Origin of the sequence: Paraglaciecola sp. (genome assembly GCF_030730205.1) — a bacterium.
GTDB lineage: Bacteria > Pseudomonadota > Gammaproteobacteria > Enterobacterales > Alteromonadaceae > Paraglaciecola.
In genome coordinates, this window is the sequence record NZ_JANQVQ010000202.1 from 1 (window position 1) to 41,398 (window position 41,398).

Below are 41,398 nucleotides of genomic sequence, written 5' to 3' on the forward strand. Positions count from 1 at the left end.
CAAGGGGTTGGAAAGTTTGGTGATTCCTTTAAAAACGCTCAGGCCTTTGTGATCAAACGCTTTGACCGTGTTGATGGTCAAGCTATACACATTGAGGACTTTGCGCAAGTGTTTGGTGTCTATCCTCAAGATAAATACAAAAAAGCCAGTATGCGTAATATTGCCCAGGTTATCGGTATCGAAGGTCAAGGCGAAGACATTGCCGAATTTACTCGCAGATTAGTGTTTAATACCGGTTTTCGCTTCGTCCCTGGTTAAATACATCCTCTTTATGATCACCTGCTTTTTGATCGCAACAAAAAAGCTCTCGGCAAGCGCGTTATCAAGGCAGTTACCTATGCAACTCATCGAAGGAATAATATTTTTCTCTTGCATAAACGCCAAAGAATCAGCGCTGCTGTTTTGGCCGACTCTGATATACGGCCATTAATACAGCTCGGATAACCAGATGCTTGTCCATGTTTTCATCCATTGACCAACCCACAACTCGCCGAGAGAACAAGTCTATCACTGTCGCTAAATACAGAAACCTCTCATAAGTTCGCACAGACGTGATGTCACTCACCCACGCGGTATTAGGTGCCTCAGGAGCGAAATCACGCTCTAATACATTATTTACAATCCGTTAATGTTTGCTGCCTTTGCAACGGATCAACTCAGACGGATATTAGAGCAACAACATTCTTTTAATATCACTCGGCTTTGAGTATTTATTGCCACCTCTATTTGCTCCGGTAATCCACCAGAAAACCATACCCGCATCTGAGCAATCAAACTTGTTAGTTTGAAATTTGACTACACCGTCTTTTTCCGCATAGGCGAGCATGTCCCAAATATATGCAATGCCGGCATGACTATGGTTTCTAGCCCAATCCCAAGTCTGAGTTGGGGTTTGCAATCCAACGTTTTGATCACCAATTTGATGTTCGCTTACACCAAAGTCTAAAATCTGTTGCCAAGTAAAATAGTCGCCACTATTGTCATTGGCAGGGTGATGAGAGACTACATGGACGTGTTGACGAGAGCTAGGTCTCGATGCTTCCAAAGCATATCCGATAACATCAGGCTCCCCTGCTTCAATAATCCAAAGTGGATCTTCTGCAGTAGACGCATTAATTGCATCACGTAAATCATTAACCGCACCTTGTTGATCTGTTCGACAATTATAATATGTCGTCAAATTATTAAAGGGGCCAAACAGCTCAATACTTTTACCACTGAGTTCATGCAAAATTTTCTGCCTTCTTAACTCGTTCGGAACATCTATCCGTTGTTTTCCTTTATTTTTGAAAGGATCTAAATCACATGAATGTGAAAGATGAACTAAGCGATCGTTAAGGCCAGCTTTGCTCAAAAGACCTAACATTGTTGGCGTTGCACCGATGTCGTCAGGGTCAGGTGAATTGCCATCGATAACAAGCGCTAATCGGCCTATTGGAGGACTAATATCCGCAGCAGATTTTTCGGCACAGCTTGAAAAAGCGATAGCAAGTAATAGCGGTAGTACATTTCTTATCATGATCTTTTACCTTAGTGAATCCTCTAATTAAGTTTGTGTTCTAAGCAAGCTATTTCAGCTACGAATTTGCCTAAAAAACCGTTAGCCCTGCATCTCTTCTAGCTCTCTGCCTTTGGTCTCGAGCACTAATTTGAATACGAATATAATGGAAAGCAAAGCACCAAGTGTGTAAATACTGTACGCACCAGCTAAGCCTATTGAGGCTAAGAAAACCGGAAAAGTAAAAGTGACAATAAAATTCGCAATCCACTGAGCAAAACCGGCAACGGCCAAACCAGAACCACGAATTTGATTTGGGAACATTTCTCCTAGCATGACCCACATTACAGGACCCCAAGACAAATTGAAGAAAAAGACATAGGCATTTGCTGCAACTAGGGCAACCATTCCTTTATCGCCCAAACTTAGGCTACCGCTGGCATCTAAGTCTGCATTAGCAAACACATAAACCATGGTTGCAAGAGTTATAGTCATACCAATTGAGCCAATCAACAAGAAAGGCTTACGTCCAACTTTATCGATGAAATACATCGTAATAAAAACAGCTCCAATGCTCACCGCGCCGCTAATCACGTTAATCATTAAGGCATCCGACTCAGAAAAACCAGCTGCTTGCCATAATACGGCACCGTAATAAAACACCACATTAATGCCTACTAATTGTTGAAAGATTGCCAGACCAATACCGACCCACATAATAGGGCGCATTTTGCCGCTAATCTTATCAATGAGATCTGATAGTTTTGGTTTTGTTTGTTGATTTTCTAAAGAGGCACTAATTTCCAGTAACTTGGCTTTTCCCTGTGCATCACCATATAAAGTACCTAATACATTTGTCGCTTTTTCACTATCTTTACTCATAACTAAATAACGTGGACTTTCTGGAATAAACATTAACGCGACTAAAAACAAGACTGCCGGGATGAGCTCAATCCAAAACATCCAGCGCCATGCTTGAAAACCCAACCAAAACTCAGCAGTGGAAGCACCAGCCAAATTGGCTAAAAAATAGTTACTCACAAAAGCAGAAAATAAACCGAAAATAATGGCTACCTGCTGCATGGAAGATAGAGTGCCTCGAAAACGAGCTGGTGCTATTTCGCTGATGTAAGCGGGAGCCATAACTGAAGCGGCACCAACCGCTAAGCCACCTAAAATTCGATATACCACGAACTCTAAAGATGAGGCCGCAATCCCCGACCCCCAAGCACTTATAATGAAAAATACCGCTGCAGTAATAAGGAGAGGTCTTCGACCAAATCTGTCAGCTAAACGACCTGCACTGAAAGCGCCTATCGCACAACCGATTAACATACTTGAGACATTAAAACCTGTGCCCGCACTATCGGACGCAAATGCACTTTGAAGTCCGTCTACAGTTCCGTTAATGACTCCGCTATCAAAGCCGAACAGGAAGCCTCCAATTGTTGCAACAAAACTGACGAGTACGATCATTAAGGTATTTTCTTTAGTTTGTATCAAAACTCTTTCCTTATTAAATTTGACGCTGAACAACTTGTTGAAAACAATTTTAGTAGTGAGTGAACATTACAAATATACCGGCAAGACATTTAGGTTATTAACTTACAAACGGCTTTCAGTAAAAGGTTTCGTAACCCATTATTTAAGTGTGTCTCTGGTATTAACAAAACTAGGACGGGCTTTTACCTCTTCCGTTCTTTGATCTTCATAACGCTCGATATATTCACCAGTACGCCGCTCAAACTCTTGTAAAATTGATTGATATTTAGCTGATTCAGCTAAGTTTGTCTGTTCTGCAGGATCTGCCTTTAGATCATACAACTGTTTAAAATCGTTTTTGTAAAACTCAACATACTTCCATTCAGTCGTTCTTATCCCTACCATTGGCGGAATAGACACACGTTTAGGCTGATACATATGTTCAAAGAAGAACTCCTTGCGCCACTCCAATGGATCCTGAACCGTCATTAAGGGATTCAAACTTAAACCTTGATAACTAGCTGGTATATTAACGTTCGCCAAATTCAAAATGGTGGGAGCAATGTCTATATTGAGCGCCATTTGCTGTTTAACTTTACCTTGAGATGATTTATTGCGTGGGTCATAAATAATCAGAGGAACACGTAAGTCTTCTTCCCAGCCAAACCATTTTCCTGCTAACTGACGTTCATTAATGTTGTAGCCGTTATCACCTGTGTATATGACTATGGTGTTATCTGCTTGCCCCGTTTCTTCAAGCATCTTGAGTATCATGCCCACCCCTTTGTCTACTGCACTAATAGCCCTGTAATGACGCTTAACCATTTTTTGATACATGGCCTCATCAGCGTAGCGATATTGCCAACGGACCCGACCAATGGAATTGCGTAAAAATTCAGGCAAATTGTCAAAATTAGCATCGTCGGAAAATTTTGCCGCGGGGATTTCTACATCCGCATACCAAGACTCAAACTCTTCAGGATAGTGATACTGATCTTGTTCGTCAGTATCATGAGCGTGAGGATTCCAATAATTAACGGATATGGCCCAAGGTTGCTGAGTGTTGTTAGATTGAGTAATAAATTCTTTTGCTAATTCAGTTATGTAGTACGTTTGCGGGATTGTTTTACCTTTGAACTCATTGGTTTTGGATTGCAAAAGTGGTTTAAAATAATCAAAATTTTGATGATCTTGATTCGAAAATTTAATTTCGTATTTGCCCACAAAACCAGAACGGTACCCACTCTCTTTAAGTAGCTTGGGATACATATTATTTGACTCAACCAAACCTGTTGCGGGGCGACCAAAAGTAAAGTCATGGGTGCGCTCAGTTAATCCGGTTAAAATACTCACTCGACTTGAGGCACAAATAGGCGTGGTAACAAAGGCGTTTTTAAACATTGTACCTTTGCCAGCTAATTCATCTAAATTCGGTGTTTTAATAATTGGATGTATTTTACCCAGCAAATCCGCTCGATGGTCATCCGCTAAAATAAACAAAATATTAGGGCGTTTTTTTGCTACTTCAGATGACGCTGCCAGAGCACTCATATTGAAATGCATGAAAGCAAGCAAAAGTAAAACAAACGCGCTAGCTGGATTAAGAATTTTAAAACGACTGTCAAGTTGAAACATTACGAAACACCTACCTCATTTAAGCGTAAACTAGGTTGACTCATTCAACCTGTGTATAAAATATCTTGTACTTTGTTAAGCGTCTGGCCCAAAGCGAACTTCTACTTTTTGAACTGCAAAGGACGGTATATCGGTAGTTATTTCAATTAGCGATGAAGCCGAATTGCCTTCGCTGGTCTCCCCAATCACCCAGTCTCCCCAAATTATGCTATTTGACTCGTTATATTTACGTTTATTGGCTAAATAGACCTTCTGACCTTCCGCGTTAAGTGCCTTAGCATTTGAAGCCGTTGTATTTACTTTACTATTCCACCAGCCTCCCTTTTCAATTGGTATTCGAGCCTTTGGGAAACTTGAAATAAAAAGTTGCTCGCTGTTGTTGTTGTTGTCAATGCTGCCAATACGATAACGAAATGCAGTCCCGCGGGCCTCAGCAACCTGCATTGATAACAAGGTTTTTTCAGGATTTTGGTTGGTTAAATCACGATTGTTAAAATTAAACAGCAAAATATCGTAATCAGACTTTGTGACATTTTGGGTAAAAATACCGTCAACACGATTGCCCGCTGTCTGCGAAGTGCCAACGACAGTATTAGTAAAAAGTGCATTACCAATCATAGTTAGCAAGGCTCGCTGAGTCAGTGCTTCAGGGACATAGTCTCCGTTATGACCGGTGCCCCACTGAAAAACTTCTTTAATATTGTTTTCGAGCATTAGCTTAGACAGCATCGCAAAAAATGCGGAGCCATGAGAGGTATTTACACTGATAAAACCAGCACGTTCCATTTTAGATATAAGTTTAAATTCATGTATTTCAAAACTCGCCTTAGGATCCCAATCTGGATGTTGCTGTATTGGCGCTATGTCATGCTGGTAAACCAATTGCATATCTAGTTCGTTGGGATTAGTAATGTGCGGATAGTATGAAATTGCGACAAAGTCATAATGAACCTTATGCGCTTTTGCCCAGGCGATAAAATGAGGGGCATAGGCGTCTTCTGTATTACCAGAATAGTCAATATACCGTCCTTTAAATGACGCTTCGCGAAAGTGTGCGCCGATTTGTGCTTGTGGTAGGACACTATGTACAGCCTCAACTGTATTTTTATAATGTTCAAAAAATTCTTGGCGCGTACCAGCCCAATGCTGTGGTCGAGTATCTATTTCTGAACCGACTCGAAAACGCCATTTAACTACCTTATCTTTGCCATAGGTTTTGATGAGATGTGTTGTTAAAGATTGGATGAATTGATGCCATGCAATAGGGTCATCAGGTGGAAGTCCATTACCGTATACTCCGTTGGCGTCTTTTTTTAAATAGTGTTTTCCGTCAGGTTCATCGACAAATTCAAATCCTCGTTGAAAAGCCCACGGCGGATTATCTAAGACGATTTGAAAAATCTCCCAACCCGCATCAAGCCAACCATCAATTCTGTTAGTAACAACCGCAAAATCGTAAACATATTGGCTACCGTTCCATTTGTAAGCATCTGCGGCGATATCTTTAGATGCCCATCCTCCCAACATTCTTACTGCATTTAACTGGGGAGTTTGTCCAAAGTCAGCAGGAAATGAATTTACTGAGGCGTTTTGTGTTCTAACAGCCACATCAAAAAAGTCATACACTGCGCCTACTTTATTGTTTGCATCACTAAAATCAGTACTGAGTTTGATGGTATTTTCAGTCAGAGCACTCCTTGCCTCATCATTTGATGATGAGCTTGATGCGTAACAAGCACTGCAGAGTAACAGGGATAAAGCTAACAAAGATGCCGTAGATATCAATTTTGTACTCATATGCTCTGTTTACCTATGCTTTGTTTACCGGATAAAAGAATATTAATCACTTTAAAACAATGCCTCGCCAACGTCCTCTGGCATAGGCAGTGCCGCCATTTTCAGGAATTTTGCCATTGGTAACAGCCATTATTTCTACGCTTAAAACATCCCCAGATCGTAGACGAAAGTCATCTAATGGAAAGTACACTTCCTGATAATCCCTTGCTGTAGCAGGATTTTGAAATTCACCTAGCAATCGATCATTTAACAAGACTCGATAACGCGACTCACCATCGATTTCAGCTAAAGTCACTAGTGTGGCATTGTTATAATGGCGCTTATCAATCCCTTTCATTATCTTGGTATCAACCACATAGCTGGCACGAAAAAAGTTATCTCGTACTTCCGTTTTTCCCGCATTGATCGCCAATACATCACGAGCTTTATCGTGGTAGATAGCATGTTGAGATGCGTTATTTGCCACAAATAAATCGGCTGAACTCAGTATAAAATCGTATTCATAAATGTCTGTGTAGCGAGCTTTGAGAGGCATAGGCTCTGCGTTATATACCGTTTCACTAGGACCTATTCCTAATGGTGTGAAATCAGGGTTGTTAGTTAAAATTATCTTATCTAATTCAAAGCCATCTTCTCGCATAGATACAGACAACAGATGTTGGCCGGGTTGAGCAATATCTATCCATAAACTCAAGGGGGAGCCACAATGATTAGCAGGCGAGCGCTGAGCTGAAGACCAGGTCCACTGATTTTTTCCCGTGCATAGCTGTAAACGTTGAGCGCTTGCTGGCCAGAGTCCATTGATACCAATATGCAGACCATTGTCTTCGCTACCGGTGCTATAAGCCCGAGCCCAAATGTAATAACGCCCTGATTGGTTGATATACACCGGGTAACTTAATATTCCGAGCATGCCTGGGCTAGCAGAAAAATTAACACCATGCTGTAGTTCCTCACTATGGTTGGTACGAGTATCAGGCAAAACTTCAATGTAGGCTGCGCCACTCGCTCCCTCTGGATGGGGTAAATCTGTATCTTGTAAGCCATGTTTTACTGCCGAACTTTTGTCAAAACGATACCAACGCCGAATATCGGCTTTTACCTGAGCAGCAAAGTGCTCTGCTTCGATTACGACCATGCCATTTTTTTCTTCAAAGCTAGGAATCGAATTTGGCTGAGCGTTTAATAGTTGCAAGGATGCTTGAGGTTTTGTTTCCAACTTGGAGCGTGCACCATCAGGATGAACACAGCTTAATAGTAGTAAACTACTAACTATTAAAAAGGGGGTTTTATTCATTCCATACTTCCTTAATTTCATTCACAGAGACTCCGCTAAAGCGAACCGCAATAAAGCTTTTTTAGGGCTATTCGCTGCGGTTTTAGAGTGAACTCAATTCACCTTGGATCTGATAAATCCCAGGTTCAAGGTTAGATAATGAATGACTGATTTGTGATTTTTCATTCAACAATAATGACCCCTCCTTTAAACTGGGAAGTACCACATCAGCTTGAGTATTTTTGGGGATGTTCACCACCATATTTAGTTGATTAGACTTAATGCTCCAATCAACACTTACATCGCCTTGTGGCGTGGTATAGCTGCCTTTTGCGCTGGTTAAGTGAGTGCTAAATTGAGGTTCGATTCGAATACGTTTAAATCCTGCTTCAGCGGGGGTAATGCCCAAAATACCTTCGTAAAACCATCTTGAGATGGTGCCATAAGCATAGTGATTTAATGAGTTCATACCTTGTGGGTTGAATCCCTCCTCTAAGGAGTAAGAATTCCAGCGTTCCCACGTCGTGGTTGCACCGTTATTAATCGAATGAAACCATGAGGGGTACGTCTCTTTAAACAGCAATTCGTAAATTAGATCGCTACGCCCCGCATCTTGCAATACTGATGTTAGCAATGGGGTGCCTAAAAATCCGGTACGTAGGTGATTATCCGCTTGTTCGAGCAGCTCAAATAATTTTTGCAGTGCCAAGGCTTCTTCTTCCGTTTTGAACAAGCCAAATTCTAAACCTAATAAATAACTCGTTTGTGTCGCTAATCCTTTTTTAGGTTGTAATTCTTCGTCAAAAAAATGCTGCCTAAAGGCACTCACTATTTCTGAATGCAGCGTCCCTAAAACTTTTACATCATCTGTCTTACCCAAGACTTGAGCAGACTTCATGGTGAGCTGCACTGAACGGGCATAAAAGGCCGTGGAAATTAGACTATAGTCAGTATCTCCTCGGTTCCCTCCCTCTCCGTCTTCCATGCGTCCTTCGTCAGGATAGGGTTGCAACCAATCACCAAAGGTTTTCATACTGGAGATATGATCTTTACTTTGGCTAGCATGGTAACTTAGCCAGCCTTTCATCATCTCATAGTTATCGGCCAGTATGCTTTCATCCCCTGTGACTAAATATAACTCCCAAGGAATAATTGTCGCTGCATCACCCCAACCAGAAGAAGCCCAATTGATCCATTTAACAAAGGGAATATATAAGGGGATCATCCCGTCTGCGGTTTGATCTTCACGCATACTTTCTAGCCATGCCGCCCAAAAGCCGTAAACATCGGCCATATACATTGAAGGGGTCACAAAAACATTAGCATCACCAGTCCAGCCTAAACGCTCATCCCGCTGAGGACAATCAAGCGGTATGTCGTAAAAATTACTGCGAAGACCCCATACGATATTTTCCGACAACTTGTTTAGTTTTGAGTGTGAACTGACAAAATTATCATACAGCTTAATATCTGAATGCTGAACCAAAGCCACCAGCCAATCTTTCGACGCAGTTTGACTGGCATCAAAACCACTAATTTCGACATAACGATAACCATGGAAGGTAAAAGTAGGCTGATAGTTGATAATGCCAGTGGTTGCAGGTAGGTAATAATCCGTTGACTCAGCACTACGATAATTATCGGTATAAAACTGGCCTTTGTGCAGGGCTTCTGCAAACCTAATCTTCACTTCCTGCCCGGCGATAACAGGGATAGTTACACGCGGCACCCCAACCATATTTTGGCCAAAATCAAAAATAGCTACATCGTCTTTTTGACTCAACACCTCCACAACAGGTAAGGTTTGAGTTATGCGAATAGGCTCATGGCGTTTAGGAGCCAATTTGACTTGTTGGTCGAGCGCTTCGCTGTGTGCAGATTGCCAGTCGCTGTAGTCAAAACCAATATCGTTCCAACCTGACATCTCGTAAGCCTGCTCATAACGCTCTCCGTCATAATTACTAGCAAAACGAATAGGTCCTTGTTGACTTGCCATCCAGGAACTATCAGTGTTGATAAGCTGTTTTTCACCATTTTGATAAATGATTTCGAGTTGGGCTAAAAATCGCGGAGCTAATAAGTGATCTTGCGCTTTTAAGTCAGCAACACGGCCTGAATACCAGCCACCCGCGAGGCTGGCAGCAAGCGTATTTTCACCTTGTTGCAATTGCGCACTTAGATCATAGGTTAAGGTTTCAATACGCTTTTTGTAGGGTGTCCAACCTGGTGTCATTACATCTTTATCTGAGACCGGCGAACCGTTTATAAAAGGCTTAAAAAGGCCTTTAGCGCTAACATATAAACGCGCCTGTTTAATTGGCGCAGATATTTGAAATGATTTTCGTAAATATTGTGGTGTGGCTAAGGTTTGCTTGCTGGCTTGTTTATCTTGCGCCGTGTCAGGGTGCCCTATCCACTCAGCCTCCCAATCAGCATTGCTCAGTAAACCAATTTCTACACTTTGTACATCACTCCAGTTTGATATTCGCTGATTTTCATCCCATAGGCGCACTCGCCAAAAGATTTTTTGTCGTGACGCCAAGGGTGTCCCTTGATAACTGATCCAAGACGTTTGGTCAGATAGTACCTTTTGACTGTCCCATAAATCTGCTTTAGCAGTAAACAAACTGGGATCACTAACGACTTGTAACTGATAAGCCGTTTGTGAATTGGCGCTGCTGTTTGCGGGTATGATCCAGGAAAAACGGGGGACTGATTCGTAATAGCCCAGTGGATTAGTAAACCCTTCCCCAACCGTTAACTTTGCAGGACCTTGAGGCAAAGACAAGAGATCTTTATTTCCCTGTTGAATATCACATGAGCTTAAGCAAAGTATTAGACCGACAAGAAATAAGCTACCAATCCGACTAAGACAATAGGGGCTTTTAGAAACACGCTTAGAAAATAACATAGAATCTCCATTGGATAATTAGTTGCTTAAAACAAAGCTACTAACGTCGCTTTCTTGAAAACCAATACGATGAGCAATGGCTTTAATTTCTGTGTTTGGCGCTAAGGTAATTGGAGCTTGATACAAGTCCCAATCAACAGGTTCAATACCTTTTTCAATAACTTTGTATACGATAGTGGCACCTTGGGTTGAACTACCTATAGTTAAGACACCTTGTTGAAAATCAAAACCAGGGGCGATGGTTTGAGGCTGACTATTACGTCCTTGCCACAGATTGCGAATAAGCTGTCTCTCTGGAACATTAGGGGTATCGCCAATACGAGTTAACCAGTGATCCAGTTCTACACTTAACTCATGTAGTTTGTTTTGATATTGCGGCTCCGACGCCAAATTGATGAGTTCATGGGGATCATTTTGCGTATCAAATAATTCCTCTTCGGGTTTACTCTCTCTAAACCACTGAGCTTGATATTGATTTAATTTACCCTCGCCCTTTAACCTCAACAACTCTTGCATTGTTGGAATTTTTTCACGGTACTCGACAGGTAAATAATAGCCTTGCTCAGGACGATAATTCCTAATGTATTTAAATCGTTGGTCTTTCACTGCACGAATGGTGTCGGTGTAAGCGTCAAAGCGATCTGCCGCGGCATGAATATATTTGCGTGGTTTATCCGTGTTATGAATAAAATCGCGCCCATGCATATAATCAGGTATTGGGACACCGGCAAGCGCCATAGTAGTGGGTGCAAAATCCACAAAACTAATCAATTGATCATCAGATGTAGACGCATTTTGAGCATGTGGATAGCGAATTATCAGCGGAACTTTTAAGCCACTATCATAAATTAAGCGTTTTTGTCGAGGCAAAGGCCCGCCATGATCAGAATATAAAACAATAATAGTATTGTCGTATAAACCGTCATCTTTTAACTGCTGAATGATGGCTCCTATCTGCTGGTCGGTTTCTGCTAGATTGTTATACATTTTCCACATATCCCTGCGTACCAAAGGGGTGTCGGGAAGATAAGGCGGAATATTAAACTCGGTGTCTTTTGCGACATGTACAGGAGTCTCGCTTTCACTAGTTTTACTGTTTGGACTTGGTGGTAGTTTTGCGATCCTTTGCGCGTCATCAGAAAAATAATAACGTGATTCTATATGCCGAAAGCCATAAGGTTCGAACAAGCCAGACTCGTGTGTTGTGGTAAAATTAAACACGGCATAAAAAGGTTTATCTTTAGGTCGATTGCGCCAGTGAGCATAAGGGCTACTGTCATCCCAGGCCCCTTTAGGCGCACTAAATTGATAATCGGTTTTCAGATTATTACTGGTGTAGTAGCCATGTTCGCGCAGATGTTGGCTGAGCATTTTAGCTTCAGGCGGTGGCACCGCCTCATACTTAGGAAGACCAGTCTCTTTTGTATTTGACGTTGTGCGCATGTTATTTGCTCCAACCGCAGTTGGATACATCCCCAGCGCTAGGGCCGCACGACTAGGTGAACAAACCCCAGAAGTAGAATAAACATTAGTATATGTCACACCTTGTGCAGCCAAACTACTAATGGTCTGTGTTTCTATTGTATCGTCACCATAAGCGGGAATGATTGGACTCATATCCTCAATCACCAACCACAATATATTCGGTTGTTGCTGAACGGCATCAGTATTTTGGGCAAAAGCTACTGGGCTCAATAACAAGCCAATGCAATAAAAAAACTGCCATATTTTTTTACTATTTATGTCTGACATTTTACCTTCAATTAAAGTAACAATTAACAATTAACAATCAAAAAAAAGCACAAATATCTTTAAACAACTCTTAAAAAATCTAAAAAAAATTGTGTTTTAATATAAAAACACTAAATAAATCAGTAAATGCATGCCCGCAAAAGATATGTCATTTACAATCAATTCACGTCAGTATCACTTAAAAAAAACAAAATTTCTATTAATTTTTTTCATCTTTAGGATGTGAATATCGTTTTTATATCTTGAGACGACGCAAAGAAAAACGGATTCCAAGAAAGATACTAGTAGGGGAAAATCAACTAAATATTTTTTATTTATATCGACGACCCACTATAGTTGCGTTTCAGGGCGCTTAGGCGTTATTGGGAAGTAGTATTCAGGTAAAAAAATAAGCTTCACTCTATTCAAGGTATCAACCATTAATTTTCAGGTTTGAATTAGATGGGGAAGCAGAGATGATTCCCAAGTTGATATCAGTTGGTATATAGCGCAAGTTGATGGCCATAGTATGTGCATAAAGGTAATAAGCCTGCGGGCGCTTGGATGATAGTCGGCATGATGCTTATCAATAATTTACTTATGGTGGATTTATCTTACTGATGTTGAACCTTTTATCGGTAGAAAGTAATGAGAATGGGCTAGATACTTATCTTTAATGTGCTCGATTAACAATTTAATTTTATTAGGCAGCTGTTTGGTAAAGGGATAAACGGCATACACCCCAATCCTCTTGCCAACTGAATCAGGAAACAATTCAACAAGTTTTCCTCCTTTCAAATCTTCGTACACCAAGCATCTAGGTAGATAGGCAATGCCATAATCTCCCATCGCCGCCTTACGTAACGCCGCTGCATTATTACTAGAAAATGTGCCTGAAACTTTTACTATGTAGTTATCCATATCTGACTTAAATTCCCAATCACCCGCTCCCGAAGTTTGATAAGCGTATCGTAGGCAATTGTGGCTAGCCAACTCAATTGGTTGTTTGGGTTGACCGTGTTGCGCTATATAAGCCGGCGAAGCACAAACAACCCACTGGGAGTCTATAATATGCCGAGCGATTAAACTCGAGTCATCCAAATAACCCGTTCTGATCACAATGTCATAACCTTCTGCAATTAAATCAACCATGCGATTATCAAGCGACATATCAACGGTTATACCTTGATGGAAATGACAAAATTCTGTAACAGCATCAGCTAACAATAAATCGCCAGATATCGTCGGCACCGACATTTTAATATGGCCGCTTAAGTTTTCGCCAAACCCGGACACTGAATCAATTGCATCAGCTGTTGCTTGGCTGATCAACTTAGCTCTTTGCACTAAAATGCGACCGGCTTCGGTTAAGGTGAGTTTGCGCGTGGTTCTATACAATAATTGCACTGCTAGCTCTTTCTCAAGTCGTGCAATTCGTTTACTGACTACAGAATTAGTTAAGTTATTTATTTCCGCGGCCTTAGTAAAACTACCCAGCTCAATAACTTGTGAAAAAAGGATTAGATCATTAGCTTGCATAATTAGTTAACTTTAGGAAAAAATGTATTTCATTATTTCTATTTATCAGCAAAAAATAAAGATGTAGTTTAAGGAAACACAACAAAACATACCTTTTCTGTGTGTGCACCTTAAAATTGAGAATTAAAAAATGATTATCTCTGCATCAACCGATTACCGCAAAGCAGCTCAAGCCAAACTTCCTCCATTCTTGTTTCATTATATTGATGGTGGCTCTTATGGCGAACATACACTTAAACGAAATACCCAGGATTTAGCCGAAGTCGCATTAAGACAAAGGGTATTAAACAACATGTCTGATCTTAATTTAGAAACCGAAATCTTCGGTGAAAAACTAGCTATGCCAATTGCACTTGCCCCTGTTGGGCTAACAGGAATGTACGCAAGAAGAGGTGAAGTACAAGCTGCCAAAGCTGCTGATAATAAAGGGCTGCCATTCATTATGTCTACGGTTTCTGTTTGCCCTATCGAAGAAGTGGCTCCCGCAATTAAACGCCCAATGTGGTTTCAGTTATATGTCCTTAAAGACCGTGGTTTTATGAAAAACGTCTTAGAGCGTGCTAAAGCAGCTGGAGTCACTACCTTAGTATTTACCGTAGACATGCCTGTGCCCGGTGCTCGTTATCGTGATATGCACTCTGGCATGAGCGGCCCCAATGCAGCTTTTCGACGAATAGTACAATCTGTGTTTCATCCTCAATGGGCATTTGATGTTGGACTTTTTGGCAAACCTCATGACTTAGGCAATATTTCTACCTACCGCGGTGAGCCGACAAAACTTGAAGATTACATTGGTTGGCTAGGAGATAATTTCGATCCATCCATTAGCTGGAAAGACTTAGAATGGATTAGAGACATCTGGGATGGCCCTATGGTGATTAAAGGTATTCTAGACGTACAAGATGCTAAAGATGCGGTTAGTTTTGGGGCGGATGGTATTGTGGTTTCTAATCATGGTGGTCGGCAACTTGACGGCGTCTTGTCATCAACCAAAGCATTACCTGCGATAGCAGATGAAGTTAAAGGTAGTTTAAAAATATTTGCCGACTCAGGTATCAGAACGGGCTTAGACGTGGTTCGAATGTTAGCCCTAGGCGCAGACTGCACTTTACTTGGCCGTTCATTTATTTATGCATTAGCCGCACAAGGCCAATCAGGTGTTGAGAACATACTTGATTTGTATGAAAAAGAAATGCGTGTGGCTATGACATTGACCGGAGCAAAAACTATTAATGATTTAAACCGAGATTCTTTAGTACATTTTTAGCCGCGAAATTGTCGTTTATTACCCTGTTCATTTAAAAAGGTATCATGAAAAAACAGGGTGATTTTTAAAGCAGAGCATCAACGTTAAGAGCTTATCTTTGATCAGTTTCACTGCCAATTCAAAAAACTATTTTGACCAATATACAAATGTCTTTAAGCGTAATTCAACTACTAACTCAAATTAGATGACAGTGTTGCCATTGTAATGGTGTTTTGAAATTTTATACATTAAAGAAATCATTGCGGAGTCAGTATCCATCAAAATTGATGATGAATACTGACTAGTGCCAAAAATTCCAATTGGTGTTTAGATTGCCACGCCCCTTAGACCTCTAACTTTATAATCTCATTCAGTGTCCTGTGCTAAATAGGCATACGTCGCAGTAATAAAATAAAATAATGTGGGCACAATTAACCATGTAGTGATAGTGTCAATATCATTATTCATATAAGACATGACACCCATATACAAACAAGACAATAACGCTCCCCAAGAGAAGTATTTCGCTACTTTAGCTGGTAATGGAACACTTCTTTTTGAAATATGGGCGGCTACTGCATTCGAAGACAAATAGTCACGCTCTTTGGCTTGTCTATCTGACTCAGCTTTTTCAGCGATAGCAGCTTCGGGATAATTATCATTGGCCCCCATTACTGAAGCAAGACCGATATAAAGCAACGTTGCGAAAGTCCACAGAGGGACCAAGATAAAAAATAAATGAAGGATACCTAAAGTTTCAACAGCAATGCCTCCAATCATGGACACTACCCAAGTAATAAAAGCAGCTTTATTTGTTTTATTGCCTTTATACAATGACCAATATCGCGTAAAGCCGATCTTAGGGAATATCCAATGTTCAGTGACAATTATCGCTCCAACTGGGGCGAGTAAAAGTCCCATGTAACCAACGAAACCTAATAATCCTGAGAAAACGAATGGCGAGCAGGCAATGATAGTAGTAACAATACCGACTATAATCGTTACTTTACTACGACCCCATTGATGATTTAAGGAGCTAAATGCTAAACCAGCTCGGTAAATAGTTGGATTAGATGTAGTCCAACCCGCAATAATAACCGCTAAAATACCAGAGGCGCCTAAAGCTTGGTAAGCAACAGATCCAGGATCAATCGCAGTAATACTTGTTTTTAGTAAGATAGCGGCACCCGCCCCCATAATACCTGCACAAATCCAAGCTAAATAATGCCCAATAAACATACCAAGAGCAGAAAAATATCCGTATTTCGGGCTCTTAGCAAAACGTAACAAAGTCATGTCACCTAAACTTCCATGCATTGCCAAGTTGGCTACCCAAGCAAAAGCAGCAACGTGCAAAATACCAATGTCACTCTGCGTTTTAATCCAGATAGATTCATTTGCAACGCGCATAAAATCACCGAAACTATTGATGCTATCTATTCCGCCAGTTGTAGACACAGACGTTGGCAGCATGACAAGAGCGCCAACTAAAAACATTAATATCATCCAAGGTGCACACACCTCTGCAAAAGCCGCAAGTTTCTTGAAGCCCTTGACTGCCATGTAAACAACAACTGCACCTACCCCAAGTACAACCAATACAAAGCGGAAATCTGTCGGAAAATAACCTACTTGATCTTCAATACCGAAAAGTATTCTTACCGCAGATGCAGAGACAGTGATCATCGCCCCTGCTAAAACACAAAACAAAACACCGTTAACAACACTGTATAATTTTATGGTTCCCGGACCAGCAATCTTTTCTAAGTATGCATACAATGTTAACCGAGTATCTGTAGCAATGGGGGCCGTTACCAAACCCCAAGTTAGCACCGCAAGTAAATTACCGAAGAGTAAACCTATAATTACATCGGTTGCACCTACACCCCATGATACAAATAGTGCACCAATTACAAATTCTGTACCCGCAACATGTTCTCCCGCATAACTCGCGGCGAATGATTTTGCGGATTGCAATTTTTCAGGGCTTACAGGTCTAGTCTCAAATTCTTCTGCTGTCGACATTTTGCCTCCACATGCCGGTTTCTGCTTTCCCATCAAAGCAACCGACACTTATTATTGTTTTAGTTTAAAAAAAACAGCAAAGAAACACTCCGTCTCTTTGCTGCCTGCACTGTATGTAGGGTACAGCGTCTATTAAACGATACCTGAGCCACTCACGCCGCTTGATGGACGCTTGGCTGCGATGTTTGTACGATAATCTGCTTTTCTATATGTAGCTATCGGGTCGATCGCCCCGCCTTTTTGCAAGCGTGCCATCGCTAAAATCGGTGTAACATCAATATTAAAAGCATTTTTTAACGTATTACTTGCCATAAGTGCATCGTTATTCGTTTGATATTCTGTTAATTTTGAACGATCAACTAATAGCGCAGACACGTAAGAACGTTGAACGCTAGCTGCCGAATTCATCAAACTTTCAATTGGGTCAGTCACATTATGTGATTGGTCAAGCATGTAGTTTGGTTTGAAACCTTCTTGATTACGATATTCTGCATCAACTAACTCATTAAAAATGAGAAACTGTTGGTAAGGGTGCAAACTACCGCTATCTAAGTCATCATCACCGTACTTGCTATCATTGAAGTGGAAGCCGCCTAATTTTTTGAATTGAATGAGGCGAGACACAATCATTTCAATATTTACATTCGGGGCGTGGTGTCCGAGATCAACTAATGACTTAGCTTGGTCGCCTAGCTCCATTGCAGCAAGGATATTACTACCCCAATCTTGGATAACAGTTGAATAAAATGCGGGCTCAAACATTTTATGTTCAATATGCATTTCCCAATCATTTGGTAATCCTGCATAAATTTTCTTCATACTATTCAGATAGCGTTCGAACGCACTCTGAAAATGTTGTTGGCCAGGATGATTCGAGCCATCACCAACCCACACAGTTAAGGTTTTCGAACCTAAAATTTTGCCCCACTCAATGCAATCTAAATTGTGTTGAATCGCTAATTCACGAGAAGCTTCACTAGTATTACTTAAACTGCCGTATTTAAAGCTATGTTCTTGATTCGGTTGATCTTGGAAAGTGTTCGAATTGATTGAATCCCATTTCAACCCTAGGGCATCTGAAGTCTGTTTTAACTCAGTAAAATCATCTACTTTATCCCAAGGAAAATGCGGAGAAACTCGTTCAGTACATTGGGATAAATCATTAATAACAGCGCAATCTTCTAATTTTTCGAAGATATTACGTGGCTCGCTCTTGCCAGGAAAACGGGCAAAACGTGTGCCGCCTGTGCCAGTACCCCAAGAAGGTACAGCAATCTGAAATGCTGCGGCCTTAGCAGTAATCTCTTCAATATTGATATTATCACGGGCTAGCTTGTTACCAAGAGCAGCGTAATCTTCTTGTAAAAATCCTTCAAGTTTTGCATTTTGCTCTGCAATTAAGCTTTTATCGATACGTTGTGTCATTATTATCTACCTAATTAATCTTTGATTAGCGTAAAAACGCTTCATGTAAACCACCGTCTACGCTAATAATTTGACCTGTTGTTTTACTCAATTGACCTGAAATCATTAAATATGCAGCTTCTGCTTGGTCAGCTGGCGTTATAGGTTGCTTAGTCAGTGTGCGCTGAGCATAAAACATAGCCAATTTATCGCGTAACTCATCATCTGAATCAGAAGAACCAAATTCAACATTATACTTAGTCAAAGAAGCAATAACTCGGTCACGAGGAAACATAGTGCTTCCTTTGACGACAGTTGCAGGCGCTAGACCATTCACGTTGACTAAGGGAGATAATTCTACTGCTAATTCTCGCACCAAATGGTTAGCTGCCGCTTTACTAGTGTCATAAGCTAACGAGCCTTTTTTAGCCACCGCCGCATTAACACTGGTTGTTAAAACCAAAGAACCTTGAAGACCTTGAGCTTGCCAGATTTCATTCGCTTCGGTGCCAACGATGTAGCCACCTTTTACGTTTACCGCAAAACTCATATCAAACATTTGATCGTTATTCATACCCGCCTGGCCGGGTGCTAAAAATACCCCAGCGGTAACAATGACATTATCAATTCCGCCGTAGGCTAATATAACTTGCTCAAACATTTCTTTTACGCTGCAGCGATCAGTAATGTTAACCGCTACGGCAATAGCTGGACCGCAAGAAGAAATACCACTGCCTGCTACACCTATTCCTTGACCATAAATAGCCGTCAATTCATCAGCGGTGGCTTGAGCAGCTTCAAAGCGAAGATCAGCACACACAACGTGAGCACCCTCTTTTGCGACTCTGAAAGCTGTTTCTTTACCGATCCCATCACCTGCACCTATAACCACTACCACATTACGGGCTAACGGAGCCTCTTTAGGCATGCGCTGCAACTTGGCTTCTTCCAGTGCCCAGTATTCAATATCAAAAGCTTCCTGCTGAGGTAAAGCGGTGTATTCGCTAATTGCCTCAGCGCCGCGCATTACTTCAATCGCACAATTATAAAATTCAGTGGTAACTCTAGACTCGCTCTTATTTTTACCCCAACCGATAATGCCTACACCTGGAATTAAAATAACGGTAGGGCTGGGATCTCGCATGGCAGGCGAGTCAGCACGTTTGCAATTATCGTAATACGCTTTGTATTCAACTCGGTACTTTTCAATGCCAGCATTCAGTTTTTTCACTAGCGTATCGAAGTCATCTTCGTTTGGATGAAAGTCAACATAGAGTGGCTGAATTTTAGTACGTAAAAAGTGATCCGGACATGACGTACCGAGTTTAGCTAAACGTTGAGCATCGACACTATTGACAAAGCGAAGTGCATTTTCGTCGGCTTGAACAGTTGCAATAAATTTAACTTTATTGGACAAAATACCACGGGCAACTGGAAGGAATTTAGTCAGCAATGCAGTCCTGTCACTCTCAGACAAACTCTCATACTTTGATCCACCAAATGTAAGTTCACCTTTGTCGTGATCCTCAATATAGCGTGCGGCGGTTTCAATAACCCACAGTGAAGTCTCGTAACAACTTTTACTTTCGCTTTCCCAATTCGTGTGACCATGTTGACCTAACAAAATACCAATGCTATCTGGTTTCGCCGCATAAGCATCTTCACATACCTTGGCAGCCTCCCAGCCCGGGCGCATCCAAGGAACATAAGCCATTTTGCCACCCCAGATCTTGTCTGTAAGGGCTTCTTGATCTTTGCATGATGCTACGGCTATAACGGCATTAGGATGAAGGTGATCAACATGTTTTTGTGCAATCATTGAGTGCAAAGGAGTATCAATAGATGACGCGCGGGGATTGAGACAAAAGTTACAATGTTTATACATACCAATCATGGCATCTTCGCCCGGAGACTTGTACCCCGTGACTGGAAATGCATGATAAGTGGCGTCTAAAGCTTGCAGTTTACCTTGGTATAATGATGAAAAATTTTCTATTCTCGCTGTTCGTAAATCACCGCCAGAACCTTTAACCCACAATACTTCGACACTCTCACCGGTTAAAGGATCACGTTCAATTAGCTTAGCAGAAGTGTTGCCCCCCCCCGTATTAGTGATACGTTGGTCAGCACCTAAAATATTGGATCGATAAACTAAACTTTCCAAAGGTGATAAATTACTTGCAACTGCATCATCCCAATTATAATTGACATGTTTAAAGTCTTGCTTTTTGTCCGTCATTTTCCGTTTAACTCCAACGCTAAGTAGTCTATGAATAACTAACCCGAATTTATAACATAAATATTACATCCATCACAAACATAGTCAAGCATTTTTAGTCACATTCAGTCAGCAACATCCATGTTCAGCAATTAATTGTAATACTCTATTTACATTATCTTTCATTGTGATTATTGCTAAAGGTCAATCACGATAGTCGCCTAGCTATTTTCTGACCAACCAGCAAAATTTCAGAGAGGGAAAATGTTCACATTAGGTTATTTATGACTATATTTGATAAGCAATGTTTATTTATTGTTAATTACATGCTTCAATTGTGAACTCGTCTGACGAAGACACTGACATTTAGGAGCATCATGATGAAAAAAATTTTAAATAGAAAATTAAGTATCGCTGTGGCTGTTGCGGCCGCTTTAAATGGGACAATTAGTTCAGCTCTAGCTCAATCAGTTACTAGTTCTGCAGAACAAAATGAAGCTGAGACTTATGAAGTGATTGAAGTCTCAGGAATTCGGAACGCACTTGCAAGTGCATTGGCTGAAAAACGTGCATCAGCAAATATTAAAGAAGTAATTGAAGCTGAAGATATTGGTAAATTACCAGACAACAACTTGGCCGAAGTGCTAGAAAATATAACAGGTGTCCAAATAACCAGAAGCTCTGGAGTTGGTACTGGCGTCCAAATTCGCGGAACATCCGATAACAGGGTGGAAATAAACGGTGTTTCCTCAGTTAGTTCAGGAGCAGGTCGCACAGGAATAAGTTTTGATGACTTACCCGCAGCGTTAATTGCGTCGCTGGAGGTGACCAAAGTACCTGAAGCTAGGACCGTTGAAGGATCTGTAGGCGGTACCGTCAATTTGAGAACATTACGTGGACTAAGTTTAAAGGAACAATTAATCCAATTTCGTGTTCAAGGAGAAAATAGTGATGTTGCTGATAGCACAGTTCCAAAAGTTTCAGGTACTTTTGGAGATAAATGGGAAACTGATTTCGGTAAGGTTGGTATTGTATTAACGGGGAGTTATGCTGAACAAGACGTTTCGTCTATCAATCCTCGTTTTGACAGGGATAGAGTCGTAATGCCAAATTCAGGTTTGGTGAGCGCTGAGAGTTTTCCGTTTTTAAGAACACAGTTCTTGGACCAACCCTTCCGTACTTTTAATTATGAAACAAAAAACTTTACAGGCTCTATAGAATTTCAACCCACAGATGATTTGAAGTTTTACTTTGATGCAACTATAAATGATCAAGAGAGAGCACAAAAAAGCGCTCGAGCATTCTTTTCTGGCACTGGGGCTAATACTGTAATTAACAATACAACCAATACCGGATTTGAAACTGTTAATTTGGGTAGCGTCGATGGACAATATGGTACTTTAAATTTAGGTGAAGTTCAGGTTGTCACAAGCGGTATATTAGGAGTGGGTGGAACAGATCCTAATTTACGAGTGGGGACTAATACATCTTCTCGATTAACGTTGAGCCGTGTATTTGCATTGGGCAGCGAATGGAATACCGACAAATTTAAGCTGACTGGCGAGCTTTCATATTCAGACTCAGAAACCGATTTACCCTCCCTTAATTCTGAATTGGATTTTATTAATCCAAACTCACCTCAGCCAGGACCTACCGGACCAAATGACAACGGTACTCCCGCTATTTTTAATCTGTCAGGTAACACCTTTGAGTTTGGTATTGCACAAGGTTTAGCGGAAACGCCGACTACCGCTCAATTGCTTGACCCCAATAATTATGGGCTCAGATCGATAGGAAACAATCTTAATACTCGAGAAGGGAGCGAGGCTGCTGCTAGAGTAGATATAAGTTATGATATTTCGGGAACTAATCCTCTTTTCACTGATATCAAAGCGGGGGTTCGTTGGAATAAGACTACATCCACGACCAATAACAATCTCTCGAATAATTCCTTTGGCAACATCGACCGTCCAAGGGCAAGTTTATTTGAGAGTATTATTGCTCCGGGAGCTAACAACTTTGATGCTGCAGATAACAGAACGCTATTTATTCCTGATTATTTAGTGATTGATAGCGATATTGCTTTTAACAATCCACAATTAGTTATTGATACAGTTAACGACGCAATAATACAAAATAATGCGAATGTTGGCGCTAATAACAACTTATTGGCCACACCAACTGTTCAAGTATCCTCTTTCTTTGACATTGATGAGGAAACAACAGCTATATATTTACAGGGTGACTATGAATTAGAAATCAAGGATATTTTGTTCAACGGTAACGTGGGTGTACGTTATGTGAATACAGACCTTACCTCTTTTGGTACAAGCCTAGGTGAAGCAGATGCAACCACTGGTGAAGCTAACATCATTCCAAGCACTGTAAATACAAGTTACGACTTTATTTTGCCCAGATTCAATTTAGTCGCCGAGCTCTCCGAAGATTTTTATGTGAGAGCGGGTATTGCACAGGATATTAGAAGACCCAATTTTGATTCCTTGTCTACTTCTACTTCCTTTTCTCCAAGCCCTTCTTCTGTGGTTAGAGTAGGTAATCCAGAATTAGTTCCAGAAAAAATTTGGTCGTATGACTTATCATTCGAGTATTACTTTACCCCCTCAAGTTTAATCTCACTCGGATTCTTTCATAAAGATAGAAAAGACTTAATTACGAGGATCCAAGACGAACCAGATGAACCTATTGGGCCTACCGGACAAATTGAGCGTGATGTCACAGCACCTTGTGAAGGAGGGGGTATCTTTAACCCAACCGTGCCACCAGAAAACTTCAATGTTTTCTCAAGTCGTACAGACGTAACTGGTATCTGTGTCGCAAGGCAAACGCAAATCAATGCCAATGGTTCCGAGACTCAAAGCGGGATAGAATTAACTGCCCAGTATGATTTAGCAGAATTTGAAGATAGCTTAGGGTGGGCTTCAGGTTTTGGTATTATTGCTAATTATACCTATCAAAAATCAGGGGCAAGTTTAAAATCTTTCCATAATGGTTCAGCCGCAATTAATCAGATATTAGGTCGTACCGATGTTGATAATAGTACAGCAACTTTAGACGATGATGTCGTAACACAGCGCATAGTATTAGATGACTTATCAGAAAATGCTTACAACATTACACTTTTCTATGACAAGTATGACCTAAATGTTCGTATGCGTTACACATGGCGTGACGCATATACACAAACTGAAAACGTGATGCGATTTGATATCCCGCCGGTTATAGGTTCCAGAGGACAATTAAACGCTAGTGTTGGATACGACATCAACGACAAGGTTTCAGTTGGTCTAGAGGGAGTGAACTTAACTCGAGAAGACAGTACTAAGTGGTGTTTCAACGAAGGTACTCTTTTATGTGAACAAGACATTACCGATCGAAGAGTAACTTTGGGTGTAACCGTTAAACTATAGAATAAAGCCGATTTATTAAGATCTCCAGTCACTGAGCTGGAGATCTTTTATTAGGCGAATTAATTGTACTTCTCACTCTATTTGTAAAAGAGAATAGAAATGAAAAATCTCACAGTCGCTATGTTGTTACTTGGTATCGTTGGTTGTGCCAATAATGAAAACTTCCAAACTAACAAGTATCAGCTCAAACATGAATCCAAGCTATATACTGACGGATATTTTAGCTCAATTGATGCTAAAAAAAATCTAACTTTTGCAAAAGAACAATACTTAAAAATGCTGTCCAACCTCAATACCCCTAAGCTGTTGGACTCTGCTCTGTTATGTCAGCAAGCTAATAATATTTGTTTTCCCCGAGCTGAAGTGGATGAGAAGATTCACATGGAGCAGCCCGAAAAATGGACAAATGGATTTTTCCAAGGAGTTTTATGGCAAATCCTCGCCAATAAACAATACATTTCTGATTTCTCAGTAGAACAAGAAAATGAAATGTATGAAAATGCTAGCTATTTCCAGGATGCAATAATCGGTGAGTCATTAAGAACCAATACACACGATCTGGGATTTTTGCTTTATGATTCTTTTGGAGAGGCACTCCGCTACGATGGATTAAAGCTAGAACAACAAAAACGTTATAAACAAGCTTTGTTGGACGGCCGAAACAGTTTAGCGACCCGTTATTCACAAAAGAATGAAGTCTTTAAATCTTGGGATTGGAAGCCAAAATTTACCACCCAATTTATAGCAGATGGAACTTTACTGAAAGATACCTTCGAATTACGTCAACCTTGGGCGTTTCCTGTAATAGTCGACAATATGATGAATTTGGAGTTTATGCTTTCCAGTGACCAACAATATCATCATGAGTTAGCTTACAAACACGCCTTCAGCACTAAAAATAATCATTACTTTTATGCCGATTCTGATGAGGATAAGCGTTTTCCAATCGCTTACCATGTTTTCGATTATGGCGAACATAAACCTGGTAATTGGCAAGGATTAGGCAATGTTTCTGCATGGGCTCGAGGACAAGCTTGGTCTTTATATGGTTTTGCAACCGTAGCGGAAGCCGCTAAAAACGAGAACAGTAAACAATCTGTCTATACAGAATTTCAAGCATTTACAGACCGTCTATTCGATTCTGTCGTTCACTTAACATTAGATGACCCAATACCTATTTGGGACTTTTTTGCCAATCGAGATGATGCTTATCATATTGCAGAAAACGTATCAAATAACACAGCGGTCTATTCTAATATTTTAAATCTATGCGACGAATACATTCCGTCAACTATTCTACCTTACAAAGGTTGGAGACCAATTCAATATCAAGCCTCAGTGTTGGCTAAAGAGTCATATTTGTTTTTGAAAACAGTAAATTCGATTAAAGATGAACCCATGATACAAGGTGATATGTTGACACCTTGTGGAACAAAAGCTTATGTACTAAAAGACCGCGTGATACCTAAAGATACATCAGCCGCGGCACTTTATGCAGCAGCTGCTTATCGACTTGCGCAATTTAGTGATAATAAAATGAGAAAAGAAGAATACATAGAATTTGGCGATAAAATCATGCACGTGCTAACAAAACACTATTTAACGAGTAAAACAAAAGATACGAGTTTTAAATTGGGCTTTGTGCTTGAAGAGGCTACCGGTAATTTGCCAAACAAAAGTGAAATTAATACTCCTATCGTGTATGCCGACTTTTATTTTATAGAAGCAAATATCCGTAAAATTGAATTAGAAATGTAACGATTAAAACCATTCCGATCGCTCTTAACCCTTTTATCACAATGTCACGGATATAAAACTGCTGAAAGTGTGCCGGAAGTAAGCATTATTTAAAACAAAGCTTACTTCTCACCCCGCCTAAAATTAACCTAGTTCAACAGGAAATTTAGCTTAAGGTATATACACAACTGAAAGGATTGAGCATTGCTTATATCAAACTAACTAAGCCGAAGTATTTACCAAATTGATGTATACCAAGTATCAATTTTCAATTCAAATGACATATTCAAATTAGCAAATGCGCTAGGCTGTTCACCATGACTGGCTAGGCACCGATAATAGCGAGCAAAAGCGAGCACTTTATACTGATTAATTTGCTTCACGTAAAACAGTGATTATGCATTTCTTACATTAACTAAATAGCGACCAATTACTTGGCCTTTCAAAAATTTATCTAGATACTCAGGGGTCTCTTGCAAAGATATTTCGTGATGGTATTTTTCCAAGTCTGCCAATTTCATATCAGTAGCGACACGCTGCCAAATATCCTGTTTATCTTTTAGAGGTATATAAACCGAATCAACACCCAACAATGATATACCACGGGTAATAAAAGGAATTACACTCATAGCGATTTCAGGTGAAGCAGCTAAACCAACTGATGCGACTCCACCGCCAGGTTTAAGTTGTTTAAGTAAACCTGTTAGGAAGTCACCACCAAGAGTATCAATTGCGTGCGCCCATCTTGGTTTTCCAGCCAATGCATCTTTCACATCCAAAATGGAGTCTCTGTGTAATACTTCTGTCGCACCTAGCGCCTTGAGTTTTTCTGATTGTTCTGGCTTACCTGAAAAGGCCACCACTTCGTAGCCCAACTGACTAAGCAAAGCGATGCTAATACTACCTACTCCACCCGTAGCTCCTGTGACAGCTACACGTCCGTCACTGGGTGACGCGCCCATTTTTTCTAACTTTTGAATACATAGTGCCGCCGTCAAACCTCCCGTGCCATAAATCATCGCTTCTTTTAATGTAAGAGTATCCGGACGAAGAACAGCCCAGTTTGCAGGAATCGATATTTTCTGGCCAAGGCCTCCAGGGGTGTTCATACCTAAATCATAACCAAATACAAGAACTTCGTCTCCTTGGTTGAATATTCCTGATTTGTCATTTACAACCACCCCCGCAGCATCAATGCCTGGAGTATGAGGAAAGTGCTGACTAATACGTTTATTACCACTTGCTGACATAGCATCTTTAAAATTGAGTGATGAATAATGCACATCTATAAGTAGATCATTTTCCGGCAATTCAGAAATGCTGCGTTTTATCACGCTTTTAGTAAAGCGATGATCACTTTGTTCTTCAACAACTAACGCTTTAAAAGTATCACTTGTGCTCATAAAAAATCCTTATATTACCTTAGGGATTGTAAGACGACAATTTGGCTTGGGCCAAATCAAAACGGTTGCCGCTTCTATTAATACTAGTAAGTGAACGACTCGATAGTGTCATCATTGCACTACCTCAACTACAATACAATCTGTAGTACGCTGATACCGTGCTCGGTCTTCTTCTTTCATCAAGTTCAGTGACATCCAAGAAACGGAACAGAAAATAAAACGAAGATATGGATGTCTTGGCTAACGTTTAGTCTTTAATTTCAGGCTAAATAACAATACTGACCGAATTTTTACTGTAAGTTAGCACAACTGCTCAAAATACAGTTCTCCAGTAAGCGGAAAGGTTTGAGGCTTAAATACAGCTCAGCTCCTATATAGAACTCTCAAAGAAGCACACATCCCATCAATAATTTCGATCAATTATGACTATTTATGCGCGTTCAGTTATCAATATAAGTCACAATGTGTCAAAATGTTAATCTCATTGGATCTCATAATTAACATTTATTCTGGTATCAAAATCATCATGATAAAAATAAAACGTATGAACTATAAGTCAACTGGCTATACCTTGCTTTTGCTTTCAATCTTGGCAGGTTGTCAAACTGAAACTAGCAAGATCAAAACCATTGAAGTGGCTGACCAAACGCAATCTATTACAGGAAGCTTTGGTGACCAGGGAGACGGAACCTATATAAATCCTATTTTGAATGCAGACTATCCAGATTCAGACATCGAGCAGGTGGGAGACACCTATTATATGATCACATCTAAACAACACATGTCACCTGGAATGCCAATTTTAAAATCGAAGGACATGGTTAACTGGGAAAATGTAGGCCATGCCTTTCCAAATCTGTCATGGGCCCCAGAGTATAATTGGGACAGAATGAATGGATATTCATTTGGAGTATGGGCTGGAGATCTTGCCTATCATGAAGGTAAATGGTTTGTATATCAAATCGATTATCAGCATGGATTAATGGTAACAACAGCAGATAATATTGAAGGCCCTTGGAGCAAACCTATTATGATGCTCCCGAAAGCCGACGTACTTGACGATCCTGCTGTATATTGGGACAAAGAAACTAAAGAAGCCTACATGATTGTTAACTCTGGTACTAAACAAAAAAGTGCGAGTAACAAAATTGAAGGAAATGAAAATCGTATTTACAGAATGAGTTGGGACGGAACTAAGATACTCGATGAAGGTAAGTTAGCTTATACAGGTATGGGGGCTGAAGCGGCCAAAATTTATAAAAAAGATGGCTTTTGGTACATATTTCTGGCCCAGTGGACGATGGGGGATACATCTACAAAGCCAGGAGTCAAAAATCCTAAAAACGATAGAAAGCAGATTGTTCTTAGATCTAAAGAGAGTATTTACGGTCCATACGAAGTTCGAACAGTGTTGGAAAAAGGTTCAGCATTTGGAAACCGCAGCGCAAGTCAAGGCGCTTTGATGCAAGCACCTGATAAAAGTTGGTGGTATATGCATCAGCTAATTCAAAATGACGACATCCCATTTCAAGGTCGTCCACAATGCTTAGAACCGGTGACGTGGATCAATAACTGGCCAATAATTGGAGTAGACGAAGACAACGATGGAATAGGCGAACCGGTAAAACGTTTTGAAAAACCTATCAAAGGCTACCCTATTAACGCACCGAAATCAGATGATTCATTCGCAAATTCTATTTTAGGCCCCCAGTGGGAATGGAACCATAATCCAAGAGATACACACTGGTCATTGACCGAACGACCTGGTTGGTTGCGTTTAAAAGCAAGTAAAGTTCTACCAAAAGGACCGGAATATGGCCCTAAGATTAACGAGTGGACTAACAATGATGGCTCAGATGGTGATTTTTGGAGAGCCAGTAATACAGTCAGCCAACGTATAATGGGTATCACTACAGGTACCGCAACCGCAAAATTTGACATCTCGGGGCTTGCTTATGGACAACTTGCTGGTTTCGTTCGTTATGGTGGTACGTTTCATTTATTAGGTGTTGAACGTTTACATAGTGGCGAAAAGCGCTTGTTTTATATGGATGGCATGAGCAACAAAATTGAAGGTCCAGTAATTGAAGGGGACATCTTATTTGTACGTACTTCAAATGCTAGAAACCAAGCTACTTACGAATACAGCACTGATGGTAAGAGTTTTCAAGCTTTTGGACCTACATTTACGATAAGTTTTGGCAAGTGGACCGGAGATAGACTGGGTTTCTTTTCATGGAATGAAAGGGAAGATGCTGGTTTTATTGACGTAGATTGGTTTTCATACGATTACGATGGACCTAAAGGGAAAGAACAAATAGTATTTTAGATTTTTGGCAACCCAAGCAGCGAAACTTTATTCACTGCTTGATTAACGTAGTTGAGTAAGTCCGGACTCAACCTTATACGTTTCGGATACGGGGCTTGAATAACCACAGACGACTAATTTGGTCGCTTGGTGGCAGGCGGAGGCGTGAACCTGTCTCAATTGGAGATGAATCGCCGCTTTGAAGGTCAAATCGGCGACACGGATTCAGAAATTAATTTGGTTGCTGTTTTCCATGACAGCGAATACGCCAATAAAGGTTTTGGCATAAACGACTCGTGAGCTGCGGCATCTAGGCTGAATGCTACTGCTGTTAGTGGTGGCTTGGGACCCAATGATATGGATAATAATTACCGACATAACATCAATTAAAAATTGGCAAATTTATGGTAAAGCGCTGTTTGAATAGTTCAGTTGGGACGTTCAAGAAAGTTTGAGCTATTAAAATTTAATACAATTTAGTTATGTTAACTACTGCAGTTTACCTCCGCACTTTATTTTTATTCTCATAGCTCGCCAATAATTGACTTAACTCTTTATTGGCAGGCCAACGACTTAATGAGGTTTTTAAAACGTTTATTGCGGTATTTGTGTGCATCTGATTATCCAAAGCAATGGCATACACATAAGCGTGGATGAATTGAGATTCTGGGCTTTCGTAAGCATTTCTTAGATATACTAAGGCCTTCTGATAATCTTTTTGCCTTATGTAAAAAAGCCCGAGAGAATGATTAACATCAGGGTTATTAGCGTCAATTGTCAATGCTTCCTGCAAATATTGCCTCCCTTCCTCATCGCGCTTTACTTGACGATAAAAGTCGGCTATCTGTAAAAAAGACGGTATATAGCTTCGCTCGATTTCAATGGCATTCAAGTAGCCTTGTTCAGCTGATTTAAGATTTCCAAGATTGAATTCTAGACTCGCCAAGTTCATTTGCGTTATCGGCGAGTCAGCATTTAAACCCAACATATAGCGATATTCAACCAGCAGATCTTTGAGTATAAGTCGTTCTTGTTGAGTCATAATTGGCAGAGCATCAACTAACACCCGAGCAATTGAAAATCGTACGATGGGATTACTTTCTCCCAAGCTATTTTTTAATACTTGCCAGCGGTCTGCCGGATGCAGAACTTCTAAAGCTTCAACCGCCCCCCGTCTTATTAGGGAGTCAGAATTAGATAATTGTTTAATGGTTAATTCAACACTAGCCTGGCTAGGTTGCTTGCTGCTTTCAAGTAACATTGATGCTTTGCGGATCGCACTATCACCACCTTGAGTATAACCCTTTTCAAGATACGTTTTTATCGCCTGATCCACTTTTGCATCGCCGGATACAATTAACTTATGAACCCTATCCCAGTCTTTAACCTTAGCTTTTTGCCATTTATTTTTAGCTTCAGCTACCCAGAAAGCATCCTCTTTCTCATGACAAGCTAAGCAAGCATTTGGCTCTTCGGGATCAGAAGAAAACTGGAAAGTTGGAATAGAGAAACTATGGTCCCGTCTTCCATCTACGCCCATGTAAACTTTATCGGGCATATGGCAATTAATGCACATTGAGCCTTCACTGCCTTGCTCATGCCTGTGGTGATCTGGTGAATTAAAAGTTGAAGCCTGATGACACTGCAGACATAAACCATTACCCTCAATTTTGACTTTGCCGCTGTGGGCATTGTGACAATTTGAGCATGTCACCCCGGCTTGATACATTTTGCTTTGTAAAAAAGAGCCTAATACAAATACTTCTTCTTTAATTAAACCATTTTGATGATACAGCGGCTCTCTGACCCACTCAATTCGGTATTTATCAAAAAAACCTCCTTTGTTCGACTCGTCGGTAAGTGGCGAACGTAGAGAATGACATTTACCACACATATCAATTTCGGTATCAAGCGGTTTTCCATGTGACTCTGCTATAGTTTTTCCTGGATTGAAACTCCATAGGTTTTGAGTTGGTAAAGATTGTGTAAACCCTGAATTCGATTTATCTAATTGTTTCGCATTAGCTAGCTCAATATGTCGCTGACCTGGACCATGACAACTTTCACAAGCAACATTAATTTCACTATAAGTCGTATTATAACTGTTCGTTGTGAGATCAAAATTTTTCTGAAGATTTGTCGAATGACATTCTGCACAACGCCCATTCCAATTTTGAAAATGTCGCTGCCAAAAAAACGGATGTTTGGGGGTTATATTTTCAGTAGGCTGAAGATGATACCAATGTTGCCCCCCTTCTTTTTCACTACGCGAATCCCAAGCGATATTAAAAGCCTGTAGTTTTCCATCCCCAATATTCAATAAATATTGTTGTAAAGGAAAATAACCGAACGTGTAATCAACAGTGAAAATCGCACGCTTTCCTTTTGAATCAGTCGTCTCAACGTAAAATTTATTATCTGTTTTGAAAAAACGAGTTTTAATATTGTGAAATTCAACCTCTACATTGTTAAAGTCACCCAGTACCGACTCGTCTGTCGGTATCTGCATAGACTTATAATGATCTGACGCTTCCCAAGCGGAAAATTCAGCTTCGTGACATGATTGGCAGGTTTTAGAGCCAACAAAATCAACTTGTTCTGCGTTAATATGACTCACAAATATCAACAATATAACGAGTAAGGCAACCCGCTTTGATTTTTTATACATCTACTGAAAACCAAATAATCATAAATAATCACAAACTAACAATGATTAATAAATATTACTCAATAAGTGTAACTATTCCTAATTTTTTGATCTCATACTTTTGCTTTATCTAGACAGAAAGGTCAATACGAAATTTAGGCATAGTGAAAAAAGCTACTTCACACCTTATTTTTGATTAAGATTTATATATCAACCTAAGATCAGGCTAATTAAAATAGGCTTGTTTGATTCAAAAGTAAGTAAAACTGAAAGGGTCGAACTATGCCAATGTTTTGTCAGCAGGTCTAAAAAACAAAGCGCCGAGGTACAAAATAAAACCCTATCGGACATCCAATCGATTAATGAGTAGCTAAAGCCAGAACTAAAACTATTTGCTAAAAAAAGCATACTCGGCAGAATAAGCTATTGAGATTAATAGAAAAAATTGAAGGCTTTCTGCCAAAAACAGCCAATGTTAAACGCTTAATTAGGCAGGCAAGCGAGAACAAGTACAAGCAGCAAAGGTGTTTGTTGTAATCCACTTTTTTCGCAAAAAAACAGATTAATATTTATATAAAAAACCCATATAGAAAGTACGCCCGCTAGTAGTAGAGTTATATGGGCGATCTGTCGAGTCACTGTACTGCTCTTCTCTTTGATTAGTAAGGTTTTGTGCCTCTAAGCTGAATTGCCACTGCTGACTCAACTGCAAGCTAAAACTCGCATCAATATAAAAGGTGGAGTGAAAACCCGTTTCATCTTCGTCTTGTAAAGTCATTGGATTGACTTGATGGATATAATTGTCTCGATAGGATGCTGAAATTCGCCCACTCAGGATTTTGTCGTCGTAATATAATGTTACCGCAGCGGTTTTTTTCGATAAATAAGGTAACGCCTTTTGAAACAAAAACTCAGCGTCGTTATTGTAGTAATTCTTCTTTCCATCCGTATAGTTAAAGTGGCCAATTAGGCCGACGTGTTGCCATTTAGATGTTAAATACGACCACTCGTATCGCAGCATGGTTTCAAAGCCAAACAAAGAAACAGATTCAGCATTTTGATTAGTGACCAAAGTAATAACTGAGTTGTCGGATAGATTGCTAGATTGCCATTTGTTTTCTAGTCCCGTTTCAGCGAATGTTAATGAGCTTGCTTGTGGTGCAATAAAATCATCAATCGATTTGTAGAAAGGCGTTACTGAAAATGATACGTGATCTCTTGCTTCCCATTCTAACGAGACGTCAATATTCGTCGAGGCATAGGGTTTTAAGTTTGGATTGGAGGCATACATAACTTGGTCGGTAGGGTCATATTCAGTATAGCCCTTCAAAGCGCTAAGTGAAGGACTGGCTAAATTACGAGACAAACTGAATCTAGCTGTATAGCTTAACGATGGTCGCCAAACCACATTCACACTAGGCAACCAATTTACATGTTTGTTGCTATGCTGAAGACGAGAATATTCATTCACAACCGTTGTTGTTTCTTGTTGGTAACGACTGCCAGCGACTAGTGTAAACTGCTTGTATTGCCAGTTTAATGTAAAAAAAGCAGATGATTTTTGTTCTGTTAAGTCGTCATCAAACTGTTCAATCAAAGCAACATTATTCTTTAGTGAATAGGGATCAATTCCAAAGTGCTGAATGGCATCGTGGGTTTGCAAACCTAACCAACTGACTTTGGGATGAGAATCAACTAACTGGATATATTCCATGGGTAAGGATTGTGCTGTTGTTGACCATGTATCTAACAATAAATTAGTTTGATATATAGATAATGTTTGAGTGTCAAAGGTCGTGTGTTCAGCTCCCCATTGCCATAACAGGTTAGGTGAGAATTGATATTTTAAGGCTATTTTGCCGTGCTGATAGCGGGTAGTCGCAAAATATTCTTCAAGGTCAATTTCTCGCATTGTCCATAAGTCTCGTTGAGTTAGATCACTGCCATATTGAATATCCGCAAAAAACCGGTCAGCGCGGTAATCGATACTAATATCTGACATGCCTTGGGTATAAATCTTATTACTGGTGGGAATGTCAAAGTCAGATTTTTCTGATCCTAACAGCAACGCCAATGACCATTGTTCCGATAAGCTAAAGGTACTGTTGAATACCGCTTGTTCATAGCTTGTATCGGTACGCTGGGCTCGGCTTTCCGTTGCCACTCTGGCATTATTAAAAGCGCTGTAAACTAGCTCGTTATTGGCATTTAACTGGGCATCAACAAATTCGGTGATGCTTGAGATTATAGGCGTTGATTGCTCGCCTCGTGGATATAGGTGAAACTCGTTCCTTGTTGCGCCTAACACAGCGTGCAAAATGTCTAAACGAGCTGAAGACTTTTCACTTTGGTATTCCAAGGCCAAGTTTAGCCCCCGTCTTTGTTGTTCGCTTTGCCATAAAGAATAACGATTACCGCGCGGCACAATGACTTCATTATTGGCGAAGCTTTGTTGCACCTCGGCAGATAAAGCGTCTAATGTAATTCCGTTAGGCGTAATAGCCCGCCATCTAATTGTATTTGCCCCTCGTTCCTCTACAAACCTTTCGCCATACGAGGCGGATAATAGCGCTCCCCAATTACCCCATGTATTCGAGATTAAACCTGTTATACGCGGCGCGACATTATCAGAATATTGGTTCTTGCCAAGTTGAGGCGCGAGTACAAATTGAAAGCCTTTTTGCGCAAAGGGACGATTAGTTTGCAGTGCTAATGTACCCGCTAACCCGCCAGTAGTTTGTTCCGCACTATAAGATTTTAGCACTTGCGCTTGACTGAATAATTCAGATGAAAACACATTGAAATCTAATGAACGATCATGTTGTTTTTGCACACGGCTGTCCATCGGCGAATCATTATTTGCCAGCACAGGCATGCCATTTATGGTAACTAAGGTAAAATCAGGAGACGTACCTCGAAGCGAAACTTGGCGACCTTCACCTGCTTCTCTGGTGATCACCACGCCTGGAATTCTTTGCAATGATTCCGCCATATTAATATCAGGATAATTCGCCATATCATCAGATACTAAAGCATCAGACACCGCCACTGTGTGCGTTTTTAGCTGTTTCGCTTTATCTAACGAAGCCCGTAGGCCGGTCACTATAATTTCATCGATACTGCTTTTAGCTTTGTTCGGGACATTTTTGACGGCTCGAGATATTTCAATCCCAAACGGAGTGATAGTGCAATTCCATGGGCTTTGCTGTGTCATTATTTCAAGTGCGGCTGACAGACTATATAAGCCTGTGATATTGATTTTATTTTCGGTTATATCGCTAACGCCCTTGATCACAAATGGGACTTGGTAAACTAAGGATATGTGTTTTATTGCCGCTTCAATAGAGCTGTCTTGTATCTGAATATATTGTTTTTTTTCAGTGTTTGTCTTTAAATACTGAGTGTTGTTAGCCATGGCTAAGGGCAAACAAAAAAACAAACTCAGTATTAACCCGGTTATCGGAACATAACAACGGTATTGCCGATGATGGTATGTACGTGGAATGGCGAAACGAAATCCTAGCAATAAAGCATTTAAAAAACCGAATTCAAATTGAATTAAGTTGTTTTTACTAATTGCTAAGCAGGATTTTATCGGCTTCATAGGCCACGGTGAATTGGTGCGCACTCGCAATGAGAGCTAATGACTGTTCGGCCTTATCAAGTGGGAAACGTCCACTAATTTTGCGATTAAGTAGTTCTTGAGTCGTTATTTCAACAGGCTGTCCAATGTAACGTTGCATATGCGCCACTACGTCTTGCAGCGGTTGTTGTTCAACTTCCAACCAACCACTGCGCCAAACAGGTAACATTGGTAGCGGTTTGGTTGGCAATTTACTGGCTTGTCCATTTTCGAGCAGAAGTTGTTCACCTTTGGTTAGAATGAATACATGATCAGCGTTTATTTGAACACGTCCCTCATAAACAGTAACCAGAGTGCGTTGATTGGTATGGTCTACATCAAATGCGGTACCTAGCACCCGTATTTGTATGTCCCCTACATCAATAACAAACGGACGTTTTTTATCTTTGGCAACATCAAAAAATATTTGACCTTGATCCATTAGCGCATATCGAGACGTACCGGTTTGCTCCACATTTAGTTGGCTATCCGCATTCAAATGAACTTGTGTACCATCTTGCAAAACTTGAGAGAAACGAGCACCGACTGGGGCTTGAATTTGCTTTTGATATATTGCTTGGGGAACAGCGGCTATTGGCGACGAATCATCGGTCGTATTTTGCGAAAACATAAAAAAAGCGGTAACAAGTGCGATACAGCAGAAGCTCGCAGCGATGTTGCTTGGATTGAATTGAAAGAAGCTAAAAACATGAGGTTTATCGCTATTCTGGGGATTATTCCTGGCTGTATTTTTATCGTTCTTAGTATTTTTTAGGCTAACATTCATTGCCGCAGTCAATTCTGATGACTGCATTACTTGACTGATTTTGCGGTAAGCTTCAGCATTTTCGGGCGTGGTTAACCAGCGCTCAAATTTAACTGTTTGCTCGGCGTTAAGAGCGTCTTGTTGATCAAACCAGTCTGCGGCTTGTTCTAATGTATCTTTATTCATGTACTGTTCTCAATGTACCAGATGATTTTGCATCAATTTCTTTATTAAACGTTTAAAAATTAGGAAAGGTGACAATTTTTATGCTTATTGCCAATCATTTTTTTCCGCGAATAAAGCAATATCTACCATGGCACGATTAATGTGTTTTTTTACCGCTTCTAACGACAATCCCATCTCTGTTGCAATCACTTCTCGGCTCTTACCCTCCAGGCGTCGCATTTTAAAGACTTGTTGTCTTAAAGGTGGCATCTCATCTATAACCTTCGACAGTATTTTTACTTGTTCAAGTTTAATGAAATCATCTTCCAATTGCGGACCTTGTGTATGCTCGTCGACCATATCAGATTGGCTTAGATGTTTTTTTTCCGTGCGCCAATGATCAAATAAAGCCGATTTAGCAACGGTAATTAAGTAAGCGAGCGGATTATCTAACTTTTGTTCTGAATCTTGTTTTTGATTATTTCGAATCGTTCGTAACATGGTTTCTTGCAGCACGTCATTGGTCACGTCAGCGTTTTGGGTTCGTGCTTGAACAAAAGTTCTGATTTTCGGCATCAGCTTAATGAAAGGATCGTTTTTTTTCATAAGAATATTCGCTCGAACTTATAAAGTCGAAATACAAGGCTACCCTAACGTTATATTTGGCGGCACCAATAACACTTTGAAAATTATCTAAAAATAAGACAAAGCTGTTCAGTGAAAATTTGCTAGTGAGACCAATTATTAGTCAGCATTACAACCACGCGGGAGCGTTACGATACGGCTTGATTATGACAATTTAGTGACAAAATAGCGTTGAAAAAATATATAAAAAATGCTGTCCCCTTCTTCATTTTAGCGCCGTCTTATGCGCAGAGAACCTTGATGAATATCGCCAACTTAAAGCCTGATATTCACAATGAAAATTACTTTTATTAATGAGGAAACCGCTATGAAATTGAAACATTTCACACTAACGTTAGCCACCATGTGTGTGCTTAGCGCCTGTAATATCGGCGACGACAATGACGCCGAAGTGAGTGCACTGCAAGCACAAGTTGCACAACTGCAAACCGAACTCGACAACATAGATACAGCAAATGATGCAGAAGTTGCTACGCTGAACGCCACGGTTGTAGCGATGCAAGCACAGATTGATACGATGACAGCCGAGTTAGTGACCTTACAAGAAACATCTAGCAATGCCTCAACAAATGAAGATATTGCCGCTTTGAAGGCCGAAATTGCAACCCTGCAAACCAAGTTAGATGCGCTAACCGCACAAGCACCTGTTTTAGGCAGCAATGCCACCTCAGGCGCAAACGTCCTACCTGAGGATGCGGATAAAGTTTTACGCTTTGCTATTTTTCCAGATACTCAAGGCCGAGATGACGACAATATGTCTGTGTATGTTGATGTTGATAAAGACGGCAATACCTTGTCGATTAAAGAATACGTTGGTGTCGATTACAATGGCGATGGTTATTATGATGCTGGAACTAAAAGTCAGAATGATGCGGTTAAAGCCAATGATTGGGATGAAGATGGTATTAGCTACTTAGTTAACGTTGAAGACCCTTTTCACCCGTATATTGAAGTAGACAGTGACGGCGAGCCCATAGTAGTCGCACCTGAAGATCGTAAAGACTTTGGTCCTGACTGGAAAGTGCTACCTTTACCTCTAGTAGAAGCCGTTACCGATAAAATGATTGAGCTAAATGTCGATTTGGTTTTAGCCACCGGCGACATTACCGAATACCGTGCTGAATCTGACTATGTGCAGTGGATGGAAAAAGTGGCAGGGCCACTAAGAGAAGCTGGAGTAAGTGTTTTCCCTGCAAGAGGAAATCACGAAATCGTAAATGGTAGAAACTGGCCTGCGTGGTTCACTAACGAACAAGAGTGGGAACGTCAGTCAGTCAATAATGTTTACAACGGTATTAACCCTTATGAAGGTTACGAGCAGGTTGATTTTGACCAAGGTTATAAGCTGTATCAAGCATACACAGGCTCGCTAGTCCGTGAACATTTAGATAATGGTAAAGCGGTAGGTTTTCCTGGTGCTGAAGACTTGGTTTATTATTTTATTGAAGATAAAACCATGTTTATTGCATTAGATTTCTACTTTTCAGAGCTGTATAGCAGTGCCTATAGAGGTACATGGACAATTTTAAGAGAATGGTTAAAAGAAGTCATTACCGCCAATGCCGCAGACGTTGACCATATTGTCGCTTTTGGGCATGAACCGCTATCAACTAAAAAGCGTCCACAAACTTATCAGGTCGAAATTTACGATGCCTATGTAGCAGACCGAATTGCTTTGCAAAAAGCAAAAGATGTGGCTCAAGCGACTTTTGATAATGCCATTGCAAACAACGAATCTGCTGAAGAAATTGCGGTTTATAGCAATGTTTTAGAGACAGCAAACAGCGCATACGAAGAACTAGAAGAGCCAAGTCTGAATGGTTACGATATAGGTCAATTGGGCTACCTGAAATTGCAAGATGAAGCCGAACCAGGATTGGCTGCAGACATATTAAACTTGTTCAACAATTACCAAGTTACATATATTGCAGGGCATGATCACCAATATGCTCGCAGTTTAATTCATCCGACATCAGAAGATAAAGATACCGCTAATGGATTCACCCAAATCATTGGTGGTAACGCATCATGGAAGGCCTATGAAGATCTATATGGTATGCACGATGAACACGAAACGGGCTTATTCATCAATAACTTCTACGACACAATTACAGGTGGAAATTTAACTAACAGTCAAGGTACTAAATACGCAAGTGTGAGTTCTGACCTTGGCAATGGTATTTCATTTGTTATTGTTGAAGTGAATGGCCGTCAAATTACCACTAAGGCCTATTACGCAGACCATAACTTAACTGAAGTGGATATGAATTTGGGCGCGCATTATGATTACGATAGTAACGCTTGGTGCACCTATTCTGGCGATTACATGGTAGCAGGCGCGAGCACGACCAAAACATGTAACCAAGTTAAGTGGCAAGTTTTAGATGAAAATACCCGCACCACAGATGCGACCGTACGAGTTGTTGCACCTGATCAAAACTACTATGCACACTCAGAAGCAAAGACAGAAGATGGTTATATTGGTTCTCAAGCCACTATCATTGATGGCTACAACCTTACGTACAATAGCTCATATGCCGCTTCCGTTGGTGAAGTGGAGCGCTTACGCGAACTATTCTCTATGAGCTGGTTTATCGATCAGGATGCTACCACCCTATCGGATGTATTATTCCTAAGCGGAAATCAAACGCAAGAAGGTTCATACTTTAATCAATATGGGGACCTAGTTGCGCCTATCGTCGACGTAGATGCAGGTGTTTTAGCCTTAGGTGAATCTGCTTCGTTAACCTATGTTAACCAAAACGGTGAGCAAGTTAACAATCCAACTCACACGACACGTGATGGCATATTTGTCAAAGGAACCGATATTGAAGCATCGTTAAACCCATCTCTTGCTAACGGTAACCCGAGCGGCAATGACGCTAACTGGAATGGTCGTTACCTTGCAGATGGTTTAGATTTTGCCGACGCTATGACATTAGTTATGACCGCACCTGAAGGATATACCTTAACGGATTTAACCATCGGCCGTTTCGATGAAGCAACCCAATCATGGGTCCCGGCGTTTAGTGATGAATGTTATATCGAGAGTGGTTATTCAGATCATTATTCTACTTATTACAGACTCACAGACCAGCACCCAGAAGGCGGCTTTCAAGTGCCTAATTGCCAACAACGTTATTGGGGCTATGTTAAAGATAGCAACACAATTTGGGGTTTTGTGCACACAGACGGTAAATTTGCAGTCATAGAAAAGTAATACTTATTCAACATTATTTTACCTATTGAAGGCATAAAAGGTGGGTACATGTTTACAAAAATGTCTATCTTGATGACGGTCTATTGAATGAACTTTGAGTTGCCAGACTATTAATCGGTAACTCCAAGTTCTATTACTAGTTGAATTTATTAGATGCTCAAAAAGTAAATTCAAAACATCGAATAGTTTTTTACCCCGTCCAATAATGTCTTAGAGGCCCTGCTATTTATTTGTAAATACAGGGCTTTTTTATTTTCCCCGTCCAAATCGGTTTGCAGATGTCCGTTACCAACTACCTGTTTAGTGGTGGTCAGCCATTATTGCATACAGTAAAGCCGAACCAAAAAAATACTCAGACGGTGAAGGGCTATACTTTTGCGTCCGCAAACAGGGCTCGCCTTATTGGATGATCCGCTACACCACAGCCAAAGGAAGGCGAGAAGCAACCTTGGGGCAATTTCCTTTAATGTCATTGGCAGACGCAATAATTGCCGCTGCTTATTTTCGAAAAGAAGTACGTTACGGCATAGATCCTCTTCTGGAAAAACAGAAAATCGAGTTACCTAACTTTGAAACCGTGGATCAACTGTTCCATGGCTGGTATCGAACCGATCTGAGTCGACGACTAAAGCACCCAAAAATTCCGTATCGGGTTTACACCAAAGACATAAGCCCAGTCATTGGCATTAAGTGTA

At 40.5% G+C, this 41,398-nt stretch carries 24 protein-coding genes and 1 pseudogene; 8 read left to right on the forward strand and 17 right to left on the reverse strand.

The features are described from left to right. Positions 1-234, forward strand: a pseudogene (locus tag NWQ57_RS13545) (HipA domain-containing protein); the annotation flags it as partial. A 154-nt stretch (positions 235-388) separates the two neighbouring features. On the opposite strand, the gene NWQ57_RS22690 reads toward NWQ57_RS13545, so the two are convergent. The 9 genes from NWQ57_RS22690 to NWQ57_RS13585 form a co-directional block, all read right to left on the reverse strand. Then, on the reverse strand, positions 389-622 hold the full coding sequence (locus NWQ57_RS22690; RefSeq protein WP_372340923.1) for a DDE-type integrase/transposase/recombinase: 234 nt from the start codon (positions 620-622) through the stop codon (positions 389-391). 45 nt (positions 623-667) lie between these two features. Next, positions 668-1,519, reverse strand: coding sequence for a hypothetical protein (locus NWQ57_RS13550; RefSeq protein WP_306022689.1), 852 nt, complete (start codon positions 1,517-1,519; stop codon positions 668-670). Positions 1,520-1,600: 81 nt separating this feature from the next. Beyond that, a complete protein-coding gene (locus NWQ57_RS13555) occupies positions 1,601-3,001 on the reverse strand; it encodes a sugar porter family MFS transporter (protein ID WP_306022690.1) in 1,401 nt (466 codons plus the stop codon). A gap of 138 nt (positions 3,002-3,139) precedes the next feature. Further along, positions 3,140-4,615 carry a sulfatase-like hydrolase/transferase gene (locus tag NWQ57_RS13560; protein ID WP_306022691.1) on the reverse strand — a complete coding sequence of 492 codons (1,476 nt, stop codon included), beginning with the start codon at positions 4,613-4,615 and terminating at the stop codon, positions 3,140-3,142. Between the two features lie 75 nt (positions 4,616-4,690). Further along, positions 4,691-6,412, reverse strand: a complete 1,722-nt coding sequence (locus NWQ57_RS13565; protein WP_306022692.1) for a hypothetical protein — start codon at positions 6,410-6,412, stop codon at positions 4,691-4,693. Positions 6,413-6,458: 46 nt separating this feature from the next. Beyond that, positions 6,459-7,709, reverse strand: coding sequence for a hypothetical protein (locus tag NWQ57_RS13570; RefSeq protein ID WP_306022693.1), 1,251 nt, complete (start codon positions 7,707-7,709; stop codon positions 6,459-6,461). Positions 7,710-7,791: 82 nt separating this feature from the next. Beyond that, positions 7,792-10,599, reverse strand: coding sequence for an alpha-L-rhamnosidase (locus NWQ57_RS13575; RefSeq protein ID WP_306022694.1), 2,808 nt, complete (start codon positions 10,597-10,599; stop codon positions 7,792-7,794). 18 nt (positions 10,600-10,617) lie between these two features. Further along, entirely contained in the window at positions 10,618-12,351 is a 1,734-nt protein-coding gene (locus NWQ57_RS13580) for a sulfatase-like hydrolase/transferase (RefSeq protein WP_306022695.1), read from the reverse strand. Positions 12,352-12,939: 588 nt separating this feature from the next. Continuing rightward, positions 12,940-13,869 carry a LysR family transcriptional regulator gene (locus NWQ57_RS13585; protein WP_306022696.1) on the reverse strand — a complete coding sequence of 310 codons (930 nt, stop codon included), beginning with the start codon at positions 13,867-13,869 and terminating at the stop codon, positions 12,940-12,942. Positions 13,870-13,999: 130 nt separating this feature from the next. Between NWQ57_RS13585 and lldD the strand changes: the two genes are divergently transcribed. After that, the gene (gene lldD / locus NWQ57_RS13590; RefSeq protein WP_306022697.1) at positions 14,000-15,136 is read left to right on the forward strand and encodes an FMN-dependent L-lactate dehydrogenase LldD; all 1,137 of its coding nucleotides are present in this window, start codon (positions 14,000-14,002) and stop codon (positions 15,134-15,136) included. Positions 15,137-15,481: 345 nt separating this feature from the next. On the opposite strand, the gene NWQ57_RS13595 is transcribed toward lldD, so the two are convergent. The 3 genes from NWQ57_RS13595 to NWQ57_RS13605 form a co-directional block, all read right to left on the reverse strand. Beyond that, positions 15,482-17,140, reverse strand: coding sequence for a nucleoside transporter (locus NWQ57_RS13595; protein WP_306022698.1), 1,659 nt, complete (start codon positions 17,138-17,140; stop codon positions 15,482-15,484). A gap of 132 nt (positions 17,141-17,272) precedes the next feature. Then, positions 17,273-18,565 carry an L-rhamnose catabolism isomerase gene (rhaI, locus tag NWQ57_RS13600; RefSeq protein ID WP_306022699.1) on the reverse strand — a complete coding sequence of 431 codons (1,293 nt, stop codon included), beginning with the start codon at positions 18,563-18,565 and terminating at the stop codon, positions 17,273-17,275. 25 nt (positions 18,566-18,590) lie between these two features. Then, positions 18,591-20,783, reverse strand: a complete 2,193-nt coding sequence (locus NWQ57_RS13605) for a bifunctional rhamnulose-1-phosphate aldolase/short-chain dehydrogenase (protein WP_306022700.1) — start codon at positions 20,781-20,783, stop codon at positions 18,591-18,593. A 356-nt stretch (positions 20,784-21,139) separates the two neighbouring features. Between NWQ57_RS13605 and NWQ57_RS13610 the strand changes: the two genes are divergently transcribed. After that, positions 21,140-24,190, forward strand: coding sequence for a TonB-dependent receptor (locus NWQ57_RS13610; protein WP_306022701.1), 3,051 nt, complete (start codon positions 21,140-21,142; stop codon positions 24,188-24,190). Between the two features lie 99 nt (positions 24,191-24,289). Beyond that, on the forward strand, positions 24,290-25,948 hold the full coding sequence (locus NWQ57_RS13615) for a glycoside hydrolase family 88 protein (protein ID WP_306022702.1): 1,659 nt from the start codon (positions 24,290-24,292) through the stop codon (positions 25,946-25,948). A gap of 374 nt (positions 25,949-26,322) precedes the next feature. Here NWQ57_RS13615 and NWQ57_RS13620 read toward each other — a convergent pair whose 3' ends face one another. Beyond that, positions 26,323-27,330, reverse strand: a complete 1,008-nt coding sequence (locus tag NWQ57_RS13620) for a YhdH/YhfP family quinone oxidoreductase (RefSeq protein WP_306022703.1) — start codon at positions 27,328-27,330, stop codon at positions 26,323-26,325. A gap of 472 nt (positions 27,331-27,802) precedes the next feature. Here NWQ57_RS13620 and NWQ57_RS13625 point away from each other — a divergent pair, with 472 nt between their 5' ends. Both NWQ57_RS13625 and NWQ57_RS13630 read left to right on the forward strand, forming a co-directional pair. Beyond that, positions 27,803-29,659: a glycoside hydrolase 43 family protein gene (locus tag NWQ57_RS13625; RefSeq protein WP_306022704.1), complete on the forward strand. Its 1,857-nt coding sequence runs from the start codon at positions 27,803-27,805 to the stop codon at positions 29,657-29,659. 144 nt (positions 29,660-29,803) lie between these two features. Then, positions 29,804-29,938 carry a hypothetical protein gene (locus NWQ57_RS13630; RefSeq protein WP_306022705.1) on the forward strand — a complete coding sequence of 45 codons (135 nt, stop codon included), beginning with the start codon at positions 29,804-29,806 and terminating at the stop codon, positions 29,936-29,938. A gap of 199 nt (positions 29,939-30,137) precedes the next feature. Here NWQ57_RS13630 and NWQ57_RS13635 read toward each other — a convergent pair whose 3' ends face one another. From NWQ57_RS13635 to NWQ57_RS13650, 4 genes are all read right to left on the reverse strand, one after another. Beyond that, complete coding sequence (locus tag NWQ57_RS13635) at positions 30,138-32,255, reverse strand: multiheme c-type cytochrome (RefSeq protein ID WP_306022706.1); 2,118 nt, start codon at positions 32,253-32,255, stop codon at positions 30,138-30,140. Positions 32,256-32,847: 592 nt separating this feature from the next. After that, the gene (locus NWQ57_RS13640) at positions 32,848-35,889 is read right to left on the reverse strand and encodes a TonB-dependent receptor (RefSeq protein ID WP_306022707.1); all 3,042 of its coding nucleotides are present in this window, start codon (positions 35,887-35,889) and stop codon (positions 32,848-32,850) included. Further along, a complete protein-coding gene (locus tag NWQ57_RS13645; RefSeq protein ID WP_306022708.1) occupies positions 35,858-36,859 on the reverse strand; it encodes a FecR domain-containing protein in 1,002 nt (333 codons plus the stop codon). Before NWQ57_RS13645 ends, NWQ57_RS13640 begins: the two co-directional genes overlap by 32 nt. An 84-nt stretch (positions 36,860-36,943) precedes the next feature. Further along, positions 36,944-37,444, reverse strand: a complete 501-nt coding sequence (locus NWQ57_RS13650; protein ID WP_306022709.1) for an RNA polymerase sigma factor — start codon at positions 37,442-37,444, stop codon at positions 36,944-36,946. Positions 37,445-37,790: 346 nt separating this feature from the next. Here NWQ57_RS13650 and NWQ57_RS13655 point away from each other — a divergent pair, with 346 nt between their 5' ends. Together NWQ57_RS13655 and NWQ57_RS13660 are read left to right on the forward strand one after the other, a co-directional pair. After that, the gene (locus NWQ57_RS13655; RefSeq protein ID WP_306022710.1) at positions 37,791-40,703 is read left to right on the forward strand and encodes a metallophosphoesterase; all 2,913 of its coding nucleotides are present in this window, start codon (positions 37,791-37,793) and stop codon (positions 40,701-40,703) included. A 316-nt stretch (positions 40,704-41,019) separates the two neighbouring features. Next, positions 41,020-41,398 (forward strand): Arm DNA-binding domain-containing protein (locus tag NWQ57_RS13660; protein ID WP_372340924.1); only part of this gene is annotated, 379 nt, incomplete at its 3' end.

Excerpts from the sequence above, each read along its gene's own strand:
- NWQ57_RS13575 (WP_306022694.1), bottom strand. The coding sequence starts at position 10,599 with ATGTTATTTTCTAAGCGTGTTTCTAAAAGCCCCTATTGTCTTAGTCGG.
- NWQ57_RS13570 (WP_306022693.1), bottom strand. The coding sequence starts at position 7,709 with ATGAATAAAACCCCCTTTTTAATAGTTAGTAGTTTACTACTATTAAGC.
- NWQ57_RS13550 (WP_306022689.1), bottom strand. The coding sequence starts at position 1,519 with ATGATAAGAAATGTACTACCGCTATTACTTGCTATCGCTTTTTCAAGC.
- NWQ57_RS13620 (WP_306022703.1), bottom strand. The coding sequence starts at position 27,330 with ATGAGCACAAGTGATACTTTTAAAGCGTTAGTTGTTGAAGAACAAAGT.
- NWQ57_RS13580 (WP_306022695.1), bottom strand. The coding sequence starts at position 12,351 with ATGTCAGACATAAATAGTAAAAAAATATGGCAGTTTTTTTATTGCATT.
- NWQ57_RS13610 (WP_306022701.1), top strand. The coding sequence starts at position 21,140 with ATGATGAAAAAAATTTTAAATAGAAAATTAAGTATCGCTGTGGCTGTT.
- NWQ57_RS13595 (WP_306022698.1), bottom strand. The coding sequence starts at position 17,140 with ATGTCGACAGCAGAAGAATTTGAGACTAGACCTGTAAGCCCTGAAAAA.
- NWQ57_RS13615 (WP_306022702.1), top strand. The coding sequence starts at position 24,290 with ATGAAAAATCTCACAGTCGCTATGTTGTTACTTGGTATCGTTGGTTGT.
- lldD (WP_306022697.1), top strand. The coding sequence starts at position 14,000 with ATGATTATCTCTGCATCAACCGATTACCGCAAAGCAGCTCAAGCCAAA.
- rhaI (WP_306022699.1), bottom strand. The coding sequence starts at position 18,565 with ATGACACAACGTATCGATAAAAGCTTAATTGCAGAGCAAAATGCAAAA.
- NWQ57_RS13585 (WP_306022696.1), bottom strand. The coding sequence starts at position 13,869 with ATGCAAGCTAATGATCTAATCCTTTTTTCACAAGTTATTGAGCTGGGT.
- NWQ57_RS13565 (WP_306022692.1), bottom strand. The coding sequence starts at position 6,412 with ATGAGTACAAAATTGATATCTACGGCATCTTTGTTAGCTTTATCCCTG.
- NWQ57_RS13655 (WP_306022710.1), top strand. The coding sequence starts at position 37,791 with ATGAAATTGAAACATTTCACACTAACGTTAGCCACCATGTGTGTGCTT.
- NWQ57_RS13645 (WP_306022708.1), bottom strand. The coding sequence starts at position 36,859 with ATGAATAAAGATACATTAGAACAAGCCGCAGACTGGTTTGATCAACAA.
- NWQ57_RS13650 (WP_306022709.1), bottom strand. The coding sequence starts at position 37,444 with ATGAAAAAAAACGATCCTTTCATTAAGCTGATGCCGAAAATCAGAACT.
- NWQ57_RS13625 (WP_306022704.1), top strand. The coding sequence starts at position 27,803 with ATGTTAATCTCATTGGATCTCATAATTAACATTTATTCTGGTATCAAA.
- NWQ57_RS13605 (WP_306022700.1), bottom strand. The coding sequence starts at position 20,783 with ATGACGGACAAAAAGCAAGACTTTAAACATGTCAATTATAATTGGGAT.
- NWQ57_RS13560 (WP_306022691.1), bottom strand. The coding sequence starts at position 4,615 with ATGTTTCAACTTGACAGTCGTTTTAAAATTCTTAATCCAGCTAGCGCG.
- NWQ57_RS13640 (WP_306022707.1), bottom strand. The coding sequence starts at position 35,889 with ATGAAGCCGATAAAATCCTGCTTAGCAATTAGTAAAAACAACTTAATT.